The following is a 44,502-nucleotide window of genomic DNA, read 5'->3' as shown; positions in this document are numbered from 1 at the left end:
GCTTTTTCACTTCTTTTATTCTTTTCATTTTATAGCTGATGTAGCTATATGCCACGGTAGTTTAAGTGAACACCTCATAAACTCTTCACTCATAACCATTTTCGTAAAATAGGTTACTCCCTTAATTGAAATATACCTTCTTTTATTTCATTAATTGAAGCCTATCCATAAGAGATTCGTATAAACTGCTACAGGCTTTTATGACTAAGTCAACATTGCTTTAACGAACGATGAGACAATGTACTTGTAGAATTCTTCCTCGGTGACGAATTGAGACTGATATTGCTGGTGAATCAGCTCGCTCATCTGAAAGCCGTAGCACATCGAGAGAAAAGACATGGCGGCAAGACGCGAATCCTGATTCGGTATGATTTTTTTCTTCTGCAGTCGTTCAAAATATTCAACAAGCAAAGAGTGCAGCTTCACCGGCGGCTCGGCCAGCACTCTGTCTAATTCAGGAAATATTCCTTTTTCGCGGATGCCAATCAAAATAATATCCGTATTTTTATGGAAAAACAAGCGGTACTGCTGGCTTACATTCAGCAGATCAACTTCCGGATTATCGGTTGCTTCCTCCATTAGCAGTTTCTCAAATTGCGGGATATCCGAATGTCTTTCAATGATGGCTTCTAGTATGCCTTGCTTGCTTCCAAAATGACGGAAAATTGTAGATTCATTGACTGTAGCTTCCGCTGCAATGGCTTTAGTGCTTACTCCCCGATAGCCATTCTTTTTTATGAGCCGTGTCGCGGCTTCGATAATTCTGTCTGAAGTATGCATTGTATTACTCCTTTTGCATATGTTAAACCTTATTATACAACAAGTTATTCATACACAATAGGTTCGGGGGTTCATCATCTTCCTAAACGTTTATTTAAGGTAAATCACTTCTTCTTTCCCAGCGACTAGCTTCCGTAATCTTGACATTATCAGGCACCAATTGCGTGAGCGTTCCTAAATTATCGAACGTAATCCGGATTCGGTCAGAGGGCAACAGCCATTGCTCGGTCTCGATTGCGCAGCAATCCGGTATCGTCCCCATTCCTATAATCGTGCCCGGGAGCGGCGTGAAAACTTTGAGAACCTCCTCCATCACCTTCGCAGGGTGCGCGGAATACTCGGATGTGCTTCCCTTCCAGTGCAGTCTCTCTCCGATTCGTACATCCACATCCAGTGCCAGCGGGTTATCGATTTCATCCGGTGTAACCAGAAATGGTCCTATTCCTTTGCTGTTATCAAAATCTTTGCACCGCGTTGGTCCGGTCAACGCCTGAAAATCTGGCCACTGCACATTGCGAGCAGTACTGTCGTTAAAAATTACATAACCAGCAATACAGTTCCCCTTCCCTGTAACAAAGGCCAGCTCCGGTTCGATATCCAGATAAGAAGAATACGAAGGCCAATGAATTGTAGCCCCATCGCCAATCAATGCATTATGGTTGCATTTGTAATAACTGAAGGTTACTTTATTCGGTTCTTGCTGGAATTTTTCCGCAATTTTTTGTATAAACTCTTCTCTTTCCGCTCCTGTGTATTCTCTTTGCAGCAGATTTACGCCAGCATTTTTCAGATGTCTTGGCGTCAGCCCGAAATCAATAAGTGCAGCCGGTTTCAAAATAGGTGGCAGCAATTTTACTGCTGTAATTGGACAGATTTCATTTTCATTGAATTGATGCAGCTGTCTAACAGCGTATTGCATCAGCTCCTTAGCGGCAGTATGGCTTGCCGGCAAATGTTGTAGATAGCTGTCCATACTTTGTAGACTGTCAACGAATGTCCCCTGCTTTTTCATGATTGCGGCAAAAGACACGACAAATTCCTCGTTAATGACAAGCCCAAAAAAACATTCCTTCGAAGTTTCAGTGTGATAGGTTACCAGTTTCATGTTTGTAGCGCCTCCATCCATGTAGTGTGATGTTGTTCAGTTATTAGCATATTACATTGAGTAAATGCACGCAAGTGCTCGCTTGCTTTTTATTTTCCATTCTCTATAATAAAGATGTAGTCAGTGTGACTAACTCAAAAAAACATATATGCAAAGGAGAATTGTTATGCAGTATAGAAGTATTATCCAAAAACCCCGGGTTAAATTTTTTGAAGTCGCAGATGGCGTCTTTGCTGGTATTTCGCCGTATCGTGGCATTAGTTGGGCCAATGCTGGGTTTATCAACAAAGGTGAAGGCTTGGTGTATGACACGTTCTTTGATCTGTTCCATGCGCAAGAAATGCGAGATGCTTTTAAGGAAGTAAGCAATGGCGGCTCTCCCGCCTATGTAGTGAACTCGCACTATAACAGCGACCATACCTGGGGGAACAAAGTGTTTGAAGAAGCCTGTATTATTATGCACAAGGAAGCGGCCAGGGAACGTCTTACTGAGAATATCGAGTGGATGGATAGCGTCATCAAAAGAGGGAAGAATTCTCCGGAATCGACTCAGGGAGAGCAGTTTTTTGCAGCGGAATTTGAAGGATTTGACCTGGAGGGCGTAGAATGGGTGCACCCGAATATCGAGATAAAGGACGATATCAACATACGGCTTGGCGATACGGAGGTTATGATTTACAATGTAGCTCCGGCCCACTCTGACAGTGACTTGCTGTTGTGGATGCCAAAAGAAAAGGTGCTGTTTGCTGGCGATGTCGTGTTTAACGGTTGTACGGCATACAGTGAAGAAGGAACTCTCAACTGGATAAAAGTACTTGATCGCATTATTGATGACATTAAACCTGAAATCGTTGTTCCAGGACATGGTGCCATATGCGGCCTAGATTTCGTGAAGGAACAGAGAGACTACCTCTTGAACTTGATAAGCGAGTTCAACAAACATTACAATGACGAGATTGATTCCCTGTCCCTGACTAAGGAAATCGATATTTCTCGCTTCCTTCATTGGATTCAGCCAGAACGTTTGTATGTTACGGTGGATATTCTCTTAAAAAGTAAACGTGGCTTGCCATCTCTTCCAAATTGGAATGAGGTTCCTACAAAACTGGAAGACATGAAAGCTTTTTTATCCGAGAAATATGGCGATCAAATCAAGCCATGGGATCCTATGAGCGTGTGGCAAGTATAGCGTATGCATCCTCCTAAAGACGCATGAATATCCATCAGAATAATTTGTGGCTTTAGTAGAAAGTTTGATTAGAAAATCTCATAAATCCATATTCCATGATAAATTAAAAGACTCACTTCTGAAAATAAGTTCAACAAAAGAGAGTCTTATTAAGCAATATCTAAGTTATTCAACAATTGCGCCTGATTGTTGAATAACTTTATCTACTAGATGTCCAAATTCTATACATATCTTTACCGTCTACCTGAATCTTATCTCGATGCATTGTAACATTTACATTTGTGTATCCCGCCCATTGTGGTATTAGTTCCGTTAAACAATCAATTACCTTTACATCAGGAGTTGCATAACCGATAGTTTCTTTTCTCAAAAAGCCGTTGGAGAAATCTTGATATAATGTATCTGTCCATTCATAAACTTCAAACTGAGAGTCAAAAATCCGTTCATCTTCTTGATATTGTCCGTTAACCCAGTATACTTCCATAATAATATCTCCTCTCCCTCCTAGTGAATGTAGCGTTCAATAACACTAATAAAGACACTTACCTAGTATTCCGTTTTTATTGTATTTGCTAAAATATTTACATTAATTTTTTATATTGTTTATAAAAGCTTCGTATTATAAAGAACAAAAGTATCACCAAAAGAATAAGGACTACTGTACGACTTGTTTGGTTAGGTTCACCAAATATAAGCTCTATTACATCTGCAAGCGTGAAAGGAATCCCTCCCCATTCTAACAATGTCGGTAAGAAAAAAATCCAGTAATCAAGCCTAAAATCAAATGAAATAAATAACTTTTTTTGCTCAAACAAACATCCTCCTTATCCCTTTAAGCTTTAAAAAAACCAAATTTTTATAATTGGTTCGATTCCTCAATTATTACAAAATATTTAAAATTTACAATATATTATAATTTATTGTAGATACTTCTACTGCAATCTGGCCCGTTTTGTTCCTGCATATCAAAATGGATCTTAAGGAAAAATACTCCTCAGCAATTTTTTAACCTTTGTCAAGATATAGTCACAACCATTTGAGTTGTTCCCACTTTATGAATAAATTTAATAAATATTGGACAGATCTACATTAACGATAATGAGCATTATTTTTACGATAAATTATAGGAATCATTCGATTATGTAATGAATTTGTTTGATTGGCAAGATTTATACTGCATATACTGTTCAGGGTAACTCTAATTCCATAAGTTTTGCCGCTTCTTCATCATCTGATCAATAAGCGGTTATTAAATGAACTAGTTCGTAGCCCGTTGCCATTAAAAATGTTGGTGCGCGCCCATACTTATAGCTCCGACTATACATATCACTTAGCCTTCTTATTAATGTATGGGATACCCTATTCAATGTGAATTGCTAATGCTTTTTCAATTTGGAGTAATCTCCAGTAGAATTTGCTTGGTTTGGATTTCCCCTTATACCCGTCACATCAAAAACGGCTCTCGCTTCAATAATCAGGGAATCTTAGTAAAAGATGTTTACAAACAACCTAAATGTAGCTATACTTACAAAGTAAACATAAAATTCTTAAGGAGGTCGAATGAAATGATCCGTATCGTTAAATTGATGTCATTATTAGCCACAACTAAAGAAAAAAATGAAAATCACACATTCGACCAGTTCGGAATGGATCGCTTAAGTTTTTTGTAATTTAGCATACCCATACCGCAGGGAGAAGTGTGCCCCTGCGGTATTTTTGTGCCTTTTTTCACCGTAGGGGGAGTCTCTCTACGGTTTTTTTATTTTTCATGGTAATTTAAGGAGGTGATCATAAATGATATTAAACTTTTTTGCTCTCACGATAACTATTACAAAACGCGAGAACTCTCTTGAGAAAGCAAATCATAATGAAAATGCGAAAAAAATCTTTGAAGAGAACCGAAGAAAAGTAGAAAATTATATTCGTATTCGTCAATATTAATTTTCTTCATTAAAAAACATGAAAGGTGGGATTTGAAATGATTTATATGATTAAAAGACGTCATGCAGTTTTATGGCTGGAGAAAGACACAACCACCAGATGAAGTAATATAAAGAGACAATATAGCTATTTAATTTTATAATTTCCGTGAAACTAACCCGTTCTAATCTAGGACGGGTTGCTTCATGAGGTAATTTGCACTTTTTAAGCGATATGTTACAAATAGAACTTGTTGTAGTTTTAACTTAATTCCATTATTCTGCCCTATTGGCTCCATGTTGTTTATTACTATTTCATTTGTAATAAACAAATTTTCCACATAGTAATTGCTATGCTATTAAAAGATTTATCCGAAAGTCGCTGCTGCTACCGTCGTCAAATGGATCGACCTGAATTCTGCTATGGTTTTATTGGATTAATTGTTAAACTTCCTTCAATAGGTTTGTTGCTAACACTTTGGATAAGAGTGTTCAGTGATGCCCGTTTGCTTAATGAAAATTTTGTAAAAAATAGTAAGGAAGTCAAAAAGCTTGCAACGCCTATAGTCCGTGATTACTCACGTCATGACTTTGCAAACTTAATGGATGATGGTCCGTGAACCATACTTTAAACTTATTTTGTTATTCGTGTACCTGCTTTTCCATCTAATGCAGCTACTGCTTGATCGATTGAACAAATGATTGACTCTTTCCCTAATTTTGCAAATTCTATAGCTGCTTGCATTTTTGGTAACATACTACCTGCCGGAAATTGTCCTTCTGCAACATACTGTTCAGCTTCAGCTACGGTAATGTGGCTTAGCTTTTGCTCATTATCTTTACCGAAATTAATATAGACATTTGGTACATCTGTTAGCATCATGAAAACTTCAGCATTCACTTGTTGTGCTAGCTTTAATCCTGACCGATCTTTGTCAATGACTGCTTCAATACCATGTAATTGACCACTGTCTTCACGATATACAGGTATACCACCACCACCAGAAGAAATAACAATCGTTTCATCAATTAAACGTTTAATTTCATCTATTCCGTGAATCACTTTTGGTTCTGGTGAAGGGACAACGCGTCTATATCCCCGCCCTGCATCTTCTGCCATCACAAAGCCTTGTTCTTCTAAACGATGTGCTTCTTCTTCCGAGAAAAATACACCGATTGGTTTAGTCGGATTTTTAAAAGCTTGATCATCCCTGTCCACTTCAACCATCGTTAGCAATGTAACCACATTTGTAGCAATGCCACGTTCTTTCATATGGTTTTTTAAAGCTGTTTCCATCATATAACCTATGAAACCTTGTGATTCTGCGTTACAAACATAAATTGGTAGTGGTTCGACTACATTTTTTGCAGCTTCATTTTGGGCAATGATATTCCCTACTTGCGGACCATTACCATGTGTAATGACGATATTATGACCTGCTTCTCGAATTTCTACCATATGGCCTGTTGCCGACACTACATTTTTGAATTGATTATCATATGTTGCTTCTTGTTTCGGCTGTAAAATGGCATTACCACCTAAAGCAATAACTACACTTTTCCCCATTTCTTTCACTCCTTAGTTAATGACAAGTAAATGCCATATAACGTATCCATCCCAGAAGATGATCCTACTTCTATAAGCCTGTTCATGCTTTCTAAGGATGGATCATGTTGCAATGCTGTAATCTTCGAACTAAATACACCGTCTATAGCACAGGTTAAGAAACGCTTACTGACAATGGTTGTTAAAGGTTCCTTGATAAGTGCTTTTAGTGTTTCTAGATGCTTTTGTTCGATAAAATTTTTAATAAAATGACCGTACAATATGCCGACTAGGATATCATCACCTGTTGGTGTTAAACCATGTCCACGCCCAATAAAATAACGGAATGTCTCGTCAAGATTTTTAGTTGGATCTTGTAATCGATTAATCAAGGATAATACACGGGCTCGTTCAAAATCTGATGATTCATATGATGTAAAGGAAATGTATTGAAAATTTTCTTTCAATTTATTTATATTTGCATGTTCGAAATCCATATCTAACGGTATTATTTTTACATTAAACACCATTTGGAAGCGATTATGAAAAAGACGATTATTGCGAAACATTAATGTATCGCCTACCTTAATATTGGTCTTTACAGTTTGTCGCGTTTGAGGATCAAGTAAGATTCCGAACGGAAATGTCCCATTTTCATCTGTACCAACAAATATCAATTCGCCATCTTGATCAACCATATTTAAACCTTTTTCAAACATACTGTGCACGGTAAAGGTTTTTTCATCATTCAATAATTGAAGTGCGATTGAACCAACCGCACTTGCTTGTAAAATCATCCTTTAAATCCTAGCTTTTCAGCATATGCTGTGATAGCTTTCTCAAAACATTCGATTGGCGGATGTACTGTACCGGCACCAATTTGTCCGTACCCCGCAATTTTATGGGCAATACCAGTGTTGATAACTGGTGTGATCCCTGTTTCAACAACTTTCCGTGCATCGATACCTAAACATGCTCCTTTGAAATCCCAAGTAGGGATGACAAAGTTCGGGTTTTCGCTAATACAGATTTCTGTCATTTGATTACTTGTTTCAAGTGCATCATTAAATCCACCCGAACCAACAAAGCGTGTTACTGCAGGTGCTGCAATCATCGCCATACCTCCGACACCGATTGTTTCTGTAATCGCTGAATCACCGATATCTGTGTTTGCATCTTCTGCTGAGTAACCAGTAAAATATAATCCTTGCGGGGTATTCACAGGACCAGTAAACCATTCGTCTCCCATACCGGCAATACGGATACCAAAGTTTTCACCGTTTCGGCACATTGCGGTAACAACTGTACCGTGTTCGATTGTACGTGCAGCATCCATCATCGCTTTGCCAGTCGCCATAGCAATATTTAAGAAAAATTGGTCTGTGTCAGCTAAGAATTGGATTACTTCAGTACGTTGATCTTTTTCAACGTCATCTAATGAAGCAATGATTGGAGATAGTTCTTTTAAAAATGCAAGTGAAGCTGCAATATTACGCTGGTGGAATTCATCACCCATTGCAATAGCTTTTGCAATTAAGACGTTGACGTTCAAGCCTCCATCAAGTGTTTTTAGAGCTTTACTTAATACTGGACCTAATACATCTTTCATCCAGTGTAAACGATTGATGACTTGCTCATTATAAGCGCCAAAGCGTAATACTGCACCAATCCCTTCGTTCATTTGACAATACGCTTCGTTACCACTCTCCTTGTTAATAACAACAAGGACTGGCATGTTAGGTGAAGTAATACCACCCATTGGTCCAACTGCATTTACATGGTGACATGGAATGAATTTGATCTGATTGTTTTCAAGTAATTCTCGTGCATTCTTTTCGTTTTCTGCCCATCCTTCAAAAAGGATTGCGCCAACACAAGAGCCTTGCATAGGATCCGTCATGTTTTCATATTTAATTGGCGGTCCAGCATGTAATAACACGTACTCTTCTAATTCAGGAATCACAGATTTAGCAGGTACCACATCCGTTAAAAACGGTGCAGCTGCTATGATCTTCTGGATAACGGCTTCATTCGCTTCATTTATTGTTTTGTATCCCATTAGATTGTACCTCCTTCATAATAGTTTAAGAATTGAAGTACTTTCATTAACTTCTCATCGCCACCAGCAATTGGGCGCCAGTTAAATTGAACACACTCTGAGCCACTGTTTTGAACAGCTTCCGTAAAGCTTTTTAGCCCAATATTGATAACGCTTGGTTTCATATTGATGAAGGACATAATTTTCTCATCCACTACTAAGCTTTCTTCTGTGTAGTCGAATTTTTGTACATGAGTAATTGGTTGTTCCACTTTACCGCCTACAAGTTGGATAGCTGTGCGCACCATTTGGTCGTTTGTCTTACAAATAATTGCACCACTCTCTTTTAAAATGGCAATTTGTTTATCGTACCCTTGAATGTCTTGTGCTGTACCTACAACCGTTGCAAGCACTGCAAGTTGACGACCTTCTTGACGTGCACTATCCAAAATACGTTTGATTGTCGGTGCTAGTTCACTAGCCATATCTTCATGACCACCGTTACCGATCACGTTATCAATCATAATGACTGCGGTTTCAGGGTCGTTCATAGATTTTTCAAGCATTTCGATACGTTTTTCAGGATCAATCATTGGGTGTGGTTTACCTTTTGTATAAACATCATCACCTAAATCAATGATTTCATGAGTGTTTGTTTTTAAAACATAGCTTTCACTTTTCTCTTCAGTCATTGTATCTTTAAAAGCATCTCTCACTAGCATAGCCGCCTCAGATGCCAAAGTACCGCCCGAATAATAACCTTTAATACCAACTTGTGATTCTTTTAATACAACGTTTACATCAGCTGTTGTCGGTTCAAAATTCGGTTTGTCCCCATTTGATAATTGGACAGCTACAACTGCTGCTTCTTCAAGTGTATAAGCATGATAGATATTCTCTTCTTGGTAGGAAGGTTTGTCACCTAAAAATAGCGTAACAACGGGCTTATCAATATTTCTTAATAAATTTAATACTTTGCGCTGTACTTCCTCTGCAGGTGGTTTAGAGATCACTGTAATGACTTTTACTTTCGGATCTTGGTTTAATGCTTTGATGCTATCTAACATCGTAATCGCACCAACTTCCGTCGATAAATCACGTCCACCTGTACCAAGCGCGTTTGTCACACCTTTACCATAACGGTCAATAATTGTTGTGACTTCTTGGATCCCTGTACCTGATGCCCCTACAATACCGATATCACCTTCGTTTACGTTATTGGTAAAAGCAAGAGGGACACCGTGAATAAGTGCCGTACCACAGTCTGGACCCATCACTAATAAACCTTTTTCATGCGCTTTTTGTTTCAGTTTCACTTCGTCTTCTTTCGAAACATTGTCACTAAACATGAACACATGTAAACCTTCGTTCAATGCGTTTTCCGCTTCCATTGCAGCATATTGACCAGGAATTGAAATTAACGCTAAATTAGGATTGTTCGCAAGCTCCATTGCACGTTTCCAGTTATGAGCTTCTTGACCTTTAGACGTATTTTGTGAATCTGAATCACCTTTTAAAGCGATCTCAACTTCTTCTTTCACTTCGTCTACTTTTCCTTCTTGATCTGTATCTACAACGATGACGATATCATTTGGCTTCGCTTTTTCTAATTCATCCGTGCCTAAGCCTGAAGATTTAAAAATGTCCTTGTTCGCTGGTGTTCCCATCATGATCGATACTTTGTTTACACCATCAATTGCAGACAACTTGTTGGATAAAAGCATTAACACGATGGAGTCTTTATAAGTGTTTTCTTTTATAATTGTGTATAACATGATGATCCTCCAATTTATTATTCTGCAAATCTATTTTTTCCATGATAACGATCGTAATGAACGTCGTCTGACACAAGATAGTTGTAAATGTCGTCTACGATTTCAATACCTTCCTTATCATATTCCTTACTTCTTAATATACCGCGTTCACCTGGATAATAAATTTCTCCATAGCCCTCTGCCGCTGGCTGTGCTTTTAATTCATTGAGCATTGTTGTAATTTGTAGCTTGAAAGCATTCAAATCTGTGAAATAGGCAGGGTTAATGACGATATGAATTTGACCTAAATCGCGTCCTTTAGTTAAGTCTTGATACATAGAAGACACATGTATACCATGTGGGACTCCTAGAAGACTACCTGATAAAATATCTACCATCATCATCAAGCCGTATCCTTTTGGACCTGCAATTGGTAGAAGTGCATGAACATCTCTTGCATTCGTCGTAGGTGCACCAGTAGCATCAACAGCCCATGTATCTGGAATCGATGCATTTTTACTTCTTGCATCTAAGATTTTGCCCCATGCTTGGACAGTAGTCGCCATATCAAATGTAATGATGCGGTCATCAGCAGACGGTGCACTATAAGCAATTGGGTTTGTCCCAAAATAAGGCTCAGTTCCGCCAAACGGTACGACCATAGGATCTGATTGACACATACTTAGAGCAACCATATCTTGTTCTGCCGCCATTTCAACAAAGTAACCTAATGCACCACTATGTGAGATATTTTTCATACCAACAACGGCAACACCTGATTTTTTAGCCATTTCAATCGCTTTTTCCATCGCTTGCTTTGCTATTTGGTGACCTGGACCATTATCCCCATGAAAGACCGCAGATGCTGGTCCTGTTTGTTCAAATGTATAGTTTGGATTGGTTGTAATACCGCCTTTTGCAATCCGTTCAGAATAGTATTCAACACGTACAGCCCCATGTGAGTGAATACCTCTATAATCAGCGTATGTTAATACGTCTGCAACATCATGTGCCGCTCCTTCATTTAATCCCGCTTTCATAAACTTTTGTTTCATTAGATTAAAAAGTTCTTCTTTAGATACACGCATCTTGATTACTCCTCATTTAATTAATATTTTGTTTCAGATTCTAAATAATCTAGAATTTTTTTAAGAAATTCTTTTGTAACTAAGATGCCTAATTTATCTTTGGATAGCTATCGGAGATAATATACTCACTTTTTATAAATCAATATCTCTGTTTGCATCTTTAGAATAAATGTATGAGAATGGTTCATCTAAACCAATTGCATAGGTTGCTTGCGGTACATAAGCGCCCATAAAGATATAATCACCTTTATCAACCGGCATCCATTCGTTATCTAAGTTGTACATGCCTCGCCCACTTAAAACATAAGCGCCGTGTTCTTGAACGTGTGTTTCAATGTAACCATGTGAAGCACCTGGTTTGAATGAAAGAATATGAATGTTCATGTCATATCCAATTTCTTTTGGTAATAAGTCTTGAATTAATACTTCTTTCATACCTTCATATGCCTCTTGTTCGATGTCGTTCACATTACCTGTAACGACTTCTGGTGTATATCCTTTAAGAGGTTGATAACGTTTTTTGTATAAGAATAATCGGCTATCCTCACCGTTATTATTATTTTCAAAAGTTAACTGTAAGTGTGGGGGCACATATAAATACCCACCTTCTGTTAATTCGTATCGCTTACCATCTGCAAACGCATTGATTTTGCCATAAACGACGTATACAAAAGATTGAATACCATCACCAGCGAAACCAGTTTTGTTTCCACCTTGGTTTTTTACAGTTACTAAGTAATCTACAAATCTTGCACCTAAACGCGGGGATCCTAAGATTGTTACGTCACAATCTTTGAAACCTGGTACAACATTATTAACTAGACCATCCGGTGTAATTACCGCATAATTGTCTTTTTTAATGACTGAACGTGTTTCTAATAAACCTTCTCTGTATCCTTGAACTTGATTTATGTAACCCATAAGTATCAGGCTCCTTTATCTTTATTTTTATTCTTTATATGCTAGTTCATAAAGTACATCACTTAATACTTCAATACCTTTAACAAGGTCTTCTATCTTCGTCTCTTCACTAATGTTGTGACTAATTCCACCAATAGAAGGTACAAACAACATCGCCGTTGGTACATATTGAGCAAAGATTTGTGAGTCATGTCCTGCACCAGATGGCATCACTTTATATTGATTCCCTACATTGTTCTTTGCTGCTTGTTCTATGATTTGAACGATTTTTTTGTCCATCAATGTTGGTGCCTCATCCATCCATAAATGAATGTCGTAAGTCATGCTATTTGCTTCAGCAACTAATCTAATTTTGTCTTCGATTTCTGCTGCAAAATCATTTAATATTTGCTGATCAATATGACGACAGTCTACTGAGAATGTAATTTCACCAGGAACTACATTTACTGTGTTTGGTACAAGTGTGATATGACCGAACGTTAATACAAGTGGTTCCCCAATTTCTCTAGCACGTTTTGTTAAATCCGAGACAATTTCACTATAGGCAACAACTGTATCGCGACGTAATGACATTGGCGTAGTACCAGCGTGGTTTGCTTCCCCTTTTAAGTTGATCGTGAAGCGTTTTTGACCAACGATGCCATTAACAACACCGATTGTTTTGTTTTCTGTCTCTAACACTTTACCTTGTTCAATATGAATTTCTACAAATGCTTTGATGTCATTACGAACGTCATTAGTTTTACGATAATCGAAGCCTGATTTACGCATCGCGTCTTCGAACTTAATGCCCTCAGCATCTGCAATTGTGTCAACATCCGATTTTTTAGCTAAGTTAAAGAAGTTTTTGCTACCCCAGAATGTGTAAGGGAATCGACTACCTTCTTCTTCTGCAAGGGATAATACTTCTAATGAGCGTAGTGGTTGGCCATGTTTAGCTTTTAAATATTTCACAGCCACTAGTGCAGCTAAGATACCGAATTGGCCATCTAGATGACCACCCTCCACTACTGTGTCGATATGTGATCCTGTTAAAATGGTTTCTTCTGGATATTTACTGCCAACAAGACGCCCAGTTAAGTTCCCGATGTCGTCAAAGCTTGCTTCTAACCCTTCTTCTTTGAATGTTTTTTCCAGTTCTCGAACTGCATCATTCCATTCTTGAGAATATAAAAGTCGTGTAATTCCACCTTGTTCTAAGCCACCAAAACCTGTGAATTTCTTATCTAACCATTCAAAAGTTGATTGAATATCCATACCTCTTTCACTCCTTCCTTCTTCACATTTATTATAGGTCCTACCCCACAACCATTCATTGACACAATAAACAATAATGGATGGTCTTTTTATGCACTTTAGACAAACAAATTTTGATAAGGAGCAGCTAGCATGGAGTAAAAAAGAACGAAGCTATCGATTATGGAAAGGGTTTAAGAAGGCTTGTGAGTAAAGTAAATACAAAAACCACATAGTAAATCTATGTAAAAACTTAGATTTCCCGTGTGGTATAGTCCTTATTAAAATGATTAACAGATAAACAATAGCCCGAGTGTCATGACACATACAAGTAGGAGCAAACCTAAGCTATATCGTATTGTATTGAAAGATTTTTGACTCATTCTCGATTTGATTAACGGCTGCTGCATCAATCCCTTTTAATGCTAAGTAGAAATAGGAGTACAGGAAGAAAGGCTATGCCACTCACTATTTCGGTTCCAAGTGGTTTGTATTGTTGATCTCACATTGTTGTCACTTCTTTCTAACATAGCTATTCTTAACAGAGTTTAGTTGTGCAAAGGTGAACTTCTTTGTTCAAGCTACTTTAGCCATGCTATCCTTGTTGTAACCATATTTTATAAACAAAGCATCACGTAGAATATTTGACCTAGGTCAAGCATATGATTCTTCTTTACTATTTCAAAATAAAGAATTTTATATAATAACCTTCAAAAATAGTATACAATCAGAGTGATAGGTTATCCTTGTAGCGTTTTACATACTTATTTTGGATTTATTTAACAAATATAAAGGGGATGACTCTTATGACAACATTAAAAGAAATCATGTCTGTCCAACAATTTTCTGATTTAACATTATTAAATGATGAGGGAGATTTAGAAAGAGAAGTAGAAATGGTCGATATTACAGAAACGCCTGATATTAAAAATTTCACAGCTCCTCATTCATTTATCGTTACTACGGGTATGTGTTATCAACACGACCAATCCGGATTAAAGGATCTCATTCGAGAATTAAATGATATACAAGTTGCTGGCATAGGCGTTAAATTATCACGCTTTTTAGAAAAAATTGATGATGAAGTAATAGAATATGCCAACAAGTTGAAATTCCCCATTATTAGAATCCCTGATAGCTGGAATCTCGGTTCCATTACGCATCATATATCATCCTATATCTTGGATGAAGAAACTGAAAAGTTATATTTTGCATTAGATATCCAACAAGAATTAAATACAATGCTTATGAGAGGTTTGAGCTTGGATATGATGATTGAACGAATGAGCAGACTCCTTAGAGTCCCTGTGATGCTCTTAAATCCTTTTCATCAAATTAAATCGATGAGCCATCACTTCCAAGAACACGCAGAGCAAATTCAGAAAAATCTTAGTTACTTCAAAAGATGTGTGAATTCCAAGCAAATCTCACCTAATAATAAAGCATCTTTCCAAGAAGAACATATTATATTTGAAGTTCCAGCATTTAAATATTTTCCGTATTATTTGATGGTTTCAAATGTTAATACGCTCACTTATCCATTTAGTTTGCTTGCCATAGAACAAGCCGTGAATACACTTAGTCTTGCCATTTATAAAAATAGTAAAATTAAAGAAGCGGAACAACAAGATGTAAACCGATTTTTCGAAACATTGATGTCTGAACATCCTGATAATCTTATTTCAGTCAAACAGCACCCTGAGTTTTTAAAAAAGCACCTTATTCAACCATCCAATTTCTATCAAGTAATCGTTTGTGCGATTGATCAAGAAAGGGATGTGGAAAATAATATCTATTTGAATGAGCGCTATCAAATGACTTTTGAATGGCTAACACATAAATTTACAGACATAGATCCTTGTATCAGTGTGTATAGGTCTCCAGGTAATCATCGATTTACGATTCTATTACAAACTAAACATCAATATTATTTAGATTACTGCAAATATATCCAAAAAGAGTATCAAAAACTTTTTAATAGCACAATGTCATTCGGTATTGGTAATGAAGTTACTGAATTCTCACAGCTACCACTCTCTTATTTTGAAGCGAATGAAGCTTTTGATCATAAGTCTGAAAGTAGTAAAGTTGAATTTATAGAACTCTATAAATCTAAAAGTGTAGAAGAATTGTTACAACTCATTCCAGCAAATAAATTAAAACCGTTTATCACGTATACACTAGGTTCATTAGCCTATCCAAAAACGACGAAAGAAAAAGAACTAAAATATACATTGAAAATCTATTTGGCGAATCATTGTGATCTGACAAAGACTTCTGAAGATATATTTATTCATCGGAATACGGTAAAATATCGTATTAAAAAATGTGAAGAGATTTTAGGTCAGTCTATCGAATCACCTGATATTTCATTAGATCTACGATTAGCATTATTTGCGTCAGAGAAAGTAAATTTTTAAACTTAAAAAATCCCGCTAAAAAGCTGTTTATGAATGCTTTTTTGGCGGGATTCTTTTTGCCTATTTTACTGGAACACTTGCTTCCCCACCTCAATTATGAGTACGCAAATGTAATAGCTTTTACTCCGATATTATCATGAAACTGGCTGGTGCCACTCAGTAGGGGCGGTGTCTATTGCGACGAGCTGTACGCTTTATGCCATCAGCGATTACTTTGTACAGTTGTTCCGACAATCAACATTAGCTTGGCACTCGGGATGGCAGAAGTCGTGTCCTCGCCACATGCCCGGACGAACAGAGGATCCTCCAGACAAATTCTGGCGTTTTTATGTTTACCAACCGCGGACGACGGTCACCCAAGACAGCCATAGCAACAATTTGTTCCGACACTGCCTGGCTGATGATCTAAGCGAAAAACATTGTCAAACTATATCGAACTAGGATTGCATGGAGTTGTATAATTCATCTAGAGAATTAGCTTCTTCATGGGAAGACCTCTCTGCCTTTGGTCAGTAATAACAAAACTACCTATCAGCGGAAGATGTACTAAACCTCCATCGATAGGTAGCTTTACTTTATTCATTAGTTAGGGAATTGATTGCTTTCTTCTCTTTCACCATCACGACAAGGAAGAATAAAATGGCTGCTGCTGCAAGAAGTATTGCTGCAATATAGAATGCCAATACTTTCGAACCAGTTAGATCACCAATATAACCTGTAAGAGTTGGCGCAATAACTGATGATGTCATTCCAAAGAAGTTAAAGATACCTAGTGCCTTGGCCATGCTGTTGGAAGGTACTGAATCCGTTACATATGTGATTAAAACTGGATCAATGGCAAGTTTACCTAATAAACCGTATAAAACTAATGCTGCATATAGGACAGAAGGGTTAGGTGCAAATACCGTTAAACTAATTGTTACGGCTGCACCAATTAACAAGAAGATAATTAATTTCTGACGCATATGTGCATTTTTGTCAATATACTTAGAAAATATCAATGCACCAGGTACTGCTGTGACTGCAACTAAAGCAGCTACATATCCTACTGAACCTTGTTCAAATCCTTTTTCTGCGACTAGGAATGATGGTAACCATGTCACAATCATGTAATAACCATAACATGTTGCAAAATAGACGAAATAAATAACTACTTTTTTTAGCGAGAATAATTCTACGCCTTGAGATACTGTGGCTTGTGTTGTTTGCTTATCTTCAGATGTTTCATTTGTAGCTGTTTTTTTGTCTTGTTTAACAAATAGCGTAAATACAAATATTACAGCTACTATGAAGAATGCTATCATATAAAGCATGTAATTCCATTGGATTTCAAGGCCAGCTACTAATACAGATGAGCCTACTAGACCAATAACCATCCCTAATGCCGAACCACTGTTGATGATCGCATTAGAAAAGCTTTTCTTATCTTTTGGCATATATTTAGCGGATAAAGAGAAAGCCGCACCATAGTATGAACCAGTCGAAAGACCTGCCATTAAGGCACCTACATAAACTTGAGTGATTGTCGTGCTTGATCCAATGACAAATGCTGCTAATGCAAAAATGATAAACGCAGGGATTAATACTCGTTTTTGTCCAAATTTATCAACGAGTATTCCTGATGGAATTTGCATACCCGTATAGGCAAAGAAATAAATAGAAGCAATAAGTCCTACTTGAGTATCGCTAATATTACCAAGCGATTCTTGAATTTGTGGATATATTGGTGTAAGTATTGTACGATAAATCCAAATAGCTACCCAACCTAAACACAGTGCAAAAATGATTTTTTTGTAATAATTCGGGTCATTCTTAACTGTTTGTCCCATAATATGACACTCCCATTTTTCTTTTTTTTACTTATGTAGTGCTTAATTTAATTTTAGGTGATGAGTTCGTAAATAACATTGTTCACTTTCGACAAAAACAGAACTAGCATTGCACATTTTAGACAAAAGCCTATGTTTGAATTGTTTATAAAAGTATGACTTAAGACATTCTCATTTCTCGATCCCTTCTCAGTGCTTTTGTACCTTTGCAAACTCTCCTCATAATAAGGAAGGCTCGAATAAACAAAAAAAGCCCGACTACCCTATAGGTAATCGGACTGATCGCAATCTACGTGGAAACACCTTTGCTCAAATCCAATTTTGTAAAATAAAATTTTACTCAGGTGTGACAATTCTTTGTGATCGCACGAAAGATTCCTCCGTAGTAGATAATGGATCTAAAAGAAGGAATCTTTTTTTACTTTGAAAATTAGTTAATCAACAGACGTGATCGTTAACTTAATGATGTTTATGCGCAATAAAGCCGATTGGTGTCGGACCTGTAATCCCTAACATGACGAAATCTCTACTAGAATTATTAGTCATTCCGTGCTTTTCACCCGCACGTGAAACTACAACATCCCCAGCTTTAATTTGAACCATCTTACCACATTCTGGATAATAATCTGCCGTCCCTTCAATAACAACCCAAATATCATCAGCTTTCTCGTGTGAGTGAAGTGGCAAAGTTTGTCCTGGTCGCATACACCATATAGCTCCAACGGTATTAGGTGTTTCATAAAAAATATGTTTTGTCGCTTCTTCTTCTCTAAACTCTTGAATATCAGGCCAATGGAAAATACGATTTTTTAAATCTTCTCTTGCTAATTGTTTTAATGTCATTGTATTTTCTCCTTGTTTCGAATTTCAAACTATACCCACGTTATTTAGCGTTTAACAGAAAATGATTATCTGCGAATAATATTTTGAGGTTTTCCTTCTAAGAATGCCATTGTGTTATCAAATGCAATTTTAGCCCGTAATTCCATTGCCTCATTCGTTAGGAAGCCTACATGAGGTGTTAAAATCGCATTTTTGGCTTGTAACAGTTTATAGTCTCCAGGAATAGGCGGTTCCATATCAAATACGTCAATACCCGCTCCTGCAATTCGCCCTTCATTTAATGCATCTGCTAATGCATCATTATCAACAATTGGGCCTCGTGCACAGTTGATTAAAATAGCTGATTCCTTCATTAATTCTAATTTTTCTTTAGAAATTAATCCTTTTGTGCTCGAAAGTAATGGTATATGTAATGACACAATATCAGATTGTACTAATAACTCATCTAATTCCATGTATTCGATACCCAAAACTTCTGCTTCCGGGTTTCTTCTAGATTGGTCAGAAGCTACTATTTTTGCGCCAAATGCTTTAAACAAACGAGCAGTCATCATACCAATCTTACCTGTACCAATCAAACCAACTGTTTTCCCTTTAATTTCACTACCTTGGAATGCTCCTGGGAAATGATCGGCATGGATTTCTTTATCACCCTGAGTGATATGACGATACACATCTAACACTAAACCAATTGTTAATTCAGCAACTGCTTGATTCGCATATCCAGCTGCATTACATATCATAACATCTTGGTTTCTCGCTTGTCCGATACCTACATGATCTACACCTGTAAAGGCTACATTTATTAATTTTAAATTGGCATTTTGATCAATCACTTCTTTAGGATAAGGATTATTAGCAATCATAATTACATCTGCACCTTCACTACGTCTTGCTAATTCTGCACTATCTGTTGTTTTCTCGTTATAATAAACAAATTCATGACCGGCCTGTTTGATTGGCTCCGCTAATTTTTCAATAATCGAATCTGAAACATTTAATGGTTCTAATAATTTGACTAACATTTCAATCAATTCCTTCCTATTGTTTTTGAATATGTCTGTTGATTAACTAGTTTCCATAGGTTTATAAAAGAGAGATACACATTTCTTCAAACTGTTATTTCACAGTAAGAGGTGGATGATTTTTTTTGCACATATTGCACAAAAAAAGTAGGTATTTTCGTTTTCAGTCACTTCCTTTTTTATTTTTTATTATGTTAATTGCTTAATTTAATTGTAGGATAGGAGCCTTTAAATAACATTGTTCACTTTAAACAAAAAGTGAAACGACATTACATGTTTTTGACTAAAGCTACTATTTAAAATAACTAGGAATACGCTTTATCCAAATTAGAATTACTACCCCTTTCTACTCTCTGCACAAAAAAAACAGCCCTGGTAATCCTAAGATTATCGGACTAATTCGATCTATATATGGATGCTAAAGTTTCGATAAAAACAATATAACTCTCTTTAACTTTGCCTTTCAAATGTATAAGTTTATATTAGCCTTGATCAAACCTTTTAAGTTTGAATAGTTATCATCTATTGCAAATTCTTCTCCTAAGATGGCACATTTGCCGCTGGGCAATAATCTTACTGATTCTGATGTCGTTATAATCAATAGATTTGTTTGGAATGTAATTTCTCATGATGTAAGAATTATTGACCATAATTCCCTGCCTACCTATTTTAATAACGATGATTCATTATTACATCTCAACTTTTTATATTTTTCTAGCAAGAGCTATTAATTATCGAATGCATCTACATTTAGCATAATTATAATTAATAGCTCTTATATCCCTAAAAATCCAATTAATTCATATATATTTAGTAAAATTGACCATAATTATTGCAGATAGATTACACAATTAAAAATAACATGTCAGAATCATAGGAAAGTGTTAATCAGTAATATTATTGAAAAATAACTCCTAACTGTTTCATGCTATTCTTACTTTAGTTCAAAAGCGATTGCTTTTTGAAAGGGGTAAGGATTAATTGAAGAAAAGAATATTACTACCGATTTTTGCATCTTTTATGTTCTTTACAGGAATAGGTATTCACGATGCGCAAGCAGCTACATATACAGATATAACAAATACAGCAAAGGCATATATTGGTGCTCCTTATAAATATGGAGGTACAGATATTAGAACAGGTGTTGATTGTTCTGCCTATACACAATTAGTATTTTCTAAGTTAGGTATTTCATTAGAACGTACATCCACTGCTCAATATCAACAAGGTACTTCTATAGCTAAAGACAATTTAAAGACTGGCGATCTCGTATTTTTTAATACTTCGGGAAGCGGTGTTTCACATGTTGGCATTTACATAGGTGACAGCAATTTTATTTCGGCTACTACAAGTTCAGGGGTTAAAATTGATAAAATCAATGACCCATACTATTGGGGATCTCGTTACGTGGGTGCAAAACGTGTTGCAAGCTTCTCTGATTATGGAGAGGTAAAAGATGCTGAAATAGACTTTACTATTTATTCATCACGTGGAGAACTCGCTCTTAAATTAGCTAAGAAGCTACAATTAGATACTAGTCAAACAAATTCAAGTTTTCCTGATGTAAAGCCAGGATCTAAATATGCAGGTGCTGCTGAAGCCCTCAAAAAAATCGGAGTATTTACTGGTGATGAAAACGGGAAATTCAATCCAGGTTCACCAATTACACGCGGTCAATTATCAAAAGTTTTAGTGGAAGCATTCCACTTAAAACAACAAGGAGCAACAGAAAATTTTGTAGATGTTCCAGGATCACATTGGGCTAACAGCTATGTATCTATCCTTGCCTCCAATAAAATTACGGTAGGCAAAGGTGACAATTTATTCGGTGTGAACGATAACGTGACAATCGAACATTTAGATGCTTTTATCCAACGATTAACTCAATAATATGAAGTGGCGTTTCACATGGATGAAACGCCATTTTTTTAATTTCAAGCTCCCCTTCCCCCGCTTGACCGCATCACAAAGCCTTTCTAACTGTTTTGTTGCATCATTTTTATTGAACGTCAGAGATTACAAAAAAAGTCTTGTTACATCTGCTTCAGTAACAAGACTTTTAAAGTTGTTTTATTCTAGAAAGGGACTGAGCTTAATAAAGATAGCCTAATAAGTCTATTTTGCCATCTTCCCATTTGATATTACCTATTTCTTTAATCATAAGCTCATTAATTTTTTCATACCCTATCCCATTTGTTGTTTGATTTTTATTGTCTATTTTTAACCATGTACACTCATTATGGACAGACTTGAAGCCAGCATTTACGTATAATTTCTTATTATCTGCAAACAAGAGTAAAAAATCAACTGACTTTCCTTTACAAAATTCATCTATCTTCGAGAGTAGCAATGAACCTATTCCCTGCGAACGCTGATTTTTTGATACACATAAGTCGATAATGCCAAGAACTCTAATAGGTTTCCCATTTAAATTCATTATTCTATAATCCAAGCCAACCTGACCAACAAGTTCATTTTTGTCATGTGTTGCTATGAATCTAAAATGAGGTAATTGCTTAAAGTAAATCCTTTCTTTTGGATAATCTTCAGTAAAGCATTCTGTTAATAAATATTGTAATTTGGCTCTTAATGAATCATTTATTTCGTAGTCATATATTGTTTCAATTTTCAAATTAATTTCTCCTTAGTTTAATTGAGCTTAGAATTCTTTTTTCATCTATCGTAAACTTAGAAGCAACTGTCAAAAAAATGAGTGACGAATCAATCAAATTGTATGGTGATTGATTTCCAATGTCAATTTAATTTTAAAAATTATCATTATATCCCATCAGTTCAATCAATTAGATTTTTGATCGTCTTAAAACTAAAAAATAGGTGTTGCTACTATAAGCAACACCCGTTTCCCTACCTATTTCACTTCTACTTGTTCTTCAGCATCCTCATTAGGCATCATATTTTCTTGATTTGGTTTAACTCTTTTAATAAAGAATGCAAGAATGAGTGCGATCACCGCAATCAAAGTTGAAATAAAGAAGGTGTAATTGATACCATGGAGCATGGCTTCATTCATGATTTGTTGTTTTAGTTCAGCGGCACCCTGTGTAGATGTCTGTGCATTGGCACTCATATTATTCATGGCACCAGCAGCTATTTCTTCAGCTTTAGCAGTTGTTTTATTGTTCATAACTGTAATCAATACAGCTGATCCAATCGCACCGGATACTTGCTGAAGCGTATTATTCATTGCTGTTCCGTGTGGATTATTATGTGCTGGTAGCTGATTCAGACCATTTGTCATAACGGGCATCATAACCATCGACATTCCAAACATACGTAATGTATATAGCAGAACAAGTGTCGAATAAGCCGTATCCATACTTATTTTACTAAAGTAATAAGAAGTGACAATCGTGATGATTAATCCAAATACGGCTAAGCTTCTTGCGCCATATTTATCAAAGAGCTTCCCGGTAATTGGCGACATGATCCCCATCACAATCGCACCTGGTAGCATTAATAAACCTGAATCCATTGGTGAAATACCACGAATCGTTTGTACATATATAGGCATTAATATCATTGCGGAGAACATAGCCACCGCAATGACGATGGAAATGGCCGATGATAAGGCAAACATAGGATATTTGAAAATACGAAACTCAAGCATTGGTTCATCCATACGAAATTGACGAAGGACAAAGGTAATTAAAGCAATCGTCCCAATAATGATTGTTCCGTAGACAAGTATATTGTCCCAACCCTTTTCCCCTGCCGAACTAAAGCCGTAAAGCAGTCCGCCGAATCCGATACTCGATAGAATGAGTGATAGCACATCAAGCTTAATGGCACGTTGTGGTGTCACATCCTTCAATTTAAAGGCTGCAAAGATTAATGTCAAAATAGCAATTGGTAGAACAATATCAAATAACATTCTCCAGCTATAATGCTCAATGATCCAGCCGGACAGTGTAGGTCCAATTGCAGGAGCAGTAATCATCACGAGACCGAACATCCCCATAGCTGCACCTCGTTTTTCAACTGGGAATGCCGTAAGCATAACATTCATTAGTAAAGGCATCATTATGGCTGAGCCGGCAGCTTGAATCATACGTGCCGCTAATAATACACCAAATGCTGGTGCAATACTTGCTAGGAATGTACCTAGTGTAAATAAGGCCATTGCGGTAATAAATAGCTTTTTATCTGTAAAACGTTGAATAAAGAATGCACTTGCCGGTATTAAAATACCGTTAATCAACATATAGCCTGTGGAAAGCCATTGTACGGCAGTAGCATTTACGTCAAATTCCGTCATAATGGCTGGGAGAGCAATGTTTAATAATGTTTCATTCAAAATTGCGACAAATGCCCCAATAAATAAAATGGCAATCATGCCGTATGGCGCTTTTGTCTCGACAGAAATGGTATTCTCCGACATGTAGTATCAATCCTACTTTCTTTTAACTTTTTCATTTTCTTGAGAATTTCGATTGTCTTTTTAGGTCTGGACTTCTTCGTCAATGAGCTGAGTAGTTTTTTCCTCCCATCTGTTGTAGTGCCTTTGCTGATTTCATAGCAACCACCCCTTTAAAAACTAAGTAATAAAACTGTTGACGAAAGAATAGAGTATATTGTATAATTAAAATAGGGAAAGTACGTGGTAAGATAATTATACAACGTCTATCTCTATAAATTTACCATAAGCCATTGTTGATTTCAATGTGTTCTACATATATTTTTTGAAAAAAGTCGATTCTTTTCTTACAGAGAATCGACTTTTTTATTGTTTATTTCTTGATTATTTCTTAATTAAGCCATCATTCGTTAATTCGTAAATGGTTGATACAACTTCCTTTAAGTATCGGCGGTCATGCGAAACACTAATAATGGCGCCACCATATTGGGCTAATGCATGACACAGTACTGGCGTTGTCAAAGGACTAAAGTTTCTCGTTGGTTCATCCAATATTAATAGTTCACAACCGTCCATAATCATCTTTAACAAAAGCAGCTTAGCCTTCTGACCACCGCTTAACCGGCCAATCTTTTGCTGCATTTCATCGCTCGTAAATTTCATGCTCCCCAAATGAGTAAAAGCTTTCGTCATTGCTTCCTTATCACCTGTTCTTTCTAAAAAACGAATAGGAGTTTGATTTGGGTCCAATAAATCCTCGTAATTTTGCGGCATATATCCTATTTTTAATGAAGAACGGTCCTTCAACGTGTCCAATATCCTTTTTAGCAAGGTTGATTTCCCTACCCCATTTTCCCCAATAATCGCAACCTTTTCTGGTCCAATGATCGATAAGTTTATATTTTGGGAAAGCTGTTTGTTTGCTATTTCAAGCGTTTCCAATGATAGCTCTAGAATTTTTTTATGGCGATGTATATGAATGGAGGAATCGAATCGGAATTCGCTTGCCTCCTCTACAGTTGGAATCTCGAAAAAATTCTCTGTAGCTCTGTCCATTCGCTGCTTTTGATGTTTTAATGATTTTACTTTCTTCTGTAATCTCGGGTCCGAGCGAGCTACATTTTGATGCTGATGCTCTGCCTTATTCCAAACATCATGCCACTTTTCCATCTGTTTTTTATAATCGGCTGCTTGCTTCCTCGCTACCTGCTCTTGTTTCCGTAAATCGTTTTCCCGATGTGCTAGGTATGTTTCATAGGGCTCTCTTGAAAATGTATATTTGGGTATTTTCTTGCGATTGGTAAGCTCCATATGAATAATACCATTCGCCGTATTTTTAATAAATGTTTCATCATGCGATACAAATATGATAGGAATCGTAGTTTGCTGCATAAAGACTTCTAGCCAATCTATTGTGCCTATATCTAAATCGTTTGTCGGTTCATCCAGTAACAGAACATCAGGATTCATGGCAAGTAATTTTAAAAAACGATATTTAAATCGTTCCCCTCCTGAGAAATCACTAATCGATTGATCTGAAACTAAGGATTGGATATTAAAATCATCCATGGCCATTAACAAATCCTTATTCCAACTATTATCTAAAAATAATTCAGTGATCGTTAACATTTCTTCCTGTGCCGATAGCTCCTGTGAAAGATAACCTAATAAGTACCCGTCCTTATGAATTTTTCCTTCAAACGTACAATAATCAGTCATTAATTTTTCGTTATAAATACATTTTAATAATGTACTTTTGCCATTCCCCTCCTCACCTATAATGACAATTTTGTCGCCTTTTTGAATACTTAGCTGGAATTGATCGATCAACGTCCGATTGTCTTTAATTGTTCTGATGGTTAGATGTTGAATTTCAATCATGTGAATGCTCCCTTCATTAATTCTTCCGTAATCATTCCATTTAGTTGTTCATATGCATCACCCCGACAATTGATAAAAACAAAAAAGATGCCTCTGTTTATAAACAGAAGCATCTTACTCAATGAAAATAGTTTCCCTATGTAACAACGTATATGGGTGTCCAGTCTTTTTGTCTGTGACAACCGTTTGATCGTTTATGTTGATTCAACAAATGTTCAAAACTCGTCTCCGTACAAAACATTTTTTGAATGAGCATAAACCGTCATAGAGGAGTAATTTCTAAATATGATAGGTGAAGAATAGCTTCTTGTTTATTTATATTGAAATAATGTTTTCTAATAAATAAACAATGGCTCATCTTTTCACCCTCCGATCAATTTAAGTAACAATACTTTAACATAAAATTCTATTTATTGTCAATTTCATTCATTTTACTCTCAGTTTTTAACAATAGATAAATATTCAAATGCTGTGATACCAAAAATACTTTTAAAATGTTTATTCAAATGGGGTAAATCAACAAATCCACATTGTGCAACTCCCGCATAAATATCACCTGTTTGTTCGATAATGGATTTAGCTCGTTCGACTTTGCAATTTAAGAAATATTGATAAGGCGTAATCCCAGTGTGCTTTTTAAAAAGACGGATGAATTGGAATGTTGTCAATTGTAACTCCTGACAAATATCTTCGATTTTTAGTATATTTTCAACATGTGAATGGATGATCTCTTTGGCTTTTTTAATCATCATACTATCCATTTTCATGGATGGACTAAAATCTTGCTCCACTAAGCCATCTGATAAATGTAAAAATAACTCATGACATAATGCTGAATTTTCTTCTGTTAAAATTGCATGTGATAAATTTAGTATATGGTTCTTTACACTATTGTTATAGATAATGGGCTTGTCAAAACTAATGATTTCTCTTTTTTGAATAGCCTCTAAAAATAAAGATGGCTCTACGTAAAGCATTACATATTCGAGTCCTTCACGATTATAAGCCATTCCGTCATGTACTTGTTCAGGATTAAAAAGCATAACGCCATTTTGATGTGAAAGCTGTAAACTTCCATCTAGATGATAATGTTGGATACCTTTTAACGTTACCCCGAATGCATATTCCTGATGAGCATGCTTTTTATACTTAAAATCAGTAAAACTTGCCTTCAATGCTGTAATTCCATCCATTTTTTTATAAGTAAATTGCTGCATTTTTTTCGCCTCTATTCAATCCAAATCATGATGGCTGCGTATAATAAACAACATGCCATGAAAACATTGACGACTTTTTTATGTTGTTGTAAAAATTGTTTAAAGATAGCTCCAAACAATACCCATAATAAGAAAGCTATTAATCCGATGAGGGTAATGGCGAATACACTTACGAATATCGCGAAAAACGATTCATAGTATGGTAGCACAAAGCTTGGAATCACTGTCATTGTAAATAATACGACTTTAGGGTTTAAAAATTGCATGAAAAACCCTGATTTGAAGTTTCCTACTTTATTAGTAGCATCACTCGAAATATCCATTTTAACTATTTGATAAGCTAGATAAAGCATGTAAGCTGTTCCTAGTATTTGCATCATTAGCAAGACTTTTGGGACCAAAGTTGAAAACAATGAATTTAGAAAAGCTGATAATGCTAATAAAATAAAAAACGCAATTGTAGAACCATAAGAAAAATGTAAGCCCTTTTTAATACCGTAATTTTGTGTCGTTGATAAAATAACCACATTTGTTGGCCCTGGCGTAGCCGTAATAATAAAACAGTACAATAAAAAAGATGTAATATCCATGAAGCAAACTTCCTTTCAAGTTTATCTCTTTGAATTATTACATCTATTATTAAAATCATTATAGTACAAAATTGCACATTTACTTAGTCCAATTACTTGGTTTCCAATCCTCTTCTATCCATTTTGGATTTGGTGCCTCATATGGTGCTGTGGCGATTAATTTGTCTTGATGCCATGCTGCGGCTTTTGATCGAATCATTTCATCTAACAATGGTTGTACAAATTCCTCAGGTTTTAAACGGAAAAAGTGGACAGCGAAATCGTAAAACCAACTGCAGCTTAGTAGATAAGGCGTGATTTCTCTACTCTTTAATCCATTTTTTATCATCAGCGTAAATGAAAAAATTCGCTTACATGCATGCCAAGCCATTTTTTCAGGAGACTCTATCCATTTTTCAAGTCTTTCTCTTGCTTTGTCTATCATTATGGATGGCTCATCGATAGCCGGGCCGTGACCAGGATATGCTTTTTTGATAGAAAGGGTAGCGAGTCGATCTAAACTTTCAATGGAACGTCGTATACTGTTTGTCCCTTCTCTAAATATATTCAGCCATCCCACATCATTATAATGAAATAAATCTCCACAAATTAAAATTTCTTGTTTTGGCTCGTATAAAGCAATATGACCCAATGTATGTCCTGGTGTATGTAAAACTTGGAAAGCACTTTGCCCCGTCATTATTTGCTGTTCATCTACTAGTAATTGCTGAACAGTGTATTGTTCCACGGGTTGATCTAAAAAATGTGCACCACAGGACTCTATATCGCATTGATTCACCATTTCACCTTCCCAAAGATGGGCAGCAACGGGTATTTCATACCGCTGTTGAAAATAATGATTTCCTCCAACATGATCGCTATGATAATGGGTATTAATAATGCCGTTTAATTGTGCTGGTAAAATCCCTGCAGATGTTAAAAGCTGCTCAGTTCGCACCATATCGCTGCCAAATCCAGTATCTACTAAAAATGATTGATCATCACGAATAATCATACTATTCGCACTTGGAAATGGACGTTCGAAAAAAAGAATCTCAGTACTTTTCATATATATCCCCTACTTTGATTTATAAAATACTACCTGAAAAACTGCCCTTTAATACCTCTTTGTCCAATTGATTGATGCATGTAAATATTGCTGTAATGGCTGTTCGATTTTTTTCATCTTGTTCAAATTGCTCGATGATGACGTCACAACGAATCGTATCCTCGCTAAAAACTGGACGTAAAAATTCGAAATTCATGTTACGAGCTAGCACATTATAGTCTCCCCCTACTTTTGTAGGAAGTGTGGCTGTTAGAAGCCCTTGCACAACAAACCGCCCTTGTTCGTCAGGCGTTATATGATGAACCCCTTCATCTTTAGAAACCTTCGTAAATAATTCTACATCTTCCTTTGTAAATGTACGTTCAAATGTTATTTTTTCCCCTATTTGTAATACCATCATCATCCCCCTTAGCTAAGTAATGAAAAAACTATTATAATCTGAATATTAAAACTTATTAATAGATTACTCAACTATTTTCCCTAGCTTTTCTATAAAAGTAGCCACCTAGCGCGCTGATGGTAGTGCGGAGCTAGGTGGCTACTTCATGTTTTTAACTAGATTTGATTGGAGTATATAAGGAGTGCCTATATTCCTTATATATTCTCGTGGGCAATAAAATATAATAAGTAGTGACTGCCTTGATTTTTTTCATCGGCAGCTAAAGCTAAAATGAGACTGTTCGAACAGGTAAAGCTTTAAAACAACATTAACGATAGGTGTTGTGAATGTTATAACCTTTTTATTAAAAGTGGGCTTCTAGCATTTTTTCGTAAAAACCTCTGTGGCGCATGGACCTACTAACATTAGTGACCTACCTCGTCCCTAATACCCTCGGCATTGCTGTCAAGGTTTCCCTATCACCTTCCCTATTTACAGATTTCATTACTTGTGCGAATAATTGTGAATCGATCCACACGTCTATGATTGTCGATAGCTTTGATGGATGTTGGTTATCCATGTTTCTATCATAAATACTTTCCCTACTTTTTTAACCATCCACATTGGTGTTAATTTAACCATCCACTTGTCTATTATTGACAAAAACTCATCTTTTTCCATTTAGGCAATGCAGTGCTTGTGCAAACCTTTTGATTCCTTCATCGATCGACCGAGTATCTTCTCTGCCGTACGTAAAACGGACAAATCCCTTTTGTGAACCCATAGTCGAGCCAGGCACATAGATGACTCCACGTTTAATAGATTCTTCTAGTAATTGGGTTTCATTATAATCCTCCATCTGTACTTGGCACCAAATATGAATCCCACCCTGTGGCGCGAAAAATGTCACCTGACCCTTTAAATACGTTTGGAGACTTTGGACAATTGTATCTCGACGTCTTTCCAATTCTTTTACTAAATGTTTCATATGCATGTTAAAATTGGCTGACTCTAAAAAATCATTCGCTATCCATTGCGTGAAGCTGGAGTGGCCAAAGTCAATTTGTTGCTTGGCGTCGGATAGTCTTTCAATAACCGATGTAGGACCAATAATCCAGCCAATTCGTAAACCCGAAGCTACAATTTTAGACAAGGAGCTAATGTATAATACATTTCCGTTTTTATCTAATGATTTTAATGTTGGTCTTTTCTCACCTGAAAAGGCTGTTAAGCTATAGGGGTCATCCTCTACTACTGGAATGCCTAGCTTGGACGATATTTCTAGAATAGCCTCTCTTTTCTTTATAGCTAATGAAGAGCCTGTTGGGTTATGAAAATCTGGGTTTAAAAATATCATTTTAATTCGATGCTTTTTATATAGTGCTTGCAAATCATCTGGATTAATGCCATCCTTATGAACAGGAAGATAATGGATTTTTAAACCAGCTGATTTAAAAATAGGTAAATTGAAGTTATACGAAGGATCTTCAATTGCGACAGCATCTCCAGGCTTTAACAGACATTGGACAATCAAATGTAGCGCCTGTTGAGCTCCAGAAGTAATGAGTATGGAAGATGGCTTTGTATCAATTCCTCTGCTAGTTTTAATATGATTTGTTAGGGTCGTTCGTAGAATCTCACTTCCTTGTGGGTGATCATATCCAAGACTACCAATGAAAGAACGTGTTGCTGTAATCTCTCTTAATGCGCTTTTAGGAAAAAGATCCTCCGATAACTCTCCGGTCGCTAAATTGATGAGTTTGTGTTCCACTGCCTCTTTTCTTATTTTTTGCGTAACCGGTAGATTCGGTAAAAAGGAGCCTGCCTCAATATATCGATTCCAGCTTGGAATTCTCTTTCTTGTGATTCCCCAAATATCTTTGCTAATGGTTGTACCGCTTCCTCTATTGCGTTCAATGAGTCCCATAGCTTCTAATTCATCATAGGCACTAACAACTGTACTTCTATTGACCTGTAAAGTATTCGCTAAATATCGCTCTGATGGTAATGGTTTATCGGGCGGAAATGTTCCGTCTGCAATCCCCTTTTCAATATATTCTGCGAGCTGTTTATAGATAGCTTTTTTTGCATGTCGATCTGGTTTCCAATTCATCTAATCTCACCTCTATATGGCCTCTTTTTTCTAGCTTTATCTGAAAAGCTAAAAAGTCAATCGTAATATAATGTTAACGATAAATAACCATCCACTTCCTTATTACTTTTGCCATCCACTTTTAATTTTAGTCCATAGAAATCTATGAAAACCCTTACTTGACGCTTATCCCTCTCGATATTATTATACTAAAATTACTTTCTTAGTTTTAGAACGTTCTGTGTTATCTTGCAAAACGCCTTGTCTTTCAATGGATGTACCACTATGATAAAAATCAATTGTGAATCAAAATCCATACAAACCTATAGTAAACGATAGCCACTCAAAGAATCAGTTAAAGGGGTTTGTTTATGAAAAAAAGTTGGCTCAGATTAATTGGTCTTTTCACTATTGTCACTATGTTAACCGGTTGTGACCCGCTTTTAGTATTAGATCCAAAAGGTCCTCAAGCTCAAGTACAAGCCAAAGATATTATGCTATCGATAGGGATTATGTCCTTTATCGTACTAGTCGTTTTTGTGATTTTAGCTTATATGTTAATGAAATTTCGTGCTTCCAAGCAAAGTCCTGACTATAAGCCTCCCCATATTAAAGGGAGCACAATGGTTGAAGTAATTTGTGTAGGTATCCCTGTGTTAATTGTTGCGTACATGTCTATTATTTCAGTTCAAAGTAATTACAAGGTGGAATCGACACCGGAAAAATACAAAGATGAAAAGCCATTGGTCATTTATGCTTCAACATCTAACTGGAAATGGCATTTTAGTTATCCAGAAGAAGATATTGAAACCGTAAATTATTTGTATATTCCTGCAGAGCGTCCAATTGAATTCAAGCTTTATTCGTATGGACCGATTACTAGCTTCTGGATTCCACAACTTGGGGGTCAAAAATATGCGATGGCCGATATGGTGAATACCTTGCATTTGGCTGCGGATATGCCTGGAGAGTTTATGGGAAGAAATGCAAACTTTAATGGTAAAGGATTTGCGGAAAATACGTTTAACGTTACAGCGGTGACTCATGATGAATTTAATGCATGGGTGAAGGAAGTAAAGGAAACAGCAGATTTATTAACAGAGGAAAAATTTAATACGTTATTAGAACCAGGTCATGTGGGACAGTCCACATTCAATGGAACGCATTTAACGTTTCTACCGGCACCTGAGGGTGAACATGGCGGACATCAGCATGGCTCTTCACACGTAAAAGATCATGCCTCTCAATAAATCAATCTTGAATTTCTCAAACGAAACTAGTTTACGATAAGGTTTATGTCGAAAGGAGACATAGTCAGATGGATTACTTTGAACGTTTTGCTATACCCCATCCAAGCCCAGCTATTTATGCATCTATGGTCGCTATTGGTCTAACGGTTATAGCGATTATTGTAGGATTAACTTATTTTAAAAAGTGGAGTTATCTTTGGCGGGAATGGTTAACAACAGTGGATCATAAACGCATTGGTATTATGTATTTAATTTCAGCCATTCTCATGCTATTCCGTGGTGGTGCGGATGCTATTATGATGCGAGCGCAAATGGCAGTACCAGATAATAAATTACTGGATGCCCAGCATTATAATGAAATATTTACGACACATGGAACAGTCATGATTATCTTTATGGCGATGCCGTTTATTATGGCCTTTATGAATTACATCGTGCCGCTTCAAATCGGCGCAAGAGACGTGGCCTTCCCACGTTTGAATGCATTAAGCTTTTGGCTATTTTTCATGGGAGCAATGCTCTTAAATATTTCCTTTGTTATTGGCGGTTCACCTGATGCTGGCTGGACGAATTATTTCCCTCTTGCTAGTAATGAATTTAGTCAATCTGTAGGGGTCAACTATTACTTGTTTGCTCTACAAATTTCAGGGTTAGGTACATTAATTACTGGTATTAATATGATTGTTACCATTCTCAAAATGCGAGCTCCAGGAATGACATTAATGAAAATGCCTATGTTTACGTGGTCTTCATTAGTCGCAAACGTAATTATCGTTTTTGCCTTTCCGGTATTAACGGTTGCCCTTGTCATGGGAACATTCGACCGCCTATTTGCTACGAACTTCTTCACAACATCTAATGGTGGTATGGATATGCTATGGGCCAATTTCTTCTGGGTTTGGGGACATCCTGAGGTTTATATCCTCATATTACCTGCCTTTGGACTGTACAGTGAGATTATTTCGACCTTCTCTGGACGCAATCTCTACGGCTATAAATCGATGGTCGGCTCCATGGTGATTATCTCCTTCCTCTCGTTTTTAGTATGGACCCATCATTTCTTTACAATGGGGCAAGGCGCTTTAACAAATAGTATTTTTTCAATAACAACGATGGCTATTGCTGTGCCGACTGGGGTGAAGATATTTAACTGGTTATTCACCTTGTGGAAAGGAAAAATTGTCTTTACAACACCAATGCTTTATTCCATGTTGTTTATCCCTACTTTTACAATAGGTGGCGTAACAGGGGTAATGCTAGGTATGTCAGCAGCTGACTACCAATACCATAATACAATGTTTTTAGTAGCTCACTTCCATATGGTCATTATTCCTGGTGTTGTATTTGCCATGCTAGCAGGATTACATTACTATTGGCCAAAAATGTTTGGCTTTATGTTAAATGAAAAAATCGGCAAAGTGACGGCTTGGATTATTGCGATTAGCACCCTACTTGCCTTTATGCCGATGTTCTTCTCTGGCTTAGATGGACAAGCACGCCGTATGTATACTTACTCAGCATCCACAGGTTTTGGTATGTGGAATATGGTTTCCTTTGTCGGCGCTATTGGTCTTACGATTGGCTTTATGTTAATTGTCTACAACGTTTATTACAGCATTCGTTATGCACCAAGAAACATTGGCTCAGATCCATGGGACGCACGTACACTAGAATGGGCTACACCAAGTCCTGTGCCGTACTATAATTTTGCAAAAGTACCACATGTCATTTCAACTGAAGCTTTATGGGATGCAAAATATCGTCAGCATGATTTGTTCCCAGAAAAATACGAAAACATTCATATGCCAAATAACAGCGGTATACCATTTATTTTAGGCTGTATATTCTTTGCTTGGGGCTTCTCATTTGTATTTGGTATGTGGATTCCAACGATCGTTACAACTATCGGCATTTTTATTTGTATGGCTCACCGTTCATTGGAAAAAGACCCTGGACATTATGTACCTGTCGAAAAAGTGAAAGAAACGGAATCAAAATTGCGAGGTAGTCAATCATGAAAATCGATCAATCACTCCCTTTAGAATATAGTACACAGCAAAATCAATTGAATATACTAGGCTTTTGGGTATTTATCGGCGCTGAAATCATGCTTTTCGGAACGCTGTTCGCAGCTTATTTTGTGCTAGTGGATCGCACGGGAACAGGTCCAACTGGAGCGGACATTTTTGAAATAACACCTGTTTTATTTGAAACATTTATTCTTCTAACAAGTAGCTTTACCATTGGTCTGGGTATACACGCTATGCGCAAAGGCTATATGAAAGCGATGATTACATTCTATATTTTGACGCTTTTGCTAGGTGTAGCATTTATTGGGTTTGAAGTTTATGAGTTTATTCATTATGTGCATGTTGGTGCAGGCTTACAAACGAGCGCCTTTACAGCTACCCTATTGACAACATTAGGAACGCATGGTGCCCATGTCACATTTGGTGTGTTCTGGGGCATATTTATTGTCTACCAACTAATAACGCGTGGATTAACGCCTGAAACAGCCAATAAATCTTTCATCTTCTCCTTATACTGGCACTTTTTAGATGTGGTTTGGATTTTTATCTTCAGTTTCATTTACTTGAAAGGAATGGTGTGAAATGAGTAATTTATTCCCACTAAAACAGGTGATGGGATTTGCCATGTCGATCATCCTTACCATCATTGCAGCATGTGTCTACTTTTTTCAAATATCAATGCCCATTACGATGACGATACTTTTAGTCACAGCATTTATTCAGGCAGGCTTGCAATTAGTTGTCTTTATGCACGCTGGTGAAACCAATGATAAACCAGCCATCTATACGAATATTTATTATGGGCTAGTCATTGCGCTCGTTACCATTTTCGGAACATTATTATGTATGATTTGGGGTTATATCTAAATAGAGAAAAATCGTCCTTTACTTGTATAAAGTAAGGACGATTTTTTTGTGGCAGTAATATGACTTTCTTTATCCATACTTATGGGGTTGTATACGTTAATGACAGCATTAAATGTACTTTTTCATCTGAGTGGTTGATATACGTGTGAAGTTCTTCACCTTTGAATTTAATGACATCCCATTGGTTTAACTGATGGGTTTTCTCTCCTACCTTTAGCTCCAGTTGTCCATTTAATACAAGCACAATTTCTTCGGAGCCTGCTAAGTGACACTCACTGTATTCACTATTAGGTTCAAGTCGACCTCTATACCATTCAGTTCCATTTGTTTTGAATAAAGGTTCGACAAACCAGTTGTTATTATGACCTGCAAATTGGTATTCCGACCCAAAACGATGGACCTCTACATTTTCTTCAAAGGATAATAAAGAAACTAATGGAATATGAAGCCCTCTACATATTTTCCAAAGGATATTAACAGTTGGATTGGTTTCTCCACGTTCAATTTTGCCTAATGTTAGCTTACTGACATTACTAATACTCGCAAGCTCCTCGAGACTCATCCTTTTGTTTTTTCGAATCTCTCTTAAGTTCATACCTACCTGACTTGATAAATCCATATTCTCCTCCAGCAATAGTTTGCACCCCTTTTATTGACTTTGCATAATTAGTATATTATAGTATACAAGTCGATTAATTATAGTTTATTTTTAAAAATTAAAAGTTAACTATAGTATATCAAATAATAACTAAAAGAGGTGTTTTCAGTGATGGCGAAATCAAAAAACTTCCCGATTATTTGGAGCGTTTTTTCTTTGTTTATACTGTCTATGAATCTACGAGCTTCCATAACGTCTATCTCGCCAGTATTGAAAAATATACAAATGGATTTGCAGATGACGAGTGTTGTTGTCAGTTTATTAACGGCACTTCCTGTATTTTGTATGGGTATTTTTGCACCATTGGCTGGCAAGCTAAGTGAAAAATGGGGTATCGAATGGACGATTGGGCTATCCGTTTTATTAATTGGTGTATCAACAGCTTTACGGTTAGTGGCAACTTTTCCTTTATTTTTATTAGCAACCGCTATTCTTAGTGGGATAGGTATAGCCATAACAGGTCCACTGATTTCAGGCTATATCAAAAAGGAATTTCCTAAATATTCTTCTACGATGATCGGTGTATATTCTGCGGGTATGGGAATTGGAGCGTCTTTAAGTGCTGGTTTAGTTGTACCTGCTATGCATGCTTTTCATCAATCCTGGAATGCAGCTTTAGCGATATGGTCGGTATTTGCTCTTATGGGGATCATTGTTTGGATTCCTATTATTAAAAAATCTAAGAAATCTCAAGAATCCATAGAGAAATCTGCAAGTCAAAAAAGTCGACTACCTTGGGGAAACCGATATGTTTGGCTTCTTATGGTCATGTTTGGTTTACAATCTGGCGTTTATTACTCCCTCGCGACATGGCTCGCTCCTAAAGTACAGGATATGGGATATAGTGACGCCTACGCCGCAACAACGGTCACTATTTTTTCAGTCATGCAAATGATTTGTAGCTTTATCATTCCCATCTTAATAAATAATAGTTTAAAGAGAAAACCTTGGATGCTACTTTGTGCTTCAAGCTCCTTTATTGGTATTATGATGTTAATCATGGGCGGAATCTCACCTATTTTCTGTGCGACATTAACGGGCATCGGTGCTGGTGGTTTATTCCCATTAGCAATGATTTTACCTTTAGATGCAACGACTACACCAAAAGAGGCAAGTGAATGGACAGCGATGATTCAATTTGGTGGCTATATCATTAGCGGCATCATTCCAATGCTTGTTGGTGTCATCAAGGATATGACGAATACATTTGACGTTGCCCTTTTCACCTTATTATTTATAATCATCGTTATTATGGGGCTGACGTTAAAGGTTAAAACAAAGACGGAATCAGCTACTATTCGCGTTCTACCTAGTAGATGACGGAGTGTTTCAACCGTGTTTTAGATTGTAGACAAACTATATTTAGAGATTTCAGATGCTAAAATAGTTTGTCTCCTGCTAAAAATACTTTTAAATCGTAATTTCTATGCTACTATTCATTATAAGTGAGGAAGGAAGAGTCTTATGAAAATATCTGTTTACGTTGCAAGTGCATTTAGCAAGGATCATCAAGGGGGAAATAAAGCAGGAGTGGTATTGAATGAAAATACATTGACCACTACTCAAAAAATGGCCATAGCCAAACAACTAGGCTATGCGGAAACCGCATTTATATCAGCATCTGAAGTGGCAGATTATAAATTTGAGTATTTTACACCAAAAGAAGAGGTTGATTTATGTGGTCATGCCACAATAGGCTCTTTCACGATACTGATGCATTTAAATAAACTTTTCAAGGATCGCTATACGATTGAAACAAACAGCGGTGTTCTTACTATTACGATAAAAGATGACATCATATTCATGGAACAAAACAAACCGACATTCTATGATGTTATTTCTCCAAACGAGTTCATCGACTGTATTGATAGTAAAGCTATAGACAATAACTACCCGATTCAAATTGTCTCCACAGGCTTAAAAGATATTTTAATTCCTATAACAAGTGAAACACAATTACATGCACTGCAACCTAATTTTGACAAGATTAAAGAAATCAGCGAGTATTATGATGTTGTGGGGATGCATGTATATACGTTTAATGACAATCGAATCATATGCAGAAATTTTGCTCCACTATACGACATCAATGAAGAAGCAGCGACTGGAACTTCAAACGGTGCATTAGCTTGCTACCTTTATGAACAGCACCACATGCAAAAAGAAGTCTATGTATTTGAACAAGGTTATTCTTTACATTCGCCTTCCGAAATATTAGTGAAATTAGCAACCAATAGCAAGAATGAAATAGAAAAAGTTTTTGTTGGCGGCAAAGGCTATTATTGTGAAACTAAATGTTTAACTGTAGAAAATATGGAGTGAACGTAAAAAAAACGAATGCTTCTTCCCTTATTTGGCTGACGGAGAAATCTAATTCATCTTTGAAATAAAAAAACCGTTATGTTGACCATTTAATGTCAAGATAACGGTTTGTTTTTATGATAGTAAACTTACTTTAATCCCTTTGTTTAAGATATTATGATAATCGATATAGTCATAGATATCCTCATCAATAAATGAACTTAATTCTTTCAATTGATCTATTGTTAATTCCTCAATCGCTTTGTCATGATCTTCACAGTAAATAACGATGGCTCCGACAATACTATGAGCATCTCTAAAGGCAACCCCCTTGCTCACTAAATAATCAGCGACCTCTGTTGCATTTAGAAACCCTCCTTTGACAGCTTTTTTCATGTTTTCACTGTTCACCCTCATCGTAGCAATCATTTTTGACATGATTTGTAGACAAGATAAAACCGTATCCAATGCATCGAAAAATGGCTCCTTATCTTCCTGCATATCTTTATTGTAAGCAAGTGGTAAGCCCTTCATTGTTGTTAATAGAGACGTTAGCGAGCCATATACTCGTCCTGTTTTGCCTCGTATAAGCTCTGCTGCATCAGGGTTTTTCTTCTGCGGCATAATACTGCTGCCAGTAGAATAGGCATCATCAATCGTAATAAATTTAAACTCCTGGCTACTCCACAAAATGAGCTCTTCACTTAATCTACTTAAATGCATCATAATTATGGAGAAATCTGACATTAGCTCTAATAAATAGTCGCGATCACTTACCCCATCTAAGAAATTATCCACCGGCTTAGAGAAACCTAGCTCGTTGGCTGTTAATTCTCGATTAATCGCATGAGTAGTTCCTGCTAATGCGCCACATCCAAGCGGACTCTCATTCATTATTTCGATCGCTTTCACAATTCTTTTTTTATCACGGTTTAACATATTATAATAAGCCATCAAATGATGCTGAAACGTTACAACCTGCGCACGTTGAAGATGCGTATACCCTGGCATTATAACGTTATTGTCTTTAGCTTTTTGTTCTAGTCTATGTTGTAACTCTTCAATAGAGGCAATCACCTCAAACGCCTTGTTTTTTGCATATAGTCTAATATCTGTTGCTACTTGGTCATTACGACTTCTTGCTGTGTGAAGCTTTTTCCCTGTTTCACCGATTCGTTGTGTCAAATTCGACTCCACGAAACTATGAATATCTTCATAATTTCCTTCAATCCGTAATGTGCCATTATCAATATCCTCTAAAATGGAAAGAAGTGCATTAACAATATCTTGTCCTTCCTTCTCCGTCAATAAATCGCATTGTACTAACATATGGACATGGGCAATACTGCCTTTTATATCTTCCGTGTAAAGTCTTTGATCCACCTTTAATGAACTATTGAAATCTTCCATTAATTTGTTTTCTTCTTTTCTAAAACGACCGCCCCAAAGCTTCATCATTCATTCTCCTTCAACCAATCTATTAACGTTATGATATTTCAGAAATGCTTTTCTGTAATTCCTCAATATTTCCTCTTTTACGCATATACCAGACACCATTGTAAACAGCAAAATAATAAAAGGCTAAGCCAAATATAGCGACAATTACGGACATATAAGGATCCGGGATTATGCCTTTACCACCAAAATTCCCTAGGAAGGACATGAATACAAGCATTAAAATATAAAAGATAATGTATATACCACCAAGGAACTCCACTGATTGATGTTTTTGAATAAAGTAAATCACTAAATAACAGGCAATACCGATCACAAGTCCTGTAATAGCTAGTTGTACCTTACTCCAATTTGTCCAATAAATAAGCAGTGTGGCAAAAACGAATGCCATTGGCGCTATGACTTGCATACCTGGTAGCCCATTATTTTTTGTCAGACCTACCCTACGGAAAACCATAACCGTTACACATGCTGATGCATATTTAAAAATACCGATAGCTCCTACAATCGCAACGATAGCTGTCCAGCTTTTAAGTGGGAATAAAAATAATAAACCTACTAGGAAATTAAGTGCAAGTGCACGTGTTGGAACACCGAATTTCTTATTAATTGTTCCAAAATAAGATGGGAGGAAACCACTTTTCGCCATACCAAATACATGTCTTGACGTACCAGCTGTATAAGTAAGAGCTGAACCTGTTGGCGAAACCATCGCATCAGCTGTAATAATCCATGATAGCCAAACCATATTAGCCATCATGGCTAAATTAGCAAATGGTGAATCAAATTTAATGCCACTCCACCCATTCGCTAACATTTCTGTTGGAACTGCGCCGATAAACGTAATTTGAAGTAACACATATAATACTGCCGCAACACCTAAAGACGTAATGAGAGCGAGTGGAATATTTCTTCTAGGGTTGACGACTTCCCCACTCATCATAATGACATTGCCAAACCCTGTATAAGCAAAAAATATTCCGGTTGTTAAAATGGCACTTAATCCTGCACTATAGCCATTTGGAGCAAATCCTTGGCTTGAAAAATTCTCTGGTTGAAAGCCTGTCATAAAAAAGGCAATAATCGTTAGAACAGGAACAACAAACTTTACGGTTGTAATAATATTGTTTGTGACTGCAAATAGTTTCACCCCGAAATAATTAAAAACAACAAAAAATACCATTAACACCATCGCTGCTAGAATACCTGATGTTGTCAGTTGCTCCTTCGTAACATCATATAATCCTGGCCAAAATTGATTGGCATATTGGATAACACCTGATGATTCTACGGGTGCAGTAGCACAATAGCCAAACCAGATGGAATAACTAGTAACGGTAGCAAGCATTTTTCCATGTGAATAAAGCGGATATCTGGCTAAGCCTCCTGTCTCAGGTTTTACTCTTCCTAACTCAGCATAAACAAGCGCTATAAGTGTGATAACAAACGCACCAATGATCCAGGACAGAATAGCTGCCGGGCCTGCCAATTTTGCAGCTACCCATGGTCCAAAGAGCCAACTAGATCCAATTATTCCCCCTAGAGATAATGTTGTAAGTGACCAAAACCCCATTTTCTTTTTCAAATATTGTTCTTGACTCATGAATGTTCCCCTCTCTGAAAAGAGAATATTGGTATGACCCTTTTAATTTTGACGCTTCAATAAAATGACGTCTTGGCAGAAAAAATTAGATATTTTACTCTGCAGCGCAATGTAATGTAGGTAATTGTTATAGATTGTGCTCCTTTCTAGATGATGAAACATTGCACACATTTTTTAGTAACCATTAATTAAAGGTAATTAAAAGGTGTTTACCTTAAAATGATTTTATTTTAATCGTTTGAATTTTTCAACATATTTTTTTCAAAAAAAAAATAACCATCCATGAAGATGGTCATTTCAAACGATAAATTTTACTTGGTCTTCCTCTGCTAATCTGAGCGTCTTTGCCTGTATACTCTACTAGATCTACGTCACTAAGACTTGTTAAAATCCGTCTAGCATTGCTTTCATCCCAATAAAGATGTGCAGCTAAATCTTTAATGGTAAATTCTTGCCAGCTCATTTTTTTGACGATTGCACATAATTTATTATAATTTTTTAAGCTAATTTTTGCTTTTTTCAATTTTTCTAATAAAATGTCATCATTACTATGGTATGAAAAACTGACTTCATCTTCTTCCCCTACGGATTCGATGATCGTTCCATTTTCCTGCACGATGACAATGGGCTGCTCAGACTTTTCTTTTGATAGCTGAATAGCGAGCTGCGCATTAATTTCTGCCGAATGAACAGTTACCCCATAGCCAATCCCAACCGTGACGGTCGTATTGGATTCATGTGAAAGCTGAAAGATTGTCTCCTGCAAGTCCTTAATTTTCCGTTCAATCGCCCCACGAGAACTAAAAATAATATAGCGGCCATTCCCCTTCTCTAACAGAGAACCATCTAGTTGCTCACAAAATCGCAGTAAGGTTTCTTTTAATTTTAATTCTAAATACTGAAGATGATAAGTGCTTTTCGCCTTTTCAGAAATCTTGTCAAATTGCTCAATTTCGATAATTTGAACACCAATTTGAGTATCTTTAAAATAAAAAGTTCTACGTTTTTCTTCTAGTATTCGTAATGCTTGAAGAATCTCCATATCTGTAGTCGATATATGATAAGCTGGAACACCAGCCTCCTTCAGTTCTAAATAGACAGCTTCAAAGCAAGTTAAAGCACCTGCCGTCTTCTCACGATTCCAAAAATCAATATGAAAATCCACTAACTCCTTTGTGCTGGTGTTTACATCAAAGGTTTTAACATAGATCTCTTTAGGCGCAAAATTTAGCTGTTTTACGGCTTGCTCCAAATGAGAGGTCGTGATTTCATCAATACTTACCTTGTTTAAAAATTCTCCCTGATAAAAGCCCATATGCAACAAGCATTTATAAATGCCAGATTCAGTATGTTGAATATAAACTAAGTTTTCACCTGAATGTAACGTATTTTTCGCAACCATATACGAAATTTGACCAGAAAAAAACCAGGCATCCACAGCGTGATGATTTTCCTTTACGATATGGACGGTTTCATGAAAATCATGATATGGAAATGCTATAAAATTCATAGTCATTTCGTATTCTTTACCTAATTTAATGATGCGCTCTACAGATGAATTAGGGCCAATGACTCCAACTGTATACATTATTTCCTCCTAGTAAAATTACTTGATATATACCATTCTATAGAGAAATGCCCAATTTTTATAGTGTCATTTAAAAACTATCCAGAAATAAGGTATTTGACGGCAATAATGGTCACTTGCCGGATGGGAACATAAGAAGAGATCTGTACAGAATACAATTACTTGCTTGAAAAATCTATCGTAAACGATATTTTTCCATTTGTTAGTGTGGAATTCGTTCCAAAGCCTAATTGTTCGGCAATACTTTTCACTGTCGCGAGACCAAGCCCTGTTCCAGAGAAATGCTTATTTCGAGAGCTTTCGCCTACATAGAACGGTTGCCATACTTTAGAAATATCTGGTAGTGTTGTATGATTACTTATTTCCAATATACCCGAAGTAAAGGAAATCTGTATTTCATTGTCTGATGTATATTTTAGTGCATTGCTGACCAAGTTTTCTATAATATAATAGACTTTTTCCTGCTCACTATTCAGCATAAATTCAGTTACGTCCGATTGAAGAAAAATCTGTTTTTCTCCCTGTAAGGGCTGATAGCTTTGTATGATTTCTTGTAGTAGCTGGTAAAAATCAAAACGTGATAGGTTCAAAGCATTTTCTTCTGTTCGGGCATAATAAAGCATATCTGTAATGATTTTCTCCATACGATCCACTTGCTGATGTATAACTGTTAAATAGGTGCCATCATCCAACCCATCTTCGATCCCACTTGAGTATACATTGATGAGGGCGAGAGGCGTTTTCAACTCATGTGTTAAGCCGATCATAAATTGTTTTAAATCTAGATTCCTTTGTGTTAATAATTGCTGCGCTGATTCAAGCGTTGTACTCATTTTATTAATGCTCTTTGCTAACTCTTCGATTTCATCACCTGTTTGAATGGTAGCTTGTTGAAAATTCAGTTCCCCAATCTCCTTTGCAACTTGCTGCAATTCATGTAATGGATTGGTTATCTTCCGAGATAGTAGCGCTGTGACCATAATAATGATTAAAATACTCACTATCAGAAAGGCTAAATTAAAACGATTTATAAAATAGGCTATATCTGTAAAATGGGCCATAGAGGCTCCAATCATGACAAGCTGATCCCCTTCTTTCGCATAATGCACAATAAAGCTAGACTTTTGTTTCCCTTGATCATAGAGCTTTCCTACAATTTTATCCTCCGAGATAGTTTGTAGTACTTCCTCGGAAACCCAAAATTTATTTAGGGCAATATGCTCTTTCGCCAGCTGAAGTCTTAAATTTTCATTCAGGTCATTGATGGAGTCCTGTAATGGGACTGCTACAATTGTGACATCAAATTGTCGCTCCACCAATTCTGCATCCTCTAATACTTGATAAGAATCAAAGGCTTCTGATACTTTTTTATTCAGCTGATATAAATAATATTTAGGAAGGAAAAACTGACTTACAACAAGGGATATAGAAAAAGTAAGAATAACTACTAAAGTAATATAAATGGTTAGTTTTGT

37 protein-coding genes and 1 pseudogene (1 of these 38 running past the window's edge) are annotated in these 44,502 nt (G+C 36.5%); 10 read left to right on the top strand and 28 right to left on the bottom strand.

The window, feature by feature from the left end:
* Positions 1 to 204: 204 nt before the first annotated feature.
* Together PI85_RS16910 and PI85_RS16905 are read right to left on the bottom strand one after the other, a co-directional pair.
* Positions 205 to 780: a TetR/AcrR family transcriptional regulator gene (locus PI85_RS16910; protein ID WP_036125915.1), complete on the bottom strand. Its 576-nt coding sequence runs from the start codon at positions 778 to 780 to the stop codon at positions 205 to 207.
* 94 nt (positions 781 to 874) lie between these two features.
* Positions 875 to 1,885, bottom strand: a complete 1,011-nt coding sequence (locus PI85_RS16905; protein ID WP_036125914.1) for a fumarylacetoacetate hydrolase family protein — start codon at positions 1,883 to 1,885, stop codon at positions 875 to 877.
* A 166-nt stretch (positions 1,886 to 2,051) separates the two neighbouring features.
* Between PI85_RS16905 and PI85_RS16900 the strand changes: the two genes are divergently transcribed.
* Positions 2,052 to 3,074 carry an MBL fold metallo-hydrolase gene (locus PI85_RS16900; protein ID WP_036125912.1) on the top strand — a complete coding sequence of 341 codons (1,023 nt, stop codon included), beginning with the start codon at positions 2,052 to 2,054 and terminating at the stop codon, positions 3,072 to 3,074.
* A 199-nt stretch (positions 3,075 to 3,273) separates the two neighbouring features.
* On the opposite strand, the gene PI85_RS16895 is transcribed toward PI85_RS16900, so the two are convergent.
* From PI85_RS16895 to PI85_RS25245, 3 genes and pseudogenes are all read right to left on the bottom strand, one after another.
* Complete coding sequence (locus PI85_RS16895; protein ID WP_036125910.1) at positions 3,274 to 3,558, bottom strand: hypothetical protein; 285 nt, start codon at positions 3,556 to 3,558, stop codon at positions 3,274 to 3,276.
* A gap of 97 nt (positions 3,559 to 3,655) precedes the next feature.
* Positions 3,656 to 3,889, bottom strand: coding sequence for a hypothetical protein (locus PI85_RS16890; RefSeq protein WP_036125907.1), 234 nt, complete (start codon positions 3,887 to 3,889; stop codon positions 3,656 to 3,658).
* 274 nt (positions 3,890 to 4,163) lie between these two features.
* Positions 4,164 to 4,378 (bottom strand): annotated as a pseudogene (locus tag PI85_RS25245) (hypothetical protein); the annotation flags it as partial.
* A 490-nt stretch (positions 4,379 to 4,868) separates the two neighbouring features.
* Between PI85_RS25245 and PI85_RS23985 the strand changes: the two are divergent.
* Positions 4,869 to 5,015, top strand: a complete 147-nt coding sequence (locus PI85_RS23985) for a YrzI family small protein (protein WP_080709106.1) — start codon at positions 4,869 to 4,871, stop codon at positions 5,013 to 5,015.
* A 612-nt stretch (positions 5,016 to 5,627) separates the two neighbouring features.
* Here PI85_RS23985 and arcC read toward each other — a convergent pair.
* The 7 genes from arcC to allC form a co-directional block, all read right to left on the bottom strand.
* Positions 5,628 to 6,560 (bottom strand): carbamate kinase, encoded by a 933-nt coding sequence (gene arcC, locus PI85_RS16880; RefSeq protein ID WP_036125903.1) that lies wholly within the window; start codon positions 6,558 to 6,560, stop codon positions 5,628 to 5,630.
* A gap of 5 nt (positions 6,561 to 6,565) precedes the next feature.
* Complete coding sequence (locus PI85_RS16875; RefSeq protein ID WP_036125901.1) at positions 6,566 to 7,336, bottom strand: DUF2877 domain-containing protein; 771 nt, start codon at positions 7,334 to 7,336, stop codon at positions 6,566 to 6,568.
* Positions 7,333 to 8,598, bottom strand: coding sequence for a DUF1116 domain-containing protein (locus tag PI85_RS16870; protein WP_036125899.1), 1,266 nt, complete (start codon positions 8,596 to 8,598; stop codon positions 7,333 to 7,335). The genes PI85_RS16875 and PI85_RS16870 overlap by 4 nt, the downstream gene beginning before the upstream one ends.
* Positions 8,598 to 10,352, bottom strand: coding sequence for an acyl-CoA synthetase FdrA (locus tag PI85_RS16865; protein ID WP_036125897.1), 1,755 nt, complete (start codon positions 10,350 to 10,352; stop codon positions 8,598 to 8,600). The genes PI85_RS16870 and PI85_RS16865 overlap by 1 nt, the downstream gene beginning before the upstream one ends.
* 17 nt (positions 10,353 to 10,369) lie before the next feature.
* The gene (gene allD / locus PI85_RS16860; RefSeq protein ID WP_036125896.1) at positions 10,370 to 11,419 is read right to left on the bottom strand and encodes an ureidoglycolate dehydrogenase; all 1,050 of its coding nucleotides are present in this window, start codon (positions 11,417 to 11,419) and stop codon (positions 10,370 to 10,372) included.
* Between the two features lie 132 nt (positions 11,420 to 11,551).
* Positions 11,552 to 12,340 carry a (S)-ureidoglycine aminohydrolase gene (allE, locus tag PI85_RS16855; protein WP_036125894.1) on the bottom strand — a complete coding sequence of 263 codons (789 nt, stop codon included), beginning with the start codon at positions 12,338 to 12,340 and terminating at the stop codon, positions 11,552 to 11,554.
* A 27-nt stretch (positions 12,341 to 12,367) separates the two neighbouring features.
* Positions 12,368 to 13,597: an allantoate deiminase gene (gene allC, locus PI85_RS16850; protein WP_036125892.1), complete on the bottom strand. Its 1,230-nt coding sequence runs from the start codon at positions 13,595 to 13,597 to the stop codon at positions 12,368 to 12,370.
* Between the two features lie 785 nt (positions 13,598 to 14,382).
* Between allC and PI85_RS16845 the strand changes: the two genes are divergently transcribed.
* On the top strand, positions 14,383 to 15,996 hold the full coding sequence (locus PI85_RS16845; RefSeq protein WP_039392169.1) for a PucR family transcriptional regulator: 1,614 nt from the start codon (positions 14,383 to 14,385) through the stop codon (positions 15,994 to 15,996).
* Positions 15,997 to 16,571: 575 nt separating this feature from the next.
* On the opposite strand, the gene PI85_RS16840 is transcribed toward PI85_RS16845, so the two are convergent.
* The 3 genes from PI85_RS16840 to PI85_RS16830 all read right to left on the bottom strand — a co-directional run bounded on the left by PI85_RS16840 (position 16,572) and on the right by PI85_RS16830 (position 19,693).
* On the bottom strand, positions 16,572 to 17,825 hold the full coding sequence (locus tag PI85_RS16840; RefSeq protein ID WP_036125891.1) for an MFS transporter: 1,254 nt from the start codon (positions 17,823 to 17,825) through the stop codon (positions 16,572 to 16,574).
* Between the two features lie 459 nt (positions 17,826 to 18,284).
* A complete protein-coding gene (locus PI85_RS16835) occupies positions 18,285 to 18,668 on the bottom strand; it encodes a cupin domain-containing protein (protein ID WP_036125887.1) in 384 nt (127 codons plus the stop codon).
* Between the two features lie 65 nt (positions 18,669 to 18,733).
* On the bottom strand, positions 18,734 to 19,693 hold the full coding sequence (locus PI85_RS16830; RefSeq protein ID WP_036125885.1) for a 2-hydroxyacid dehydrogenase: 960 nt from the start codon (positions 19,691 to 19,693) through the stop codon (positions 18,734 to 18,736).
* A gap of 981 nt (positions 19,694 to 20,674) precedes the next feature.
* On the opposite strand from PI85_RS16830, the gene PI85_RS16825 reads away from it, so the two are divergent.
* Positions 20,675 to 21,583 carry a C40 family peptidase gene (locus PI85_RS16825; RefSeq protein WP_036125883.1) on the top strand — a complete coding sequence of 303 codons (909 nt, stop codon included), beginning with the start codon at positions 20,675 to 20,677 and terminating at the stop codon, positions 21,581 to 21,583.
* Between the two features lie 202 nt (positions 21,584 to 21,785).
* Here the strand turns inward: PI85_RS16825 and PI85_RS16820 are convergent, their stop codons facing one another.
* The 8 genes from PI85_RS16820 to PI85_RS16785 all read right to left on the bottom strand — a co-directional run bounded on the left by PI85_RS16820 (position 21,786) and on the right by PI85_RS16785 (position 31,296).
* On the bottom strand, positions 21,786 to 22,325 hold the full coding sequence (locus tag PI85_RS16820; protein WP_036125881.1) for a GNAT family N-acetyltransferase: 540 nt from the start codon (positions 22,323 to 22,325) through the stop codon (positions 21,786 to 21,788).
* A gap of 237 nt (positions 22,326 to 22,562) precedes the next feature.
* Positions 22,563 to 24,092, bottom strand: a complete 1,530-nt coding sequence (locus PI85_RS16815) for a DHA2 family efflux MFS transporter permease subunit (RefSeq protein ID WP_036125880.1) — start codon at positions 24,090 to 24,092, stop codon at positions 22,563 to 22,565.
* 360 nt (positions 24,093 to 24,452) lie between these two features.
* Entirely contained in the window at positions 24,453 to 25,949 is a 1,497-nt protein-coding gene (locus tag PI85_RS16810; protein WP_036125878.1) for an ATP-binding cassette domain-containing protein, read from the bottom strand.
* Positions 25,950 to 26,386: 437 nt separating this feature from the next.
* Entirely contained in the window at positions 26,387 to 27,166 is a 780-nt protein-coding gene (locus tag PI85_RS16805) for an AraC family transcriptional regulator (protein WP_036125876.1), read from the bottom strand.
* An 11-nt stretch (positions 27,167 to 27,177) separates the two neighbouring features.
* Positions 27,178 to 27,756 (bottom strand): LysE family translocator, encoded by a 579-nt coding sequence (locus PI85_RS16800; protein ID WP_036125874.1) that lies wholly within the window; start codon positions 27,754 to 27,756, stop codon positions 27,178 to 27,180.
* Positions 27,757 to 27,835: 79 nt separating this feature from the next.
* Positions 27,836 to 28,804 carry an MBL fold metallo-hydrolase gene (locus PI85_RS16795; protein ID WP_036125873.1) on the bottom strand — a complete coding sequence of 323 codons (969 nt, stop codon included), beginning with the start codon at positions 28,802 to 28,804 and terminating at the stop codon, positions 27,836 to 27,838.
* 19 nt (positions 28,805 to 28,823) lie between these two features.
* Positions 28,824 to 29,201, bottom strand: coding sequence for an enoyl-CoA hydratase (locus PI85_RS16790; RefSeq protein WP_036125871.1), 378 nt, complete (start codon positions 29,199 to 29,201; stop codon positions 28,824 to 28,826).
* Between the two features lie 649 nt (positions 29,202 to 29,850).
* A complete protein-coding gene (locus PI85_RS16785; RefSeq protein ID WP_036125869.1) occupies positions 29,851 to 31,296 on the bottom strand; it encodes a PLP-dependent aminotransferase family protein in 1,446 nt (481 codons plus the stop codon).
* 350 nt (positions 31,297 to 31,646) lie between these two features.
* Between PI85_RS16785 and qoxA the strand changes: the two genes are divergently transcribed.
* The 4 genes from qoxA to qoxD all read left to right on the top strand — a co-directional run bounded on the left by qoxA (position 31,647) and on the right by qoxD (position 35,422).
* Entirely contained in the window at positions 31,647 to 32,525 is an 879-nt protein-coding gene (qoxA, locus tag PI85_RS16780) for a cytochrome aa3 quinol oxidase subunit II (protein WP_036125866.1), read from the top strand.
* A 68-nt stretch (positions 32,526 to 32,593) separates the two neighbouring features.
* Positions 32,594 to 34,543 (top strand): cytochrome aa3 quinol oxidase subunit I, encoded by a 1,950-nt coding sequence (gene qoxB / locus PI85_RS16775; protein ID WP_036148337.1) that lies wholly within the window; start codon positions 32,594 to 32,596, stop codon positions 34,541 to 34,543.
* Positions 34,540 to 35,136 (top strand): cytochrome aa3 quinol oxidase subunit III, encoded by a 597-nt coding sequence (qoxC, locus tag PI85_RS16770; RefSeq protein ID WP_008177591.1) that lies wholly within the window; start codon positions 34,540 to 34,542, stop codon positions 35,134 to 35,136. The genes qoxB and qoxC overlap by 4 nt, the downstream gene beginning before the upstream one ends.
* Position 35,137: 1 nt before the next feature.
* Positions 35,138 to 35,422, top strand: coding sequence for a cytochrome aa3 quinol oxidase subunit IV (qoxD, locus tag PI85_RS16765; protein WP_036125864.1), 285 nt, complete (start codon positions 35,138 to 35,140; stop codon positions 35,420 to 35,422).
* Positions 35,423 to 35,501: 79 nt separating this feature from the next.
* Here qoxD and PI85_RS16760 read toward each other — a convergent pair whose 3' ends face one another.
* Positions 35,502 to 36,041: an XRE family transcriptional regulator gene (locus PI85_RS16760; protein WP_225316188.1), complete on the bottom strand. Its 540-nt coding sequence runs from the start codon at positions 36,039 to 36,041 to the stop codon at positions 35,502 to 35,504.
* Positions 36,042 to 36,191: 150 nt separating this feature from the next.
* Between PI85_RS16760 and PI85_RS16755 the strand changes: the two genes are divergently transcribed.
* Positions 36,192 to 37,400, top strand: coding sequence for a CynX/NimT family MFS transporter (locus PI85_RS16755; RefSeq protein ID WP_036125859.1), 1,209 nt, complete (start codon positions 36,192 to 36,194; stop codon positions 37,398 to 37,400).
* Positions 37,401 to 37,544: 144 nt separating this feature from the next.
* Positions 37,545 to 38,402, top strand: a complete 858-nt coding sequence (locus tag PI85_RS16750; RefSeq protein WP_036125857.1) for a PhzF family phenazine biosynthesis protein — start codon at positions 37,545 to 37,547, stop codon at positions 38,400 to 38,402.
* A 114-nt stretch (positions 38,403 to 38,516) separates the two neighbouring features.
* Here the strand turns inward: PI85_RS16750 and argH are convergent, their stop codons facing one another.
* The 4 genes from argH to PI85_RS16730 all read right to left on the bottom strand — a co-directional run.
* Positions 38,517 to 39,839 (bottom strand): argininosuccinate lyase, encoded by a 1,323-nt coding sequence (gene argH, locus PI85_RS16745; protein ID WP_200886581.1) that lies wholly within the window; start codon positions 39,837 to 39,839, stop codon positions 38,517 to 38,519.
* A gap of 28 nt (positions 39,840 to 39,867) precedes the next feature.
* Positions 39,868 to 41,439, bottom strand: coding sequence for an APC family permease (locus PI85_RS16740; protein ID WP_036125853.1), 1,572 nt, complete (start codon positions 41,437 to 41,439; stop codon positions 39,868 to 39,870).
* 292 nt (positions 41,440 to 41,731) lie between these two features.
* Complete coding sequence (locus tag PI85_RS16735) at positions 41,732 to 43,027, bottom strand: hypothetical protein (protein WP_036125851.1); 1,296 nt, start codon at positions 43,025 to 43,027, stop codon at positions 41,732 to 41,734.
* 158 nt (positions 43,028 to 43,185) lie between these two features.
* On the bottom strand, positions 43,186 to 44,502 hold the 3' portion of the coding sequence (locus PI85_RS16730; RefSeq protein ID WP_036125849.1) for a sensor histidine kinase. The gene runs 18 nt beyond the window's last position; 1,317 of the gene's 1,335 nt are visible here — the last part of the coding sequence; the start codon falls outside the window, past its right edge — the gene reads right to left on this strand; its stop codon occupies positions 43,186 to 43,188.

Origin of the sequence: Lysinibacillus sp. A1 (assembly GCF_000801965.1) — a bacterium.
Classification (GTDB): domain Bacteria; phylum Bacillota; class Bacilli; order Bacillales_A; family Planococcaceae; genus Lysinibacillus; species Lysinibacillus fusiformis.
This window is presented reverse-complemented; position numbering and strand designations above follow the sequence as displayed.

What these genes read in the sequence shown, in the direction of transcription:
- PI85_RS16870 (WP_036125899.1), bottom strand. Translation starts at nt 8,598, where the DNA reads ATGGGATACAAAACAATAAATGAAGCGAATGAAGCCGTTATCCAGAAG.
- allD (WP_036125896.1), bottom strand. Translation starts at nt 11,419, where the DNA reads ATGCGTGTATCTAAAGAAGAACTTTTTAATCTAATGAAACAAAAGTTT.
- argH (WP_200886581.1), bottom strand. Translation starts at nt 39,839, where the DNA reads ATGATGAAGCTTTGGGGCGGTCGTTTTAGAAAAGAAGAAAACAAATTA.
- PI85_RS16800 (WP_036125874.1), bottom strand. Translation starts at nt 27,756, where the DNA reads ATGGATATTACATCTTTTTTATTGTACTGTTTTATTATTACGGCTACG.
- PI85_RS16810 (WP_036125878.1), bottom strand. Translation starts at nt 25,949, where the DNA reads ATGATTGAAATTCAACATCTAACCATCAGAACAATTAAAGACAATCGG.
- PI85_RS16840 (WP_036125891.1), bottom strand. Translation starts at nt 17,825, where the DNA reads ATGGGACAAACAGTTAAGAATGACCCGAATTATTACAAAAAAATCATT.
- PI85_RS16910 (WP_036125915.1), bottom strand. Translation starts at nt 780, where the DNA reads ATGCATACTTCAGACAGAATTATCGAAGCCGCGACACGGCTCATAAAA.
- PI85_RS16895 (WP_036125910.1), bottom strand. Translation starts at nt 3,558, where the DNA reads ATGGAAGTATACTGGGTTAACGGACAATATCAAGAAGATGAACGGATT.
- qoxC (WP_008177591.1), top strand. Translation starts at nt 34,540, where the DNA reads ATGAAAATCGATCAATCACTCCCTTTAGAATATAGTACACAGCAAAAT.
- PI85_RS23985 (WP_080709106.1), top strand. Translation starts at nt 4,869, where the DNA reads ATGATATTAAACTTTTTTGCTCTCACGATAACTATTACAAAACGCGAG.
- allC (WP_036125892.1), bottom strand. Translation starts at nt 13,597, where the DNA reads ATGGATATTCAATCAACTTTTGAATGGTTAGATAAGAAATTCACAGGT.
- PI85_RS16845 (WP_039392169.1), top strand. Translation starts at nt 14,383, where the DNA reads ATGACAACATTAAAAGAAATCATGTCTGTCCAACAATTTTCTGATTTA.
- PI85_RS16905 (WP_036125914.1), bottom strand. Translation starts at nt 1,885, where the DNA reads ATGAAACTGGTAACCTATCACACTGAAACTTCGAAGGAATGTTTTTTT.
- PI85_RS16785 (WP_036125869.1), bottom strand. Translation starts at nt 31,296, where the DNA reads ATGAATTGGAAACCAGATCGACATGCAAAAAAAGCTATCTATAAACAG.
- PI85_RS16805 (WP_036125876.1), bottom strand. Translation starts at nt 27,166, where the DNA reads ATGCAGCAATTTACTTATAAAAAAATGGATGGAATTACAGCATTGAAG.
- PI85_RS16815 (WP_036125880.1), bottom strand. Translation starts at nt 24,092, where the DNA reads ATGTCGGAGAATACCATTTCTGTCGAGACAAAAGCGCCATACGGCATG.
- qoxB (WP_036148337.1), top strand. Translation starts at nt 32,594, where the DNA reads ATGGATTACTTTGAACGTTTTGCTATACCCCATCCAAGCCCAGCTATT.
- PI85_RS16875 (WP_036125901.1), bottom strand. Translation starts at nt 7,336, where the DNA reads ATGATTTTACAAGCAAGTGCGGTTGGTTCAATCGCACTTCAATTATTG.
- allE (WP_036125894.1), bottom strand. Translation starts at nt 12,340, where the DNA reads ATGGGTTACATAAATCAAGTTCAAGGATACAGAGAAGGTTTATTAGAA.
- PI85_RS16750 (WP_036125857.1), top strand. Translation starts at nt 37,545, where the DNA reads ATGAAAATATCTGTTTACGTTGCAAGTGCATTTAGCAAGGATCATCAA.
- PI85_RS16790 (WP_036125871.1), bottom strand. Translation starts at nt 29,201, where the DNA reads ATGGTATTACAAATAGGGGAAAAAATAACATTTGAACGTACATTTACA.
- arcC (WP_036125903.1), bottom strand. Translation starts at nt 6,560, where the DNA reads ATGGGGAAAAGTGTAGTTATTGCTTTAGGTGGTAATGCCATTTTACAG.
- PI85_RS16795 (WP_036125873.1), bottom strand. Translation starts at nt 28,804, where the DNA reads ATGAAAAGTACTGAGATTCTTTTTTTCGAACGTCCATTTCCAAGTGCG.
- PI85_RS16865 (WP_036125897.1), bottom strand. Translation starts at nt 10,352, where the DNA reads ATGTTATACACAATTATAAAAGAAAACACTTATAAAGACTCCATCGTG.
- PI85_RS16830 (WP_036125885.1), bottom strand. Translation starts at nt 19,693, where the DNA reads ATGTTAGTCAAATTATTAGAACCATTAAATGTTTCAGATTCGATTATT.
- PI85_RS16735 (WP_036125851.1), bottom strand. Translation starts at nt 43,027, where the DNA reads ATGTATACAGTTGGAGTCATTGGCCCTAATTCATCTGTAGAGCGCATC.
- qoxA (WP_036125866.1), top strand. Translation starts at nt 31,647, where the DNA reads ATGAAAAAAAGTTGGCTCAGATTAATTGGTCTTTTCACTATTGTCACT.
- PI85_RS16760 (WP_225316188.1), bottom strand. Translation starts at nt 36,041, where the DNA reads ATGGATTTATCAAGTCAGGTAGGTATGAACTTAAGAGAGATTCGAAAA.
- PI85_RS16835 (WP_036125887.1), bottom strand. Translation starts at nt 18,668, where the DNA reads ATGACATTAAAACAATTAGCAAGAGAAGATTTAAAAAATCGTATTTTC.
- PI85_RS16740 (WP_036125853.1), bottom strand. Translation starts at nt 41,439, where the DNA reads ATGAGTCAAGAACAATATTTGAAAAAGAAAATGGGGTTTTGGTCACTT.
- PI85_RS16755 (WP_036125859.1), top strand. Translation starts at nt 36,192, where the DNA reads ATGGCGAAATCAAAAAACTTCCCGATTATTTGGAGCGTTTTTTCTTTG.
- qoxD (WP_036125864.1), top strand. Translation starts at nt 35,138, where the DNA reads ATGAGTAATTTATTCCCACTAAAACAGGTGATGGGATTTGCCATGTCG.
- PI85_RS16900 (WP_036125912.1), top strand. Translation starts at nt 2,052, where the DNA reads ATGCAGTATAGAAGTATTATCCAAAAACCCCGGGTTAAATTTTTTGAA.